This window comes from Limnothrix redekei LRLZ20PSL1 (assembly GCF_043235035.1).
In the GTDB taxonomy this organism is placed as follows: Bacteria; Cyanobacteriota; Cyanobacteriia; order CACIAM-69d; family CACIAM-69d; genus CACIAM-69d.
On sequence record NZ_JAZAQF010000069.1, the window covers coordinates 143,089 to 200,759 of the forward strand.

At 53.5% G+C, this 57,671-nt stretch carries 39 protein-coding genes and 1 pseudogene (2 of these 40 only partly in view); 24 read left to right on the forward strand and 16 right to left on the reverse strand.

Annotated elements, in window-relative coordinates:
- The 7 genes from VPK24_RS11795 to VPK24_RS11825 all read left to right on the forward strand — a co-directional run.
- A protein-coding gene (locus VPK24_RS11795; RefSeq protein WP_393013531.1) for a DUF2157 domain-containing protein crosses the window boundary here: on the forward strand, positions 1 to 489 show its final stretch. 999 nt of this gene lie to the left of the window's left edge; 489 of the gene's 1,488 nt are visible here — the last part of the coding sequence; its start codon lies beyond the left edge, outside the window; the stop codon is at positions 487 to 489.
- A gap of 124 nt (positions 490 to 613) precedes the next feature.
- Positions 614 to 1,303: a GDYXXLXY domain-containing protein gene (locus VPK24_RS11800; protein WP_393013534.1), complete on the forward strand. Its 690-nt coding sequence runs from the start codon at positions 614 to 616 to the stop codon at positions 1,301 to 1,303.
- A gap of 192 nt (positions 1,304 to 1,495) precedes the next feature.
- Entirely contained in the window at positions 1,496 to 2,179 is a 684-nt protein-coding gene (locus VPK24_RS11805; protein ID WP_393013537.1) for an ExbD/TolR family protein, read from the forward strand.
- A gap of 221 nt (positions 2,180 to 2,400) precedes the next feature.
- Positions 2,401 to 3,048 (forward strand): bifunctional phosphoribosyl-AMP cyclohydrolase/phosphoribosyl-ATP diphosphatase HisIE, encoded by a 648-nt coding sequence (gene hisIE, locus VPK24_RS11810; protein ID WP_393013686.1) that lies wholly within the window; start codon positions 2,401 to 2,403, stop codon positions 3,046 to 3,048.
- Positions 3,049 to 3,179: 131 nt separating this feature from the next.
- The gene (locus VPK24_RS11815) at positions 3,180 to 4,034 is read left to right on the forward strand and encodes an SDR family oxidoreductase (RefSeq protein ID WP_393013539.1); all 855 of its coding nucleotides are present in this window, start codon (positions 3,180 to 3,182) and stop codon (positions 4,032 to 4,034) included.
- Between the two features lie 130 nt (positions 4,035 to 4,164).
- Complete coding sequence (locus VPK24_RS11820) at positions 4,165 to 7,326, forward strand: ATP-binding protein (protein ID WP_393013541.1); 3,162 nt, start codon at positions 4,165 to 4,167, stop codon at positions 7,324 to 7,326.
- Positions 7,327 to 7,789: 463 nt separating this feature from the next.
- Entirely contained in the window at positions 7,790 to 9,106 is a 1,317-nt protein-coding gene (locus VPK24_RS11825) for a hybrid sensor histidine kinase/response regulator (protein WP_393013544.1), read from the forward strand.
- Positions 9,107 to 9,142: 36 nt separating this feature from the next.
- On the opposite strand, the gene VPK24_RS11830 is transcribed toward VPK24_RS11825, so the two are convergent.
- Positions 9,143 to 10,117 (reverse strand): hypothetical protein, encoded by a 975-nt coding sequence (locus VPK24_RS11830; protein ID WP_393013547.1) that lies wholly within the window; start codon positions 10,115 to 10,117, stop codon positions 9,143 to 9,145.
- Between the two features lie 416 nt (positions 10,118 to 10,533).
- Between VPK24_RS11830 and bchH the strand changes: the two genes are divergently transcribed.
- Entirely contained in the window at positions 10,534 to 14,421 is a 3,888-nt protein-coding gene (bchH, locus tag VPK24_RS11835) for a magnesium chelatase subunit H (protein ID WP_393013550.1), read from the forward strand.
- Positions 14,422 to 14,444: 23 nt separating this feature from the next.
- Here bchH and VPK24_RS11840 read toward each other — a convergent pair whose 3' ends face one another.
- Positions 14,445 to 14,648, reverse strand: a complete 204-nt coding sequence (locus VPK24_RS11840) for a hypothetical protein (RefSeq protein ID WP_393013553.1) — start codon at positions 14,646 to 14,648, stop codon at positions 14,445 to 14,447.
- 211 nt (positions 14,649 to 14,859) lie between these two features.
- Between VPK24_RS11840 and VPK24_RS11845 the strand changes: the two genes are divergently transcribed.
- Positions 14,860 to 15,585: a calcium-binding protein gene (locus VPK24_RS11845; RefSeq protein ID WP_393013556.1), complete on the forward strand. Its 726-nt coding sequence runs from the start codon at positions 14,860 to 14,862 to the stop codon at positions 15,583 to 15,585.
- Between the two features lie 258 nt (positions 15,586 to 15,843).
- Here the strand turns inward: VPK24_RS11845 and VPK24_RS11850 are convergent, their stop codons facing one another.
- Positions 15,844 to 16,296: a hypothetical protein gene (locus VPK24_RS11850; RefSeq protein ID WP_393013559.1), complete on the reverse strand. Its 453-nt coding sequence runs from the start codon at positions 16,294 to 16,296 to the stop codon at positions 15,844 to 15,846.
- A gap of 848 nt (positions 16,297 to 17,144) precedes the next feature.
- Here VPK24_RS11850 and rimO point away from each other — a divergent pair.
- Positions 17,145 to 18,467, forward strand: a complete 1,323-nt coding sequence (gene rimO, locus VPK24_RS11855) for a 30S ribosomal protein S12 methylthiotransferase RimO (protein WP_393013562.1) — start codon at positions 17,145 to 17,147, stop codon at positions 18,465 to 18,467.
- 23 nt (positions 18,468 to 18,490) lie between these two features.
- Here rimO and VPK24_RS11860 read toward each other — a convergent pair whose 3' ends face one another.
- On the reverse strand, positions 18,491 to 18,643 hold the full coding sequence (locus VPK24_RS11860) for a hypothetical protein (RefSeq protein WP_393013565.1): 153 nt from the start codon (positions 18,641 to 18,643) through the stop codon (positions 18,491 to 18,493).
- 29 nt (positions 18,644 to 18,672) lie between these two features.
- On the opposite strand from VPK24_RS11860, the gene VPK24_RS11865 reads away from it, so the two are divergent.
- On the forward strand, positions 18,673 to 19,038 hold the full coding sequence (locus tag VPK24_RS11865; RefSeq protein ID WP_190354988.1) for a phage holin family protein: 366 nt from the start codon (positions 18,673 to 18,675) through the stop codon (positions 19,036 to 19,038).
- A 134-nt stretch (positions 19,039 to 19,172) separates the two neighbouring features.
- On the opposite strand, the gene VPK24_RS11870 is transcribed toward VPK24_RS11865, so the two are convergent.
- Both VPK24_RS11870 and VPK24_RS11875 read right to left on the reverse strand, forming a co-directional pair.
- Positions 19,173 to 22,982 (reverse strand): PAS domain S-box protein, encoded by a 3,810-nt coding sequence (locus VPK24_RS11870; protein ID WP_393013570.1) that lies wholly within the window; start codon positions 22,980 to 22,982, stop codon positions 19,173 to 19,175.
- 551 nt (positions 22,983 to 23,533) lie between these two features.
- On the reverse strand, positions 23,534 to 23,875 hold the full coding sequence (locus VPK24_RS11875; RefSeq protein ID WP_393013573.1) for a hypothetical protein: 342 nt from the start codon (positions 23,873 to 23,875) through the stop codon (positions 23,534 to 23,536).
- Between VPK24_RS11875 and VPK24_RS11880 the strand changes: the two genes are divergently transcribed.
- A complete protein-coding gene (locus VPK24_RS11880) occupies positions 23,874 to 25,481 on the forward strand; it encodes an adenylate/guanylate cyclase domain-containing protein (protein WP_393013575.1) in 1,608 nt (535 codons plus the stop codon). The two genes, VPK24_RS11875 and VPK24_RS11880, sit on opposite strands and share 2 nt — an antisense overlap.
- On the opposite strand, the gene VPK24_RS11885 is transcribed toward VPK24_RS11880, so the two are convergent.
- The 3 genes from VPK24_RS11885 to VPK24_RS11895 all read right to left on the reverse strand — a co-directional run bounded on the left by VPK24_RS11885 (position 25,478) and on the right by VPK24_RS11895 (position 27,607).
- Positions 25,478 to 26,005, reverse strand: a complete 528-nt coding sequence (locus tag VPK24_RS11885) for a phycobiliprotein lyase (protein ID WP_393013578.1) — start codon at positions 26,003 to 26,005, stop codon at positions 25,478 to 25,480. The genes VPK24_RS11880 and VPK24_RS11885 overlap by 4 nt on opposite strands.
- Before the next feature lie 188 nt (positions 26,006 to 26,193).
- Positions 26,194 to 26,901 (reverse strand): HEAT repeat domain-containing protein, encoded by a 708-nt coding sequence (locus tag VPK24_RS11890; RefSeq protein WP_393013581.1) that lies wholly within the window; start codon positions 26,899 to 26,901, stop codon positions 26,194 to 26,196.
- Between the two features lie 88 nt (positions 26,902 to 26,989).
- Complete coding sequence (locus VPK24_RS11895) at positions 26,990 to 27,607, reverse strand: methyltransferase domain-containing protein (RefSeq protein ID WP_393013584.1); 618 nt, start codon at positions 27,605 to 27,607, stop codon at positions 26,990 to 26,992.
- Positions 27,608 to 28,121: 514 nt separating this feature from the next.
- Here VPK24_RS11895 and VPK24_RS11900 point away from each other — a divergent pair.
- The 3 genes from VPK24_RS11900 to VPK24_RS11910 all read left to right on the forward strand — a co-directional run bounded on the left by VPK24_RS11900 (position 28,122) and on the right by VPK24_RS11910 (position 33,594).
- On the forward strand, positions 28,122 to 29,615 hold the full coding sequence (locus VPK24_RS11900) for an FAD-containing oxidoreductase (protein WP_393013587.1): 1,494 nt from the start codon (positions 28,122 to 28,124) through the stop codon (positions 29,613 to 29,615).
- 126 nt (positions 29,616 to 29,741) lie between these two features.
- The gene (locus VPK24_RS11905; protein ID WP_393013590.1) at positions 29,742 to 30,746 is read left to right on the forward strand and encodes a BMP family ABC transporter substrate-binding protein; all 1,005 of its coding nucleotides are present in this window, start codon (positions 29,742 to 29,744) and stop codon (positions 30,744 to 30,746) included.
- A 601-nt stretch (positions 30,747 to 31,347) separates the two neighbouring features.
- Positions 31,348 to 33,594: a sensor histidine kinase gene (locus VPK24_RS11910; RefSeq protein ID WP_393013593.1), complete on the forward strand. Its 2,247-nt coding sequence runs from the start codon at positions 31,348 to 31,350 to the stop codon at positions 33,592 to 33,594.
- A gap of 890 nt (positions 33,595 to 34,484) precedes the next feature.
- Here VPK24_RS11910 and gyrB read toward each other — a convergent pair.
- The 3 genes from gyrB to VPK24_RS11925 form a co-directional block, all read right to left on the reverse strand.
- Positions 34,485 to 36,422 (reverse strand): DNA topoisomerase (ATP-hydrolyzing) subunit B, encoded by a 1,938-nt coding sequence (gene gyrB / locus VPK24_RS11915; RefSeq protein WP_393013596.1) that lies wholly within the window; start codon positions 36,420 to 36,422, stop codon positions 34,485 to 34,487.
- A gap of 388 nt (positions 36,423 to 36,810) precedes the next feature.
- Positions 36,811 to 38,055, reverse strand: a complete 1,245-nt coding sequence (bioF, locus tag VPK24_RS11920; protein ID WP_393013599.1) for an 8-amino-7-oxononanoate synthase — start codon at positions 38,053 to 38,055, stop codon at positions 36,811 to 36,813.
- Entirely contained in the window at positions 38,042 to 40,297 is a 2,256-nt protein-coding gene (locus tag VPK24_RS11925; RefSeq protein ID WP_393013601.1) for an adenylate/guanylate cyclase domain-containing protein, read from the reverse strand. The genes bioF and VPK24_RS11925 overlap by 14 nt, the downstream gene beginning before the upstream one ends.
- A 757-nt stretch (positions 40,298 to 41,054) precedes the next feature.
- Between VPK24_RS11925 and dapB the strand changes: the two genes are divergently transcribed.
- From dapB to VPK24_RS11940, 3 genes are all read left to right on the forward strand, one after another.
- Positions 41,055 to 41,882 (forward strand): 4-hydroxy-tetrahydrodipicolinate reductase, encoded by an 828-nt coding sequence (gene dapB, locus VPK24_RS11930; protein WP_393013604.1) that lies wholly within the window; start codon positions 41,055 to 41,057, stop codon positions 41,880 to 41,882.
- 183 nt (positions 41,883 to 42,065) lie between these two features.
- Positions 42,066 to 42,929, forward strand: coding sequence for a phosphate ABC transporter permease (locus VPK24_RS11935; protein WP_393013607.1), 864 nt, complete (start codon positions 42,066 to 42,068; stop codon positions 42,927 to 42,929).
- A 300-nt stretch (positions 42,930 to 43,229) separates the two neighbouring features.
- Positions 43,230 to 44,681 carry a tetratricopeptide repeat protein gene (locus tag VPK24_RS11940; RefSeq protein WP_393013610.1) on the forward strand — a complete coding sequence of 484 codons (1,452 nt, stop codon included), beginning with the start codon at positions 43,230 to 43,232 and terminating at the stop codon, positions 44,679 to 44,681.
- Positions 44,682 to 45,252: 571 nt separating this feature from the next.
- Here the strand turns inward: VPK24_RS11940 and VPK24_RS11945 are convergent.
- Entirely contained in the window at positions 45,253 to 46,920 is a 1,668-nt protein-coding gene (locus VPK24_RS11945; RefSeq protein ID WP_393013613.1) for an iron uptake porin, read from the reverse strand.
- A gap of 652 nt (positions 46,921 to 47,572) precedes the next feature.
- A pseudogene (locus VPK24_RS11950) lies at positions 47,573 to 47,873 on the reverse strand (2-phospho-L-lactate transferase CofD family protein); the annotation flags it as partial.
- A 242-nt stretch (positions 47,874 to 48,115) separates the two neighbouring features.
- Between VPK24_RS11950 and VPK24_RS11955 the strand changes: the two are divergent.
- From VPK24_RS11955 to VPK24_RS11965, 3 genes are all read left to right on the forward strand, one after another.
- Entirely contained in the window at positions 48,116 to 51,427 is a 3,312-nt protein-coding gene (locus VPK24_RS11955; RefSeq protein WP_393013616.1) for a Calx-beta domain-containing protein, read from the forward strand.
- Between the two features lie 67 nt (positions 51,428 to 51,494).
- Positions 51,495 to 53,084 carry an iron uptake porin gene (locus VPK24_RS11960; protein ID WP_393013619.1) on the forward strand — a complete coding sequence of 530 codons (1,590 nt, stop codon included), beginning with the start codon at positions 51,495 to 51,497 and terminating at the stop codon, positions 53,082 to 53,084.
- A 45-nt stretch (positions 53,085 to 53,129) separates the two neighbouring features.
- A complete protein-coding gene (locus tag VPK24_RS11965) occupies positions 53,130 to 54,191 on the forward strand; it encodes a CsgG/HfaB family protein (protein ID WP_393013622.1) in 1,062 nt (353 codons plus the stop codon).
- Between the two features lie 98 nt (positions 54,192 to 54,289).
- Here VPK24_RS11965 and VPK24_RS11970 read toward each other — a convergent pair whose 3' ends face one another.
- The gene (locus VPK24_RS11970) at positions 54,290 to 55,627 is read right to left on the reverse strand and encodes a gluconeogenesis factor YvcK family protein (RefSeq protein ID WP_393013688.1); all 1,338 of its coding nucleotides are present in this window, start codon (positions 55,625 to 55,627) and stop codon (positions 54,290 to 54,292) included.
- A 384-nt stretch (positions 55,628 to 56,011) separates the two neighbouring features.
- Between VPK24_RS11970 and VPK24_RS11975 the strand changes: the two genes are divergently transcribed.
- Genes VPK24_RS11975 through VPK24_RS11985 form a run of 3 tightly spaced genes read left to right on the forward strand, consistent with a single transcriptional unit; the run spans position 56,012 to position 57,280 of the window.
- Entirely contained in the window at positions 56,012 to 56,227 is a 216-nt protein-coding gene (locus tag VPK24_RS11975; protein ID WP_393013625.1) for a hypothetical protein, read from the forward strand.
- Entirely contained in the window at positions 56,220 to 56,411 is a 192-nt protein-coding gene (locus VPK24_RS11980; RefSeq protein ID WP_393013627.1) for a hypothetical protein, read from the forward strand. The genes VPK24_RS11975 and VPK24_RS11980 overlap by 8 nt, the downstream gene beginning before the upstream one ends.
- A gap of 29 nt (positions 56,412 to 56,440) precedes the next feature.
- A complete protein-coding gene (locus tag VPK24_RS11985) occupies positions 56,441 to 57,280 on the forward strand; it encodes an ABC transporter ATP-binding protein (RefSeq protein ID WP_393013630.1) in 840 nt (279 codons plus the stop codon).
- Positions 57,281 to 57,351: 71 nt separating this feature from the next.
- On the opposite strand, the gene VPK24_RS11990 is transcribed toward VPK24_RS11985, so the two are convergent.
- A protein-coding gene (locus VPK24_RS11990) for a 2TM domain-containing protein (protein WP_099535604.1) crosses the window boundary here: on the reverse strand, positions 57,352 to 57,671 show its 3' portion. The gene runs 196 nt beyond the window's last position; 320 of the gene's 516 nt are visible here — the last part of the coding sequence; its start codon lies beyond the right edge, outside the window; the stop codon is at positions 57,352 to 57,354.

A 57,671-nucleotide genomic window follows, 5' to 3' on the forward strand; every position in this document is an offset into this window, starting at 1 on the left:
GATGGCAATATCTATGACCCAGCGCAATTCGTCCCCTGGCTGGCGGTGGATGTGGCCGTGGCGGCGGTGGCGGCGGTGCTGATGTGGGCGCGGCGGAGTCGCGGCGCGGCCATGGGGGCCGATCAATGGCTCACCGACGCGGTGCTTTGGGCCCTGGTGTTGTCGTTGGGGTTGACCTTGGGTTGGCACTACAACGTGGCGGCTCTGCCCAGTTTGGGGACATTGCTGGCTAATGTGTGTCTGTTCCTGTTGGGGGTGGGGCTAGTGCGCGAGGGGCTATCGGACGGGCAGCGCTTGGCCTTTTGGGGCGGTCTGTTGCTGTTGGTGTTGGATATTTGGACGCGGATGCTGGAGTACAACACAGATTTGCTGCTGAAGGCGCTGGTGTTTGTGCTCTGTGGTGTTGGGGTAATTGCGGCGGGTTTGTGGTTTGAGCGATCGGTGCAAACGCTGAATGGGTCGAATTCTTCACCCACGGTGCGATCGTGAGCGATCGGGACTTGCGATCGCTGGCGATTCGCCCCGATCGACCCGCCAAATCAGCGCGCATCACAACCCCGTTCCCGTTAAGTTCCTGCCATTCTCCCCGCCATTTACTTTGGAAACCTGAACCATGACCCAAGACCTGATTTCCCCGATCGCCCCAGATAGTCCCCCTCCGAAGGTGGCCGGCTGGCGATTTTGGATCCCAATGTTGTTGCAGTTGGGCCTGACGATCGGGGTTCCGGCCCAGGCGGCCATGACCTACTACTGGGGGCGGGCTGTGGTGTTGCAAACCCGCCCGGTGGATCCCTACGACTGGATGCGGGGCTATTCCCAAACCCTTAGCTACGACATCAGCCAGGTGAGCGTTTTGGAAAAGCTGCCCGGCTGGGAAACTATCGCCACCGATCGAGATCAAAAACAAAAACCGCGCTTACCCTATGAACGGCGGGAGTTTTACCTGATTTTGCAACAACCGACCAACAGCGCCACCGAAGACCCCAATCAACCGCCCGATCGACCCAAACCCTGGCAACCGGTGGCCATTCGTCCCGATCGCCCGGGCCAACTGCCCGTCAACCAAGTGGCTCTGCGGGGTGAAATCATGGCCGCCATGCCCCGCTACAACCTGGAAACCTATTACATGGACGAATCCAAGCGGGATCAAATCAATGACCAAATCAATGGCGTGAACCGCATGAATTGGGCACGTCCCCGCACCAATCGTCCCTTACCGTTTGTGGTGGAAATTCGCGTGGGCGCTGATGGGCAGGCCGTGGCCCACAGCCTTTGGATTGAGCAGGATCGCTATCAGTTTTAAAGATGGTTGCGAAGTAGTAGCCTGTAGGGTGGGCAATGCCCACCAACACATAACTTCATGGCATCTGCGACCTAATGGATCCACTGCGCTAGGTCAAGGCCATATCAATTTCGATGCCCAGATTTGCAGCGCCGATCGTGCCATTAATTCGCATAATCGAATGAATTTCTGAATCAATTTCTGAATCAATTTATGAAAATCAACCTCGACTCGTCCGATCAAGAAATTCGCATTGAGATCGTGCCGCTGATCGATGTGATTTTCTGCATTCTGACCTTTTTTATCCTGGCGGCGATCGGGCTGACGCGCCAACAGGGCATTGGGGTAGACCTGCCCCAAGCCAGCACGGGCCAGCCCCAGATGCGCAAGTTGGCGATGGTGGCCCTCAGCCCCGCCGGTCAGTTGTATTTTCAGCAAGCCCCGGTGACCAAAGAAGCGCTGCTGACCCAACTGCAAGCCTTTAAGCAAGCCCAACCCGACGGGACGATCGTCCTCTATGCCTCCCAGTCGGCTTTCTATAGCGATGTGGTAGCGGTGTTGGATTTGTTGCGATCGGTTGGGGGCGATCGGGTAGCTCTGGCTACCTTGCCCAGCGGCCAAAACCCAGCCCAGCGACCGGCCGACAACTTCGACCCATTCGGCAATCAGCCCCTGGTGCCCAACGATCCGAGTCAGGGGGGCGATTTTGGGAATTCGGGCTTCAATAGCCCTGGCTTTAATAATTCCAATCCCAATAATTCCAATCCCAATAATTCCAATCCCAGCAGCCCGAATAACCCCGGCTTGGGCGGCAATGGTGTGAATCAGCCGTATTTGTTACCTAACCAGTCACCGGCTCCGGCGCAACCGGACGATCGACTGCCGATTCAGCCCTAACGGACGGTGCAAAGGTGGGCGAATCATCCGGTTGAGTTAATCGAGGCGCTTGATAGGCCCTTTGGTTGGGCGATCGGGCGGAACTCGATCGGCCCCGCAGCGGGGAAGCGATGGAAAGTTGCTATGATTTGTCCTGCCATTTGGCGGCCGGTTGGCGCTGCAACATTGCGCCCGAGGGCCAATGGTTTGCCCAATCCTCACCCCCCCACAGCAGCGATTCTATGGCCACCGATCTTGAAGCTTTGCGCCGTGCCGTTCCAGTTGATCGCATCGCCTACAACGAACAAGGATTAGTCGCGGCGATCGCCCAAGACTATCTGGATGGCACAGTGTTGATGATGGCTTGGATGAATGCGGAATCCTTGCAAAAAACCCTGGAAACTGGCGAGGCTTGGTACTGGAGCCGATCGCGCCAAGAACTGTGGCACAAGGGCGCAACTTCCGGACATATTCAAAAGCTCAAAAGCATTCGCTATGACTGCGATAGCGATGCCCTTTTAATGACCATTGAACAGATTGGGGATGTGGCTTGCCACACGGGGGCCCGCAGTTGTTTCCACCAAGTGGATGGGCAAGTGGTTCCGCCGCCTGCTGATACGTTGTCGCAGGTTTTTCAGGTGATTGAGTCGCGCAAGACTAACCCAAATCCTGAGTCCTATACCTGCAAATTGTTAGCCGGTGGGGATAACAAAATTCTCAAAAAAATTGGCGAAGAAGCGGCCGAAGTGGTGATGGCTTGTAAGGATGATGATCCGGAGTCGATCGCCTCAGAAGTGGCGGATTTGTTTTATCACACCCTGGTGGCGATCGCCCATCATCAGGTGGATTTAAAAGCGGTTTATCGCAAGCTTCAGGAACGACGTGGTTAAAGGCTCATTGCTCTTTAAGTAATTACTTTTTGGGTGATTACTTTTTAAGTAATTGCTGTTTCGAGCTTGGAATTTATTTCCCGTTGTGGATTTTCTGTTGTGGATTTTTTTGTTGATCTCCCGTGTTTTCCATGATGGACGCTGCAATCAATCGCTCAGGATCAGAATCGGTGATGATCTTGGGCTGTGGCTATGTGGGCCGGCCGATGGCGCAATATTGGCGATCGCAAGGATTGACCGTCACCGGCACGACCACCACACCCGATCGCTTGGCGGAGCTGGCGGATTGTTGCGATCGGGCCCTTTGCTTGCGGGGAGACGATGAAGCGGGGTTGCGGTCGGCCCTGGCTGGGCAAACCACGCTATTGGTTTGTTTGGGGCCCCGGCGATCGGGCATTTATCGGGAAACCTATTTGCACAGCGCCCAAACCCTGGCGCAACTGTTGCCTGAATTGCCCCAACTGCGCCAGGTGATCTACACCAGCAGCTATGGGGTTTATGGCGATCGGGGTGGGGCTTGGGTGGATGAAACCACGCCGCCCCAGCCCACCACGGACAATGGCCGAATCTTGCTGGAAACTGAGCAGGTATTGTTGGGTGCGGCGCGGAACGATTTGGCCGTTTGCGTGTTTCGGCTGGGGGGCATTTGTGGGCCAGGTCGCGAGGTGGCGGATATTTTTCGATCGGCCAGTGGCCAAGTGCGGCCCGGCAGTGGCCAAGACTGGAGTAATTGGATCCATTTGGATGACATCGTGGGGGCGATCGCCTTTGCCCAAGCGGCGCAGTTATCGGGGCTATACAACCTGGTGCATGACGAACCCTTGACCCAAGCGGAATTGCTCGATCGAGCCTTTCGCCGCCGAGGGTGGCCGGGGGTGACTTGGAATCCGGCGGAATCGGCCCAGCGTCCTTACAATGCGCGGGTTTCCAATCAAAAACTCAAAACAGCGGGTTACCAGTTTCGATCGGCCACGATTCCGCTGTAGGGCCTTGGTCAGGGGCTGGGCGATCGGGCTGTGGCGATCGGGCCGATTGGTGGCAGTTGGGGGGAGGGGACGGCGATGATGGGGATGGGCCCGCCGCTGGCCCACTGCCCCCTGACTCGGTATCTTCACTGTGACTGAAGCTGGTTCTGCACCTGAATTTGCCCGATCGTCCCGTTGGCCCCTGAGCAAATTAATTGTCCTGGTCACGACCTTGCAAGCGTTGGTGGCCGTGGGGCTAACGGGGCAAGTGGTGCTCGTTCAAGGACAACGGGCCGTGGATGCGCTGATGAATCGCCTTGGTTCCGAGGTCGATCGACAAATTCAAGCCTACGTGTATCAATACCTGAGCGAGCCGTTGCGCCTCAATCAGCTCCATGTGCAGGCTTTTGCGGCTGATCAGGTGAAGTTGACGGATTTTTCGGCGCTGGAAACCTATTTCCACGGCAAGTTGCAACTGTTTCCCCTGGTCACCACCACGGAATTTGGAACCGCGGTCGGCGGCTCCTTGGAAGTTCGGGAATTGCCCAGCAGCACCCTAATTAAACGAAGCGATCGATTGGGATCGGGCTTGCGGCGCATCTTTGAGGTTGATCGCCAAGGGCGGCGCGTCCTCAAAGACAGCCAGCTCTATGATGTGCGCAATCGCCCCTGGTTTAAAACTGCCCTTGCCGCCCGCAGACCCCAATGGACTTCGGTGTTTGCCTTTTCGGGAACGGGGGAGTTGGGCATTTCAGCGGTACAACCCCTATACGATCGCACCGGACAACTGGTGGGGGTGTTTGCCTCTGACTTGGCCTTGGAAGGAATCAGCACCTTTTTGCGGGCCCAAGATATTGGCCACAGCGGGGTGGCGGCCATTGTGGAGCGATCGGGCCAGGTAATTGCCACCTCCACCAACGACCCAATTTCCCCGGAAGGAAAACGGATTCGGGCCAAAGACCTGGAAAATTCGATGCTGCAAGCGGCCGTTGCCACCGTTGAGCAGCGCTTTGGCACTTGGGCCGCCATTTCGCCCAACGCCCCAACCACCCAACTGACTACCAAATTCATTGGCCCCACCCAACAAACCCGGTTGCTGGTGCAAGTGTCGCCCCTGCGCGATCGCAACGGTTTGGACTGGTTGTTGGTGACGGCGATTCCGGAAGCCGACTTTGCGGGGCCGGTGATGGCCGCGCGTCGAGACATCCTCGCCATCATGTTGCTGGCCTTGGCTGTGGCGATCGGACTGGGTTGGTGGATTGGGCGGCAGGTGTCGCGGCCCTTGGTGAAACTCTGTGCGGCTACCGATGCCGTGGCCGCCAATCAACTTGATCAGGTGGTGATGACGGAAGGAACCGCCGAAACGGATCAACTGGCCCGGGCCTTCAACACCATGACCCAGCAGTTACGACAGTCCTTTCAGGAATTGGCCGCCAGCAACCAAGCCCTCGAAGAACGGGTGGCCGAGCGCACAGCCTCCCTGCAAACCAGCGAAGCCCGTCTGCGCAGTATTGCTCAAAATATTCCGGGAGCCATCTTTCAGTTCAGCAATCACGAGGGCCAATGGACGATCGACTATATGAGCGATCGCGTCAGTGAGCTAACGGGATTCAGCGCCGAAGAATTCATGGCCGACCTGGGCCGGTTTATTAGTGCCATCCACCCGGACGATCGAGACGGCTACATCGAATCTGTCAGCCGCGTGGTGGAAAATCCCACGGAATGGGCCTATGAAGCTCGGTTGATTCGTCCCGATGGTTCCCTCCGTTGGTGGCAAGGTGCTTCCACCCCCAAACGCGCCGATGACGGCACGGTCGTGTTTAGCGGTGTGTTGTTTGATATCACCGCCCGCAAACAGGCGGAACTAGCCCTGGCAGAAGCCAAGGAAGCGGCGGAAGTGGCCAATTTGGCCAAGAGTGAATTTTTGGCCAACATGAGTCACGAGTTGCGCACCCCCTTGAACGGCATTTTGGGTTATGCCCAGGTGTTGCAGCGGGCGAGCAATTTGCACGAAGAACAACTGGCCAAAATCGGCGTGATTCACCAATGTGGCACTCATCTGCTGACCCTGATCAACGATGTGCTGGATTTGGCCAAAATCGAAGCCCGCAAAATGGAACTGCACCCCACAGAATTTCACTTTCGGGCCTTCCTGCGCGGCGTAACGGAAATGTGCCGTCTGCGCGCGGAACTGAAGGGGTTGCAATTCGCGGAAGAAATCGCCGATGACTTACCCGAAGGTATCCGCACTGACGAAAAGCGCCTCCGCCAAGTGTTGCTCAACTTGCTGGGCAATGCGATCAAGTTCACGGACAGCGGCACGGTCACCCTGCGCGTGTTGGCCATGGGGGGCGATCGGGTGCAATTTGAAGTGCAAGACACGGGCGTTGGCCTGGAAGCGGATCAATTCAGCAGGATTTTTCTGCCCTTTGAGCAGGTGGGCGAGACCAAGCGCCAAACGGAGGGCACGGGTCTGGGTTTGGCGATCTCCCAACAAATTGTGGGGCTGATGGGCGGTCAAATTACCGTCGAGAGCCAACCCCACGTCGGCAGCAGCTTTCGGTTTGAAGTGCCCTTGCCGGTGGCGGCCGAGTGGAGCCGCCATTCCCGCATGACACAGCAGGGGCAAATTGTGGGTATTCAAGGGCATGCACCCCAAGTGCTGGTGGTGGATGACAAGTGGGAAAACCGGGCCGTGCTGCGGGAGATGCTGGAGCCGATCGGGTTTGTGATTCAGGAAGCGGAAGATGGGGCTGTGGCTTGGCAGTTTTTGGAGCACCATCGCCCGCAGGTGGTGATTACGGATTTGTTAATGCCCAATTTGGATGGCTACACCCTGATTGATCTGATTCGTCGCCATCCTGAGTTACAGCAATTGCCGATTATTGTGTCCTCTGCCAGCGTTTTTGAGAGCGATCGACAACAAAGCTTGGACGCGGGTGGCAGCGACTTTTTGCCCAAACCGGTGCAAACCCACGAGCTATTGCACCTGCTGCAAAAACACTTGCAACTGGTTTGGATTTATGAAGCCAGTTCGATCGCCCCGTCACCCTTGGCGCAGTCGGCGGCGGAACCCGACCTGCCCCCGGATGCACTCATCTACCCGATCGACCCCGAGTTGTTGGAGCAGCTCGAAACCCTAGCCCGCAAAGGCAACTTCAATGCCCTGAAGCGCCAAGCCAAAGCCCTGGCAGAACAGGATCCAACCCTTGCCCCCTTCGCCCAACAGCTCAAGAGCCTGGCCCAGGCGTTTAACGATCAGGGAATTTTGGAACTTTTAAGTCAAGTTCCAGGTTCATCCAACGCAAATTAACGGGTAAAGAGGCGTTAGGCCAAACAGAAACGGGCGATCGGGATCTCAGACCCATCAATTGGCTGAGAAATTGCTGAAAATAGCTGTTTTCGAGAGAATAGAGACCATAAAAGGTCTTCAATAATTTTCTGAGGATCATGAAATTGAGCGAAATAATCGTTCAAATCATCAATCATTTATGATCCTCGGGATCATAATTCATCACAAAAACTGGCGAGACTATGCTTTGAGAATCTTCTCAGAAAAAAAGTCTTGCTTGTTCTTAATCATTAGTTCATGATTGTTGATGCCTTAACCTGATTTTCAGCACTTTCGATCCAGCGCTTCATGGGCCCAGTCATTTCATTGGCCTAAGTAATCGGCCAAGTCATTGGCGATTCTTAAATGGCGATTCTTAAATGGCAATCCTTCAATTCTCCCAGCACCCTAAGCCTTTTACTGCAAAACCTTCCATCCTTGAGCCATGTCCCTCGATGCCGCTGAAAATCGTCCCACGATTCTGATTGTGGACGATATGCCAGCTAACCTTAGTTTGCTGTCTGATTTATTAGATGATGCGGGGTTTGAAGTTTGGATCGCCCAATCTGGAGAAGTGGCGCTCGATCGGGTCAATTTTGCAACCCCAGATTTAATTTTGCTGGATGTGATGATGCCAGGAATTGACGGGTTTGAAACCTGTCGCCGTTTGAAGGCCAATGGTCAAACGTCCGCCATTCCCATCATTTTTATGACTGCCCTATCGGAAGTGGATGATAAGGTGCGTGGTCTCAATTTAGGGGCTGTGGACTATATCACCAAGCCCTTTCAGCAAGATGAAGTCCTCGCGCGGGTGCGCTTGCATTTGCGTTTACAATCCCTCACCAAAGCCTTGGCCGATCGCAATCAAGAATTGGAAGTTCGGGTGGCTGAGCGCACAGCAGCCCTGGAAAAAGCCTTGGCAGATTTGCAAGATACCCACCTCAGTTTGGTACGGGCAGAGAAACTATCCAGCCTGGGACAGTTGCTATCGGGAGTGGCCCATGAAATTAACAATCCTGTGAATTTTATTCACGGCAATCTTGTCCATGCTTGTAATTATGCAGAGGACTTGATGAACGTTCTACACCTCTATCAAATGTTTTATCCAGAGCCGCCAGCGGATTTGGCAACCCAAACCCAGGATTTGGATTTACCTTTTATGATGGAGGATTTTCCAAAAATTTTGGAATCCATGCGTTTAGGAACCGATCGAATTCGCGATTTGGTCGCAAGTTTGCGCAATTTTTCGCGAATGGGCAATCAACAGCTCGCCCCAGCGGACTTGCATGAAGGGCTGGAAAATACTCTCATCATTTTGCGCCATCGATTGAAGTCCAAGGGCAGCCGATCTGAATTTAAAATCATTCGAGATTATGGGGATTTGCCCCTCGTTGAATGTTCGATCGGGGAAATGAGCCAGGTCTTTATGAACTTGATTGCAAACGCGATCGATGCCTTGGATAGCTTGGACTGGGAGCACATGAGCGGTTTGGAACCGGAAATTAAAATTCAAACCCGATGCCTGAATCAAAAATGGGTACAAATTATCGTTTCTGATAATGGGCCGGGGATTGAGCCGGAGGTGCAACAGAAGTTGTTTGAAGCATTTTTTACCACAAAACCCACGGGCATTGGCACAGGATTAGGGCTGGCGATCGCCCGTTCAATTGTGGTCGATCGCCACGGTGGTCGGCTTGATTGTGAATCTCAGATGGGTCAGGGCGCAACGTTCATTCTCGAAATTCCTGTTACTCAGCCCTAACCAGAAACCTCATCAGAAACCTCACCAGAAACCTAATCAGCGGCCATTGATCAATCGAGATAGGTTCAGGAGCGATCGGGCGATCGCATCGCCCGTTGCTGGATCTTTCCAATAGCCATTGTGAGAAAGCGGATTCCAACTTTCCCAAACTTTCCCCGCGTTCACGTTCAAATCTTCCTTCACTGCCCGTTGAAAAGCTGAATTGATGGGTCGTAATGGATAGGCAATCACATCATCAGAATCGTAAACATTCACCCATTCGGTGGCTGAGTTCAGTTGAGGATAATGTTCTGTCAGGCGGGGGGCCGGAAACTGAATCGGCAAGCCCCCATCGCGATCGCGCAGTGTCCAAAGGGCTAAGGGACTGCCCAAGGTGTAATACAAACTAAGGGTTTCACCCCGCTCCAAGGGACTATCACCCACTTGGCGTAACACCGATTCTCGAAAGAGCGATTCTGCTTCGGTGTTGTTCCCAAATTCCGCTTGCAAATCCAAAAGATAGTTATAGGAAACGATCGAACCAAGGCTATGGCCAATCATGCAAAGGGGGGCTTTGGGTCCAGCTTTTTGGGCCAGGGTTTGAAAAGTTTGGGCACAAAATCGGTGAATGGCGTGATAGGAATGGCGACCGCGTGGACTGACCTGATAGGCAATGGCATCGGAAACAAAGGACACCATAAATTCTCGAATGCGATCCCAGTTCATGGAGCTTTGGCGCTGGAATCGGGCCCACAAATCCTGTTGGCTTCCTTCCAAAACCGTTGCCCAATACACTGGAGCCATTACGAACCGCTGATGATATTCTGTGGCGGAAATGCCTAACTGACTAAAGCGATCGATTAGATTATTTTGCAGGCTGCGAATAAATTCCGGTTGGTCAGCTTTGCCGCTGTTGTAGTCAGGATCACCGGCTCCAATGCCATGAACTACGGCGATCGCCACCTTTTGCCAAGCAGCACCAGCGGCATCACTCTCAGGACTTTGGGATGTGGGGAAAAAGTTGGGGATCATGGGTTTCTCCAGTCCAGGTTTCGTAAAAATTTCGTCAAAATAGATAGGCTGGGGCGCAATTGGTCACCGCTGCCGGCCAGGGATCGGAGTCTTTGGGCGATGGCAATTGCGTTTTGCTCAAACCACAGGGCCCCAGGGAAACAGCCCAGCGAAAAGTCAGGTGATGCTAGCTTAACAAGTGGCTCCGCCTGGCCCCCAAGGGGCGATCGACCTCAGTTCTGGTCAAGTTCTGGCCAAGCGCCGGTTCAGTTCCGGTCAAGCCTTGATTAGGTTCCAATCAATTTCTAATTGGTTTTTGATGAACTTTTGGTTGGTTTTCGATCGATTGCTGACCAATTACTGATCGATTACCGATCAATTACCGATCGATTGCTGATCTCCTGCGTTAAATTCCGCTCGCACTACCCTCCATCACCATGAAGCGCATTGTTCTCATTGCTGGGTTCGAGACTTTTAACGCCGATTTGTACCGAAAAGCTGCCCACCGGGCGATCGAGCGTTGTCCTCAATTGCAAGTGACCACCTTCACCGATCGTGACATTACGGAACAACCCGATCGGGTGGCCGCAGCTTTAGCCACAGCCGATGTATTTTTTGCCAGCCTAATTTTTGACTATGAACAGGTGCTTTGGTTGCGCGATCGGGTGCAACATATTCCCATTCGTTTGGTCTTTGAGTCGGCTTTGGAATTAATTTCCCTCACTCAAGTTGGGGCGTTCAAAATTGGCGACAAGCCTTCGGGAATGCCGAAGCCTGTGAAATTCATTCTCAGTAAATTTTCCAGCGGCCGAGAAGAAGATCGACTGGCTGGTTATCTCAGCTTTTTAAAAACCGGGCCCAAACTGCTGAAATTTGTGCCGATTCAAAAGGTACAAGATCTGCGCAATTGGCTAATTATCTATGGCTATTGGAATGCTGGTGGCTTGGAAAATGTGGCCGCCATGCTCTGGATTTTGGCTGAAAAATATTTAGGTCTCTCGATCGGGGAAATTGCCCCACCCATTGAAACGCCCAATATGGGGTTATTGCACCCTGAATATGCGGGCTATTTTTTGAATCCTCAAGATTATTTGAACTGGTATCGTCAACAGCGATTGCCCCAGTTGTCGGAGCCTCCAATTAATCATCCTGATCACCTTGGTCGCCCGGTGCAATCGACAATAGAACCCCCAAAGATTGCTCACGATCGCCCGGTAGTGGCTATTTTGCTCTATCGAAAACATGTGGTGACGCAACAGGCTTATATTCCTCAACTGATTCGTCATTTTGAAGCGGCTGGTTTGCTACCCCTGCCCATTTTTATTAATGGTGTGGAAGCCCATGTGATCGTCCGAGATTGGCTGACCACCAGCCATGAACAGCAACAACGGGCTCAGGGCGATCGGGAATTAAAATCCCTGACAGCCGATGCGGTGTTGGTGGATGCAATTGTTTCCACGATTGGGTTTCCGCTGGTGGGCGGCCCTGCTGGTTCCATGGAGGCTGGGCGACAGGTGGCGGTGGCTCAGCGGATTTTGGCGGCTAAAAATGTGCCCTATTTAGTTGCTGCTCCTTTGCTCATTCAAGACCTAAAATCCTGGACAAGGCAGGGAATTGGCGGTCTCCAAAGTGTGGTGCTATATGCCCTGCCGGAGTTGGACGGAGCAATTGATACTGTGCCCTTGGGTGGCTTGGTTGGAGATGACATTTACCTGATTCCGGAGCGTGTTCAACGGTTAACCAGCCGTGTCAAAAACTGGATTCAACTCCGCAAAACTCCACCACGCGATCGCAAGTTGGCAATTATTTTATATGGCTTTCCACCGGGGTATGGCGCAACGGGAACGGCGGCCCTGTTGAATGTTCCCCGATCGCTCCTGAAGCTGCTGGAGTCCTTGCAAGCTCAGGGTTATGACGTGGGTGAATTGCCCACCGACGGCGAGGCGATTATTCAACAGGTGAAAGCTGCCGATGATCGTTGGTCTTTGGGCCATCCTTCCCGATCGCACCCACACCAGGCTCCCTTGAATGATGGCTGGGTTCCGGCTCAAATCCTTGATCAATGGTTAGGATATCTCGGCAGTTCTCGGATTCAAAAACAATGGGGTGGTCTCACGAAATCGGGTATTAAAACCTTTGGGGATGAGTTGCACATTGGGGGCATTTACTTTGGAAATGTTTGGATTGGGGTGCAGCCGCCTTTAGGTTTACAAGGCGATCCCATGCGCTTGATGTTTGAGCGAGACTTGACCCCCCATCCCCAATACGCTGCGTTCTATCAATGGTTGCAGCGGGTTTGGCAACCCCACGCGATCGTCCATTTTGGAATGCATGGAACGGTGGAATGGTTGCCGGGATCTCCTTTGGGTAACACGGGCTATTCTTGGTCAGATATTTTGTTAGGAAATCTGCCCCATTTGTATATCTATGCGGCGAATAATCCTTCGGAGTCGATCTTGGCAAAACGCCGGGGCTATGGGGTGTTGATTTCCCACAATGTGCCTCCCTATGGGCGAGCAGGTTTGTATAAGGAATTGGTGAATCTGCGTGATTTAATTGCGGAATATCGCGAGGATCCGCAGGCGAATACGGCCCTGCGGGATGCGATCGCCCAACGGTTAATTGACACGGGACTCGATCGGGATTGTCCGCTGCCGGAAGCCCAACAATTGGGGGTGGAGTTGAGTGCGGAAACCCTGAAGCTGTTTGGCCCCGATGTGCTCGATCGCTACTTTGCAAGGGTTTATCAATACCTGCAAGAACTAGAACAGCGCCTCTTTTCCAGTGGGTTGCATGTGTTGGGAGCTGCACCCAATTCCGAGCAACTGTTGTCCTATTTGGAAGCCTATTTTGAGGCGGATTTACCCCGATCGGTCTTGGAAGCAATCACCCAAGGATCCGACCTCGATCGCCCCCTGAATGCCTATCGATACTGGTTCCAGCAGGAATATCCCAATCGATCGTTTGAGTTGGATCCCAAGGTCTCAGAACGGATTCAAGAAGCCATTCGTTTGCGGGATTTGCTCAACCAAAATACTGATGAGCTAACGAATTTATTGCGGGGTTTGAATGGGGAATATATTCCGCCCGCACCGGGGGGAGACCTGTTGCGGGACGGGCCCGGCGCATTGCCCACGGGCCGCAATATTCACGCCCTTGATCCCTACCGAATGCCCTCCCCAGGAGCCTACGAACGGGGCCGAGCGATCGCCCAGCAATTGATTGCCCAACACCAACAAGAACATGATCAGGAACCGAACAGCTATCCCGAAACCGTTGCCGTGATGCTTTGGGGTTTGGATGCCATTAAAACCAAGGGCGAATCCTTGGGCATCTTGTTGGAATTAGTGGGCGCAGAACCAATTAAGGAAGGCACGGGCCGAATTGTTCGCTATGAGTTAATTCCGCTGGCTCAATTGGGTCGTCCTCGAATTGATGTGTTGGCTAATTTATCGGGCATTTTTCGAGACAGTTTCGCCAATATTTTGGAACTTTTGGATGATCTGTTTGTGCGGGCGGCGGCGGCCGATGAACCGATCGAACAAAACTTCATTCGTAAACACGCCCTGGAGCTTCAGGCCCAAGGGGTTGAAAATCCCAGTGCTCGCCTCTTCTCAAACCCGGCGGGAGATTTTGGTTCCTTGGTGAACGATCGCGTCAATGATGGGAATTGGGAGTCTGGTGACGAGCTGGCCCAAACCTGGCGATCGCGCAATGCCTTTAGCTACGGTCGGCGCGATCGGGGGCAAGCCCGCCCAGAAGTGCTCGATCGGCTCTTGGCCACCACCGGGCGCATTGTCCAGGAAATCGACTCCGTGGAATATGGCTTGACGGACATCCAGGAATACTACGCCAACACCGGAGCCTTGAAGCGTGCCGCCGAACAACAGCAACAGCGCCCCGTCACCGCGAGTTTTGTGGAAAGTTTCGGCAAAAACACCCAACCCCGCGACTTAAGCAGCCTTTTGCGGTTGGAATATCGCACCAAATTGCTGAATCCCAAGTGGGCCGAAGCCATGGCCGCCCAGGGTTCCGGTGGGGCCTTTGAAATTTCCCAACGGATGACGGCCCTGTTGGGCTGGAGCGGCACTACGGATTTTGCTGATCGCTGGGTCTATGACGGAGCCGCCGAAACCTACGCCCTCGATCGGGCCATGGCCGATCGCCTGCGCCGCGCCAATCCAGAAGCCTTCCGCAACATTGTTGGTCGTTTGCTGGAAGCCAATGGCCGTGGGTTTTGGGCCGCCGATGAGTCTGTGGTCGGCCAACTGCAAGCCCTCTACGACGAAACCGACGCGGCCTTGGAGGGAGTAACCAATTCGTAAGCCGCTCAATATCAGCCACTCAATTAGCCACTCAATTTAAATGCCCCCCAGCCGGAACCCCCTTTCAACCAGGGCCGCGATCGCGCGATCGGGAACGACAACACCGCCGTCAGCGTCCCCAGCCCTAACCCGGATCCGAAAAGACCGCCACCAATGGCGCGATCTCTGGGGGAAAACTTCTCAGGGCGATCGTGCTGATTTGCCCGCCAATGCCAGTCATTATTCAAGACTGGAACTTGCAGGCTGGAATCTGAAATTCAAGGCCGGAATTCAAGACTAAGTTCAGTGGGAGCACAAATCGTGCTCAAGTTTCTGGAGGAACTGGTTGCACACCATGAACGAACTAGCCCCCACAGCGGTCTAATCCAAGGCTCAAAGGCTAAACAGTCCCTAGGCTAACCAGTTCCGAAACCATTCACCGATTAGGAGTTTGTAATTATGGCTATTGGCCCTAACCCCCCGTTTTACGATCTCGACGATACCAACAACTTTTTCTCCACTAGCTCGCTGTCGGCAGAAGTGCTCCGCACCACCCCGGCGGGCGTGCGAGGTTTGGGGGGTGATGACCAAATCACCGGCAGTGCTCAGGTGGACACCATCTACGGCAACCTGGGCAACGACAGCCTCTATGGTTTGGGGGGGAATGACATTTTCTATGGTGGTCAAGGCGATGATCTGTTGGTGGGTGATGGTCTCAATTCCACCGGGGATGACGTACTCAGTGGCAATCGGGGCAACGACCTGATTTTGGGTGGCGTGGGTAACGATATTCTGCGGGGTGGTCAGGATAACGATTTCCTGAATGGCGAAGAGGGCAATGACACCCTGGTGGGCGATTTTGGCCAAGATACCCTGGCCGGCGGGGCTGGCGATGATCTGTTGGTGTTGCGGCGGGACACGGCGGCGGTGGCCGATTCCAGCGGGGCGATCGCCGCAGATTTCATTGTGGATTTTGGTACTGGCAACGATCTCATCGGCCTGACCGGTGGCTTGCAGGAAAGTCAATTGCAACTGCTGCCGATCACTTTGAACGACTCCGGCGGTGGCTCCACGCCCAGCACGGCAATTACGTTCAATGACAATGGGGTTTTCAAAACCTTGGGTCTGGTGTTGGGCAAAACGCCCACCGAGCTGGCCGGTAAGTTCGTGAATACGGACTTTTAAGCCGACTTTTAAGCCGACCTTTCGGCCGACTGTCTAACCAACCTTTCAGCCGGTTTTTTAGGCTAAGGGTTCCGCTGATGGGATTAACACCTGATGGAGTTAACACCCAATGGGATCAACACCTAATGGGATCAATGCCTGATGGCACTAACACCTAATGGCACTAACACCTAATGGGATCAACACCCAACCGGTGGCATCAGTGGCCGATGGTGGGTAAAGGGCAAATTGCGGACAAGGGGCTGAAGCCCCTTGTCTTCAGGATTCACTCAGTAGCTCTCGGGCCCAGGCTTCTTCTTCGGGCAGCTCGTCCAAGGAGGGCCGGGTTTCCCGCAGCTCGATCGCGGTGGGAGTTGCGATCGATCGGGGGCTAGTGCGGCTTTTGGGGCGCAGTGCGCGCTCGGCCTCTTCAGCGCTGGCACGGGCTTGGTGTAAGAGCTTATTGCAGCGCTCCCAAGGGTTTGATCCATTCAGGGCCTCAAGCTGGCTGCTGCGTTCGTTGGCAACGGTGGCCAGGGCGCGCAACACGGCAGAAAATTGGATGCCTTCGCGATCGAGGGTATCCAGCATGGGGCGTAACAATTCGCACAACAGGGTGTTGCGGTGTTCAGCAATCAACGCGCCGAGTTCGCTGGTGTTAATTGCGTCGCTAATGCTTTCGGGTAAATGTTGCATAGCTTTGTGGGCAATAGCGGAGCTGTCAAGTTTCATGCGATTTTCATGCGATTTTCAAAAATTCCTCATGAATCGCCGGCTGATGCACCCTCGAAACGCGGTCAACGCCACCTTGCGTTTGCGCTCAAAACCGATCACGGGCGATCGAGCACGATCGGGAACGATCGGTGAGCGATCGGTTAGAGACCCATTAGCGATCAACTCCACGATCGGCTACTTAACCCTTACGGTTGCCCCGTATGCTGCCAGGAATGGAGCAGCGGGTTGGTGATGCCGAACAACGCAGCCTTAAGCTGTCGATGGTGGGCTACCGGGAGTTGCGCCAGTCCTGTCCGTATAGCCGGGACAAATTTAGGCGATCGTCGATACAGAGATTGCCTATCTCTTTCTCTAAGGTACAGTGCCGATCGGGAAAATTCCGTGCAGATCAGCCAGAAGGAGAATTCCGCACAAGGGGCGATGGCGGATTGGCGGCTCCGGGCGATCGGCCCCGTTGCCCGACTCCAATTTCGCCAGCCCAAGCCCCCTCAAGCCCCAGGCATTTCCGCATCCGTCTCCCATGTATCACCCCATACATCACCCCGCGCATCACCCCAGTCATACAATTCCCCACCCGCCAGAAATCTGATCAAAATCCTCGGGATCGATTGGGCGCGCAATTTGGGCTGATATGGTGAATAATTGTGGATTCGACAGGCTTCAGCAGGCTTCGGCACAGACCGCAGCGGTTTGCCCGAGTCCCAAGCCTGAATATCCTTAGCTGTTGTGTGTTGAATGGTTTTTGTTGAACTGGTTTATTTGACCGTTCTGTTTGATTGACCATTCTGTTCGACTCTGCTAACCCCCCTTAACCCCTCGCTTCAACGGCACTGCAACTGCAAGCTATGGCTGGAAAACCCACGATCGCCGTTACTCACCTCGGTTGCGAAAAAAATCGCATTGACACCGAGCACATGATGGGTCTGCTAGCCCAGGCAGGCTATGACGTGAGTGCCAACGACGATGCGGCAGACTACGCGATCGTCAACACCTGTAGCTTCATCCAAGAGGCGCGGGAAGAGTCGGTACGCACCTTGGTTTCCCTAGCGGAAGCGGGCAAACGAATTGTGATCACGGGTTGCATGGCTCAACACTTCCGGGACACCCTTTTGGATGAAATTCCGGAAGCGGTGGCCGTGGTGGGCACGGGCGACTATCACAAGATTGTGGATGTGGTGCAGCGAACGGAAGCGGGCGAGCGCGTTCAGGAAATTTCGGAAGAACCAACCTACATTGCCGATGAGACCGTCCCTCGCTATCGCACCACGGCCGAAGGCACGGCCTACCTGCGGGTGGCGGAGGGGTGTGACTACCGCTGTGCGTTCTGCATCATTCCCCACTTGCGGGGCGATCAGCGATCGCGCTCGATCGAGTCGATTGTGGCCGAAGCCCACAAGCTGGCCGATGAAGGGGTGCAAGAGCTAATCTTGATTTCCCAAATCACTACTAACTACGGCCTAGACCGCTATGGCAAGCCCAAGCTGGCGGAGCTGTTGCGGGCCCTCGGTGAGGTGGACATTCCTTGGGTGCGAATCCACTATGCCTATCCCACGGGACTGACAGAATCGGTGATTGCGGCTATTCGGGAAACGCCGAATATCTTGCCCTATATTGATTTGCCGCTCCAGCATTCCCACCCGGAAGTGCTCCGATCGATGAATCGCCCTTGGCAGGCCAATGTGAACGATCGGCTCTTGGCCCAAATTCGCGAGCAATTGCCCAATGCCGTCATGCGCACCACGTTCATTGTGGGCTTCCCCGGCGAAACAGAGGAGCACTTTGAGCATTTGTGCGACTTTGTGCAGCGCCACGAATTTGACCATGTGGGGGTGTTCACCTTCTCGCCGGAGGATGGAACCGCCGCGTTTGATTTGCCCAACCAACTCCCGCAGGAAGTGATGGATGGTCGGCGCGATCGACTGATGGCCCTGCAACAGCCCATTTCCCTGAAGCGAAATCAGGCCTACGTGGGCCAAACGGTGGATGTGCTGATTGAGCAGGTGAACCCGAAAACGGGACAATTCTTGGGGCGATCGGCTCGGTATTCTCCCGATGTGGATGGTTTGGTCTATGTCACTGGGCCGGCTCGCCTGGGGGCGATCGTCCCGGTCACGATCACTGCCGCCGAACCCTACGATCTATTTGGCGAGGTTGCCGTCTCCGCCTAAAGAATTTGCCCCACCAGCTCTACTCAAATTCGAGGGCGATCGCTCAAAATTGAAAAGCGCGCGGGCTGGTTTTCCCAAGGAGCCATTTCCGAAGGAACCAGCTCTCGCCGCTTCAGCCCATCCACCGCCGATCGGACTCCCGCCGCGACTGCCCGATCGAATCGTGGGTGGATCAACCGGGGTGTGTCCCCAAGGATGAGGAATTGTGGTTTCTTTTCTGATCGTGGCCGTCGTAATTGCCGTCGGCCTGATTCTGCTGACCTATTTGCCGTTTGGCGTGGAAGTCGATAGCCCTTGGAAGGCCTTGATCGCCGGTATTGTTCTGGGCGTTTTACAAGGGCTGGCGCGGGCCGTTCCCGGTTGGCTCACTTTTTTACCCAAATTGCTCACGTTGGGCTTGTTTTCCTTAATTGTCAGCACCTTGCTGTTTGGTTTAGCTGCTTGGTTGGTGGAAGGTTTCCGCCTCAAAAATGGTATTTGGAGCGCCTTGCTGGGGGCAGTTTTTATTAGCATTTTCCAATCTTTGGTGCTGGGAGTTCTGGGAAATTTCCTGCCCGTTCTCAACCAATAATGCAACTAGAGCTATAGGTTAATTGCAGCGGTTTCTCAATTACTGAAATTCTGATTCTTTCGCTGCAAAGCCATGGTGGGCAAGGGGCTTAAGCCCCTTGTCTGTGCTGGTTTACTGCCGTTAATTTTTTCGTTTCAATCCTGATCAGAGCTGGGATATTGATTGGGCAAGTCATCGCTAGCCAATACCCAAGTATTACGACCAAAGGACTTGGCTTGGTAAAGGGCCCGATCGGCCGCTTGCACTAAATCTTGACAGGGGCGATCGAGCTGAGGCACTTGGCTGGCAATTCCCAAACTCACAGTTACATAACGGGTGATTCCTTGGTGTTCTGAGTGGAAAATTTGCAGATTCAAAACGGTTTGGCGAATTAATTCCGCAATTTGGGTTGCGTCGCCGGAACCGGTGTGGGGCAACACCACCACAAACTCCTCACCGCCATACCGAGCTACTAAGTCTGTGTTGCGCTGAAGTAGTCCATCAATCGATCGCGCAATGCTAATCAGACACTGATCGCCGGCTGGGTGGCCATGCAAATCGTTATATTTTTTGAAGAAATCCACATCAAATAAGATCAGCGATAGGGGTTCCTGAATTCGCTGACACCGCTGCCATTCCTGTTGCAAAATCATATCAAAGCAGCGGCGATTGGCAATTTGCGTGAGTCCATCTCGGTTGCTCAAATCATTGAGCTTAATGTTAATTTCTTCCAAAAAATGATTAGCCTGTTGGAGCTGTTCCGCTTGCGATCGAAACTGTTCTAATAATTCAGAATGTTGAATGGCGATCGCCAACTGATCCGCCACCTGTTGCAACAATTCTGCCTCATCCCCTTGCCAAGAACGGGAATTAGCACAGGCCTGCACAATCAAAAGTCCCCAAACATGCAATCCACCCTGGGGCAAAGTGCCCACAATGGCAGCCATCACTTGAGATTGTGCTCCCGTGGCTTCCATCAGCCTTGCTAAGTATGTTTGAGGGCGATCGCTCGGTATTTCTTGAATAACTTGTGTTCGAGGCGCGAACTCTGCACTAGACCGTGACCATAGGAGATTGGTTTTAGACCACTGTCGATCGCGCATGGAGGGACAGTCCGCTTTCACCACCTCTTGAATGATTGATCCTGAATGATCCCCATGGAAACGCAGAATAAAAGTGCGATCAGCTTGGAGGGTTCGATGCACTTCCGTAACCGCAATATCCAAAACTTCACTCAAATTAAGACTGCTTTGAATATGTTGGGTAATAGAACGCAAGGTTCGTTCCCGATCAGCCTGTTGGCGGAGAGCAATTTGTGCTCGTTTGAGATGGGTAATATCCCGCGCCACAATTAGCAACGATTCAATTACCGTTGAACTAATCATCATATTCAATGACTGGGATTCCGTTGTTACAGAATTGTCCAATTGGGCTGTATTCGGCACCGAACTGGCTATGAAATTTTGAAGATGTTCCAGACTAGTCCAACGGGGTGTGGTCATCGATGTGTTGGGGTATTCTCGATCAACAATGGGCGTTTGCATCACCTCCGGAACCACCCAAGACTGAAAAATATGGCTGCCATCTGGTAACAGCATTTCATATTCCAAAAAAGCCTTCTGACCGGTTTCTAAAACCGTTGCTATCTCCTCATGCCACATTTGAACTAGGTCTTCTGGGAATCCTAATTCTATGCTGGTTTTACCAATAAAGTCCTGTTCAGAAATTCTGCAAAGTTGCAAAACTGTGCGGTTAGCATAGAGAAAGCGCCCTTCTCGATCGCACCGCATAATGCAATCCGGTGAATTCTCTGCCAAATTGCGAAATTCCTGCTCTCGTTGATTGAGGGCTGCTTCTGCAAATTTACGATCGCTGATATCCTCGATCGTTCCTACCATCCGGACTGGTTCCCCTTGCCCATTCCAAACCGCCTGCCCACGAATTCGCACCCAAATGTAATGACCTTGGGTATGTTGAAATCGTACTTCAATGTCATAGCGTTCATAGCTTTGGAGATGGGCCGTTAAAGCTTTTTCCCATTGCTCCTGATCCTCAGGATGAATTTTTTGAAAAAAAGCAGCCTCAGAAAAGAGTTGTGGTGATTGAATCCCTCGTCGCTCCTCACCCAGCAGCTCTAAATAGCGCTCCGACACCAAAATAGAATCATCCAAAATATTCCAATCCCAAACACCTTCACCAATACTCTGAATGGCGAGATTATATAAATCATTAATAATTTTTAAATCATCAGCCAAGCGTTTTTGGCTAGTAATGTTGATGTGAAATTTTGTGACACGCCAACCATTAATTTCAGATTCCCACTGAGATGTGCCAGTCACCATAGCCCAGCGCCATTCTCCACTTCGGTGACGGAATCGGTAACTAAACTGAAAGGTTTCTTCTGCTAAAATACTTTCGAAATTGGGCAGAACAATCTTTTGAAGATCTTCAGGGTGAACGATCGACAACCATAATTGATGATTTGCTAAGAATTCAGAAGGATGATAGCCAAATAAATCTTCACATCCAGCCGAGCAGTAATCATAGCGATGGCTGTCATCGGAAAAAACATAGGCGCTCATAATGGCCGCAGCCGTGTTGCTTAAGATGGCGTTGAGTTTAATTTCCGATTCACGCAGTGCCCGTTCTAGATGGACTCGTTCTGTGACATCCCAAAAGATGCCTTGAATGCCAATAATCTGGCCATCGCTATCGCGAACGGGAGTCTTCACCACCTGCACAAGACTCAATTCAGAGCCTTCTTGAGAGCCGCTCGGTGTTGGATGGGGTTCAATGACATCTAAGGTATGACCAGTTTCCAAAACCCAGCGCGTTTCTTGGCTGTAGCGAGTTGCTAAATCGCTGGGATAGAGGTCATAAACAGTTTTGCCAAAAATTTCTGAATCTGACAAATTCAGCAAGTCTAAAAATGCCTTGTTGGCAAAGGTGCAACGTCCCTGACAGTCTTCACGAAAGAGGGATTGCGGTAATACATTGGCTAAGGATTGATAGTGGGCGTTGCTGCGGCGCAGGGCTTCTTCTGTGGCTTTGCGATCGGTGATGTCAATGTAAGCAATGGCGACACCATAAGGGTCTAACGGAATGGGGGCTGCACTGGTCATCATCCAGCGCAAGGTGCCATCGGGCCGCACGATGCCTTGCTCGATATTTCGAATTGGACAACCTTCACGTAAGGCCCGAATTGAAGGATATTCTTCGACGGGCATGGGGCTACCGTCCGATCGCAAAATTTCCCACACGGGGGAATCGCAGGTGCGCTGAGTATGTTCTTCTTTGGAAACGCCTAAAATTCGTTTGGATTCTGGATTGGCTTCCAAAATTTGACCGCTGGCGTTGGCGATGGAAACCCCAACGGGCAAAATTTCAAAGAGGGTTCGATATTTTTGCTGACTTTCCTGGAGGGCATGTTCCAGTTGGAAGTGCTCTGTGAAGTCAACAATCATGGCGTAATAACCATGAACGCTTTGATCGATCGCTTGATCGGGAATTAGGGTGGCTCGAATATAGCGCTGGCCTCCTTGGGCATAGGGAACGACACTTTCATAGGTCACAATTTCCCCTTTTAAGACCCGATCAATATAGGGTTTAACTAATTGATAAGCCTGTTGACCGATTACCTCGGCTACTCGCTTTCCGCAAATATCTTGAGGACAGAGACCAAACCAGTCTTCATAACTTTGGTTAACGTAGCGATAATATAAATCCCGATCGCAATAGGCAATACAAACAGGCAGGAGATCCATAATCTGCTGCCACTTTAAGGGATTGTTCAAAAATATTGCTGGGGACTTTTGAACCGAGCTGGGCTGATGAGGCTTGAACTCCTCCAGCTTGGCTTGCAGGGCTTTTAGCTGCGCTTGGGCTTCGGCCAAGGCAGTTTGGGATTGTGCAAGCTGTTGTCGCAGATGCTGAACTTCAGGATCAGGCCGGAGGAAGTCAGTCATAGCTAGCGGGGCAGACGTAGAAACAAGTGGTGAATCATGGTTATACCTTGCGATCGGGGTAAATTCTCTTAATTTATCTCCTCATTTATTTTTATGATTTATCACGGCTGCCCGTGCTGATGGGGTAATTAACTTGAGTAGGGGTAACTGATCGGTGACGGGAAATCAGTCCTGTTGTGCTCAAGTTGTGCTCAAAACCAGTTTTAAAAATAAAGCGCTGGAGATCAAATGTTGAAAATTAAGCCTTAGAGATTAAAGCTTGGGAATGAAGCTTTGGGAATGAAGCTTTGGGGATTCAGAACTAATCAGAACTAAGAGGATATCTGAGAAATAACTTGGGGTGCTGGCAAAGTGCTAGTGGTCATGGGGGCAAGGGGCTTAAGCCCCTTGTCTTCGTCGATCAATGGGGTAAGCAGAGTATCAATTTTGACCGTTTAAACATCTTCTGCGAGGGCGATCGAGTTTGGGCCGACATCGTTAATCTTTGCGGGGTTGATCACCCTTAAACCGGATGATTAGTAAGTGAGCTTGGTCACAAATTTCAAGCAATGCTACGGGTTTTCAAAAACCGGGGGATGGGTCAACAGACCGCTTTCCGAATCGGGTTTTGGGGTGACGAGTTGCAAAGGGACGGTGCTGTTCTCGATCGCTGCATGAAGGTCAGCGCCACCCAAAACCCGATCGGGTCGCTTGTCCGGTTTTGGGCGCGATCGAGCCGTAAGGGCTGTCAGGGTTGCCCTGTCCTTGGGGCCATCCGGTGGTGGCCAAGGGCGATCGATACCGTGACCCCGATTCCCCCATGCACTGTGCTGGTTCCGCCGACTACACTGAGGACAGCCCCACCCAAGCAAGCTATGGGACTGCCATTCTAATTTCGCCCCGCTCATCCCCATGAAACGTTTGCTGCAACCTTTTCAGGCTCGTTTGTCGCGAACGGTCGCCTTGGGGGTGTTGTTTGGTATTGTGACCATTGAGGCGGTGATTCTCATTCCCTCTTATTGGCGAAGGGAACGTGAGCTAATTGACTATATGCAGCGGATTTCCACTGCCAAGGTGGTGACCCTAGCGCGTTGGTCGCAAGCTGCGCCGGAGTTTCAGGATCCTGTGCGGCTGGCTCAGCGGTTGACCAATCAAACGGATGACCCCATTTCCCTTTGGAAAGGGCTGGCATTCTATGACCGATCGGGGCGTTTGGTGGCCACGGTGGGAGAAAAGCCTGAGTTGACCATCACGGCGGTGGCAGCAGGTCGCCATGAGCAACTGAGCCGCGATCAACAACGGCTTGATTTGGCTTGGCCGCCCGATGCCAGACGTAACTACACCCTGGTGGTTCGCCACGACATGCACCCGGTTTATGCGGAATTGCAGGCTTTTATTTTCCGCATTTTGGGATTGGTGGTGCTGATTTCGGTGTTTGCAACGGGGGTGACGATGGTGGTGTTGTCGCGGGTGGCGATTGTGCCGATTTTGCAAATGCGCGATGACCTGCGGCGAGCGGCGGACTTAATCAGTCGTGAAGATACCTCTGGGGAGATGTTGTATGTCTGCCAGGTCGATCGCCCCGATGAGTTGGGGGAGGTGATTACGGCCTTCCGACATATGTATAACCGGATTCACCAGGAAATTTTGGAGCGACGACGGGCAGAGCGGGAATCGGAAAGCCTGCTGCTGAATATTCTGCCCCCCGCGATCGCAGAACGATTGAAACGGGGCGAACACCCGATCGCAGAACGGTTTGAACAGGCAACGGTGTTGTTTGCGGATTTGGTGGATTTCACCGGATTAGCAGCCCACATCACCCCAGGCGAGTTGGTGCAACAGCTCAATCACATTTTTTCCACCTTTGACGCACTGGCCGATACCTATGGCCTCGAAAAAATCAAGACGATCGGGGATGCCTACATGGTGGTGGGGGGGGTTCCGGATCCGCACCCGGACTGTGTGACGGCGGTGGCAGAAATGGCGCTGGCCATGCAACGGGCGATCGCGGCCTACCAGCCCGCTGCCGACTCCACCCAGCACCCCTTTTCCATCCGCATCGGCATCCATACGGGGCCTGTGGTGGGCGGTGTAATTGGCATCCGCAAGTTTATTTACGACCTGTGGGGCGACACGGTGAACACGGCCAGCCGGATGGAGTCCCATGGAATGCCAGGCCAAATTCAGGTGACCGAAGCGGTTTACCAAACCCTGTGCGATCGATTCCAATTTGAGCGGCGGGGCGAAATTGCCATCAAGGGCAAAGGCACAATGACCACCTATTGGTTGCTCGATCGATTGGCGATTAATGGCCTGGCGGAAACCCGTGCCATGCCGAACAATTCCGCCGAAACGGGTTCCAGAGAAGCAGACTCCGTAGAGATGAACGGGGCGGTGAATAGCGCAGCCAACGGCCCCATGGACGGCCCCATGGACGGCCCCATGAACAGCACGGCCGTGAACCCTGCGGCTCATCCCTCGATCGCCTCAGGATTGTCGGGAAATCGCCAGCCCTCCTAGGCCTTGGGTGGCGTTACGCCCATCCGAATTTCGGAGCAGAAGGAGGCAAAGGTGGGGCCGCCCGATCGGGTTGTGGTGCTCGATCGAAACCGGAGATTATCGCTAGCAAACCAAATTCGCTCCTCAATCCAGCCACCCTCCACCGGCAGGGTAATCCACAGGGCCCCATCGCTGCCGAAACTGTAGCGACCGGGTTGGGGTTGGCCGTTGCTGCCCGGCGTGGCCAACAGCGGCCCTGCTCCCGACGGATCCGGAGCCAAAGCCAACAGCACCGAGGATCCCAATTCTTTATTCGGAGAAGCCGTGATCGCTTCCCAACGCATTTTCAGGCCCGCCGCGATCGCCTGCGGATCGGCCCCATATTTTTGACAAAGGGCGATCGCCTCCGGTGCGTCGGCCGTTAGGGCTTCCATCCAAAGATCCCCTTTACCCAAAACGGATTTGCGATCGGTCAAATTGTGGCCCGTCCGCTGGGAAAACCACTTACCCACACATTTTTCTAAAAATTCAGCGATCGTGCTCATGATGAAACTAAAGAATTGATGGTTGATTAGGGTTTTGCCGTAAAAAAATACTCAAAAAGGGTCAGGACTGAAATGGATTGGGCCCTGGGAAGCCGAAAATTTGTTGCGATCGCCTGGCCGGGTCACAGTTTGGATCTGAGCCAGGCCAAGCAACTCAAACCCCCAGGAATCCAGGTTATGAATCCAGGTTATGAATCTAGGGGCTGATCGGCCGCGGGATTTGACGGTTGATCGAGTTGATCAAGCTGTTGCAGCCCATAGCGTGCCGCTTCGGCCACCTGGGGATGGCTATCTTTTGCAAGATATTTCAGGGCCGATCGGCTCTTCTCACTGGGCAACTTACCCAGCGATTCCGCCAAGCGTTGCCGCACCAGCCAATCATCCGACTGCACAAAGGTCAACATTCGCTCAGTGGCTTCCACGGCTCCCACCTCGCCCAGCGCCGCGATCGCCGCCTGCTGCACAATCACCTCCGCACTATCCAGCGCATCAATCAGAGTTTTGCGGGCGCGCGGATCGCCCAAGTTCCCTAATGAAACAGCCGCACTGAAGCGCACCAACCAATCCGTATCCTCATAGAACAGGCGGATCAGGGGTTCAACGGCGCGGGTGTCGTGCAAATAACCCAACGCTCCGGCTGCATTGGCGCGGATGCTGTAGTCTTTGTCCGCCAACAGGCCCATCAGCAGATCAAAACATTCCTCTGTGGGCTTTAGGCCTAGGGCAAAAACGGCCATGGTGCGCACTTGCAAATGGTCGTCGTTGAGGACTTTCTTAATCAGCGGTACAGCATCAACCGGCGACACGTCCCGCAGAGCCGTGAGGCCCAGGAGCCGATCGCGCGAATTGGGGCTTTCGAGTTGGTCGGCAATGCGATCAAGATTGGGGTCGGGCATGGGGTGAGGCTACCAAAACGGATCGACGAATTGGCCGAGCATTTCACCATCATACCAAGGGCCAACTCTCCCCAGACATGACCGGGGATCACGAGGACAGCCGCGGCCGCAACCAACCCAAATATTCCTCATTGCGTCGTCGATTGATGGAGTGAGCCGATCGTTGAAGTTCTTGGATCACGAACTGTGGCTCAAAGAGTTGCTGAATTTCGGCAATGCTAGTGCCAAAGGGCGGGCCACCGGGGCGATCGTGGGCGAAAAACACCGCCACCAAGGAGCCTTGATCCTTTAGGAGCGATCGCACAGCCTGCACATAGGCCGGCCGCAGACTGGGATCGATCGCACAAAAGCAGGTGTGCTCAATTACCCAGTCAAATTGCCCAACCCAATTGGCCGCCAAGTTGAAAATATCCGCCTGCACAAATTCCGCCGCCACACCCCGATCGCGGGCAGCCTGGTCAGCTTCGGCAATGGCAGAGGGAGCCAAATCAAACCCCACGACCTGAAAGCCCCGATCGGCCAAAAACACCGCGTCATGGCCCCGGCCGCAGCCCACCACGGCCATGCGTCCCCCCGGTTTCACATCGGGGCGATCGGCCCAGGCTGCCAAAACAGGTGATGGCTGTCCCAAGTCCCAGCCAGTCTTGCCTGTTTGGTAGGCCGTTTCCCAAAAATCAATCGTTGGTTGTTCCTCGCTCAGAACCATGTTGAGATGTTTGCCGTTAGTTGATGAATTGGTGAATCAGTTCTTTGGTCATTATTCTTTGGTCATTATTAAGTATGGGCTGAATTAAGTATGGGCTGATTGGCATGGACTAAACCTGGTCTGAATCAAACATGAGCTGAAGCAATCCGGGGCTAGGGCCTGTCGTCATTGGCTGGAATCCTGCGGAAATGGTTGATTTGCGATGTCCCAATCGTCGTCACAAGGGACTGGGAGCCTGTCGTCCTGATCCATGGCCGTAGGGGTTGGGTCTCCCAACCCTAACCCGGGCGATCGCTACAACCCTGTCCACCCCTGGGAACACCCAAGGATCGCGGGAACTGGGCGGGGAGACCCAACCCCTACGATTGATCGGTTGGGAGAACGAGACCACTAGGGTTTCGGGTGATTTGCCGACAGACCCTGAGCGACTTGTCCCAACAACAGCCGGTGCTTTTTCCTGCCCAAGATTTCCATCTCGACCCATTTCACACCCCCATTTCACGACCTCTGACCTATGCAATCGATCGCCCTTCCTCAGGATTCGTTCAATCAACAGTGGCTAGCGGCGATCGCTCCGGAAGATTGGGTAAATCCACAACCGGCGGATTGCTATGACTTGGTGGTGGTGGGCGGCGGGCCGGCGGGTTTGGTGGCGGCGGCGGGCGCGGCGGGCTTGGGCTTGGGGTTAAAGGTGGCCCTCATTGAGCGCCGTTGGTTGGGTGGGGACTGCTTGAATGTGGGCTGCGTTCCTTCCAAGAGCTTGATTGCGGCTGCCAAAGCGGCCCGATCGCCCGTGGAACCGGAAACCTTTGCGGCGGCCATGGCCCACTTGCGGGCTGTGCGATCGCGCTTGGCGGTGCATGACTCAGCCCAGCGGTTTCAGGGGCTGGGGGTCGATGTGTTTTTGGGCGAAGGGCGCTTTCAAGATCCTCGGGCGATCGCGGTGGGTTCCCAAACGCTGCGGTTCAAAAAAGCCGTGATTGCCACCGGAACCCGCCCACACGTGCCGCCAATTCCGGGTTTGGCCGCGGCCGGCTTTGTCACCAACGAGACTCTTTTTAACTGGGTGCAGCGGCCCGATCGCCTGGCCATTTTGGGCGGCGGCCCGATCGGCTGTGAATTGGCCCAGGCCTTTGCTCGACTGGGAACCCACGTGACCCTCATTCAACGGCGATCGCGCCTGTTGCCGCGCGAAAGTGCTGCTGCTGCTGCCATTGTGCAACGGGCCCTGGAACGGGAGGGAATCACGGTGTTGACGGGGCAAACGGTGACCCAAGTGGATCGATCGCCCTTGGGTTGTGAAATTCAAATGGCCCAACATCCTGCGATTGTTGTGGATGAAATTCTGGTGGCCACCGGCCGATCGCCCAATGTTGAAACCCTGAACCTGGAAGTGGCCCAAGTGGCCCTTGGCCCCCAAGGCATCGCCGTCAATGATTTTCTGCAAACCAGCAATCCTCGCATCTTTGCGGCGGGCGACGTATGCCAGGGCGATCGATTCACCCATGCGGCCGATGCGGCGGCCCGTCTTGTTTTGCAAAATGCGCTGTTTACGCCCTTTGGCCTGGGCAAGGGCCGCTGGAGCAAGGTCACCATTCCCCGGGTCACCTACACCGATCCGGAAGTGGCCAGCGTGGGCTGGATTGATCCCGGAGAGGGAATTAGCTCAATTATCCCGGGGCGGGCCCCTCGGTTGATTGAAGTACCCTTAAGCCAAGTCGATCGGGCCCAGACCGATCGGGTTGCCGAAGGGTGCTTGCAAGTGTGGCTAGCACCCGATCGAGACCAAATTTTGGGGGCCACGCTCATTGCCCCCCATGCGGGCGAAACCATTGGCGAAATTGCCTTGGCCATGGCCGCCGGTTGGGGGCTAGGCCGGCTCGCCAAAGTGGTGCATCCCTACCCCACCCAGGCTGAATGCATCAAAAAAGCGGCGGATGCCTATCGTAAAACCCAACTGTCTGATCGCACCCGCCAGTTACTGGCCTGGTTACATCGTTGGAGCTAGGCCGCTTCTCGATCGCAGACGGCGGGCCCCAAGCAAGCCGCCTGGTTTGGTTGGCCCAGCCACCTGCCCACCCAAGACACCGCTTCTGACTTTTCCATCTCCCTCCCTCTCCACTGAACGACTGCTATGAAACGACGGGATTTGCTGTATGGCCTAGGCGCTGCCGGTAGCGCGATCGTCCTCAACAATTGCACCTTCGCGCCCAGCACGCCCCAGCGCAGCCGCCGAGCTGCGTTGTTCAAAGTGGCGATGCTGTTGCCTCGGGGCGCAGACAGTGACGATTGGTGCCGAGAAGGGATGACCGGCCTCGGGCGCATTGAGCGGGAACTAAACGCAGAAATTGCCTACACCGATGACATCAATAAGGGGTTACCCGCCAGCTTGCCGCAAGCGCTCGATCGCTACGCCAAAGAAGGTTTCGGCTTCATCATTGGCCACAGCGGAACCTTCCGCGACGATATGGTCAAGGCGGCGGTGCGCTACCCCCGCACCCGTTTTGCCATAGTGGCTAGCGATAGTGGCAACAACCGGAATTTCGGAGCCTTGGGCTATCGCAACTCCGAGTTAGGCTACCTGTTGGGGGCAACCCTGGCCTTGCAGCCCAAATTGCAACATATTGGCCTCGTCACCAGTCTGCCCACCCCGCCCATTAAGCAATTCAACTTAGCCTTTCAAAATGCCTTGCGCCGCTTTGCCCCCGATCGCAAGCTTTCGATCGAATGGGTGGGAAGTTTTGATGACGAACCCAAGGCGATCGCCCTCACCCAAAAGCTGATCGGCGCGGGAATTGATGGGTTGGCCATGAACTGTTGGACGAATAATCCCGCCATTGTTAACGTAGCGGTCGATCGCCAATTACCCATGGTGGTGTTGGGCCCCGACTCTCGCCAATTGGCCCCCACCTTAATTCTGGCCAGCGGTCTCATCCATGTGCCAGAGCTAATTTTGCATGGGGCCCGGCTGGCCCAGCGGGGACGTTGGGAAGGTCGCCAGTACCTCTTTGGGCTATCAGAACGGGTGCTGGAATTTATTCCCACCGTTGGTAGCCTGAACCCTGAGAGTCAAAAGGAAATTTTGGATCTCCATGACCAAATTCGCAGCGGCCGCTTGGAGGTTTTAGAGGAGCGTTAAAACATCAGAGTTTTGGGGTTGGATGAAGTACTTTCAATCTCTCGTGGCAATTGCCAGCGCACTTAAAACAGGTATTGATCTAGGCATTGTCTAGGTATCGGCTCTGGTTGAATTGAGGGTTTCGGTTGAATTTAGTTCAGTGGGGATCAATCCTCTCGGTAAATTTCTTCTAGACTGCAGGCTGAGCGGCCAGGGAGTTGAGGTATCGCAAGAAACAAGCTGAACAATAGGAAAATAGATGTACAGCTTGATAGACCGAATCAACCGGCCAATAGGCGGGTTCATCGATCGACTGGTTCATCGATTGACTTGTGATCCCTTGATTGAGGTGCAAGCTGATCAGTCAATGGGCAAGCTGATGAGTCGGCTGATGAATGGGTGAATTTATCGATCGGTCTATGGGTCAATTGGCCGGTTGATTGATAGGTCGATTGGCCGATTAATCCATGTGCCGGCTGATGTGCTGGCTGATGTATGGTTGGGCTATGGGGTTAACAGCAACAGTTGCTCGCCAAATGATGCCGACGGTTAAGGTGCAGGGGAAAGTGCTGAACAATCGTCAACCCTCTGCTGCCAGCGGGGCGTTATGGATTAGCCACGAATGAGGCTCAAACAACGGTTTCAGCAATTGGTGAACTATCGCCGCTGGTGGCCCATGTCCCTGGCGCTGCAAATCCGTTTGGGGCTGACTTTGATGGTCTCCCTGGGCACGCTGGCCACTGGGGCCCTGTTGGCCTACAACAGCACTCAGGTGCAACTGAAAACGCTGCATCAATTGCAAGCGGCCCAATCGCGGGCGGTTGCTGAGCGCATTAGTACCTATCTCGAAGATTTTCAGCGCAAATTGGGCTATTTGTCGCGGGTGACGGGGTTGTCGGAGTTGCCCGTGCCGGTGCAGCGATCGCTTCTGGAGGCGCTGATTCGCCACGATTCGGCCTATGAGATGGTGGCAATTTTGGATCGATCGGGACAGCCGATTACCTTTGTGGTCACAGATCCCCTCTTTCGCCCCCAAAACCAGAACCGCACTGTGGCCTTCTCGCGAGCCTACCGCTGGGCCGAAGACTATGTGGGTTGGGTGGAATCAGAACAGCTCCACGATCGGCGGGTGCGCTGGATCATGATGAGCGTGCCCATTCGCGATCGCTCGGAGCAAATTGCGGGAGTGCTGCTGGCCCGGGTGAATTTAGATTTTCTGGATTCTGTGCTCAGTGAAGCCTGGAGCGATGAGGCGGGCTATACCTATTTGCTCGATCGGCGCAATGTGGTGCTAACGGTGAGCGATGCTGACCCCACCACCTTCGCCCCCATCAATTTGGAGGGCCAACACCTGGCTGAACATTTGGATCAGGCGATCGCGGGGGAGGTGACCCAATATCAAGGCTTAAAACAGGCGCAGGTGATTGGAACCGTTGCGGCCATCCCCTCCAGCAACTCCAGCGGCTGGCGGGTGGTGACGGAGTTGCCCTTGGCCGATGCCTATGCGCCGCTGCGTGACCTGATTTTACAGATGACCCTTGGGGCGATCGCGGCGGGAGCGGCGGCCGGCTGGCTCAGTTGGCGCTTGGCCCACCGGGCGATCTATCCCTTGCAATTGCTGACCCATGAGGTGATTAAGCTCGATCGGGCCTCCTTTCTGCAACTCCATCAACACAGCCACATTGACCAGCTCGCAGCCACCCACGATCGCCATGAGCTGGGTATTTTGGCACGGGCTTTCAAGGACATGGCCCACCGACTGGGGGAATCTTTTGTGGCCTTGGGCAAGGCCAATGAAGAATTGGAACAACGAGTTGTGGAGCGGACGATCGAACTACAACGGGCCTTGGATGATCTGCGCCATACCCAATTACAACTGATCAAAACTGAAAAAATGTCCAGCGTTGGTCAATTGGTGGCCGGATTAGCCCACGAGATTAATAATCCCGTTAGCTTTATCTTTGGCAATCTTGCCCATGCTCGTTCCTATTTTGAAGATATTGTTGAACTGCATCAAATTTGTATTCAAGAACTGGGCTATCAGCCTGATGAACCCATGGAGCAGGCCCTGGCTAAGTTGCCAGAGCAAGTGCGCGCAAAATGGGAAGAAATTGAATATGACTTTATTCTCCAAGACTATCCAAAATTGCTGCAATCCATGGAATATGGAGCAGTTCGCATTCGGGATCTGATTCGCAACTTGCGGGAATTTGCCCGCTTGGATGAGGCAGAAGTCAAAATTGTTGACCTCAATGCCAGTCTTGAAAGTACCCTGACAATTTTGCAAAATCGACTGGGGCCTATGCCAACTCGCTCTTGTGTTACTTTGCATCGATCGCTGGGAGAATTGCCCACCGTCACTTGCTATGCGGGCCAGCTCAATCAGGTGTTTTTGCAAATTTTGAGCAATGCGATCGACGCAATGGATTTGTTGCCCAATGATGAACAGCCGCAATTGTGGATCACGACCGGTTGCCTCGATGAAGCGATTGTGATTTCGATTCGAGACAATGGCCCCGGTTTGGATGAATCCGCTGCCAACAAAATTTTTGATCCCTTTTTCACCACCAAGCCCGTGGGTCAAGGCACAGGATTGGGCCTATCAATTAGCTATCAAATTGTTGTGGAAACCCATGGCGGTTCCTTGGAAGCCAAGAACCATCACCAAGGGGGGGCGGAATTTACCATTACGTTACCGCTCGATCGGCTGACACAGTTGGCACGTCGCACCGTTCCCCATGATGCGGATGCTGATCATGATCTGGCCATTGATCCCAGGGAAGGAATTGCCCAAGCTTCTGCGAATCGGGTCAATAGCAATACAATCACCACCAGTCCGGCGGCGACGGTGGGCATTCCGCTAATTTAGCGCCAATGTTTGCCAGTCCCTCCAGTTAACTGCCTAGTTAACTGACAGTTTTTACCTAAAAACAATTAGCACGTCACATCACAGATGCTGCGGTGGCTAAAGCCAATTGATCACGCGCTGCTACTGTACTGAATTCGGCAAGGCAAAAGCTGTAGATTCTCCTTGAATTGGCGCGATCGCCTCCCCTCATAACTCAGCTACATCACGATTGAGATGAGCTGCCACAGAGAATCTGGAACTCCCAACAAATAGCCTATTGGCGGCCGGCTCCATCGATTTTCTAGACATCGTATAACTTATGACGTACTTACAAGGTCTAGAATAAAAGCTTTAAGCAAAAACCATACTTGAATTTGCTGTTTTACTTGCAACGAGGGTTGAGCTTGAACAAATGAACTGTAAATAGAAATTTCTGGGTAGTGCCTGTGAAGTAATGATACTAATTGGACGGCAGTCATCTACAAGTACTACCTAGTCCATTTTCACTAAATCTGGCTTTCCGAATCAGCTAGCACCCTAGAAGTTATTACTTCTAACTGAGGAACATCTTCTTAAGCCGCTTTCTAGGCGATTTCTATATCTGTATTGCAATAATCAGGAACCAACTGATCTCGCATCTCGGCAATATCTCACCAGGGAACATCAGGATAGTGGCTTCTTGCTGAATCTGGAATGTACTTCACAACTTCGCTAATAACTTTGATCGCCCTCGAAACCGCAAGCACCTTCTCTAAATTTTGTGAAAAGATTTCAACCTGAATGTCTGCTATAAACTGGATAGTGCCGTAATTATGATGAACAAGTGAGAGCGTCTTTGAGCAAGCAACCTTTCACTGAAAATCATCACTGCACAGGCACTACCCTTGCTTCACGAATCCTGAAAACCCAGGCTAAATATCCAGGTCGGTGAGGTTCAGCTTGGCCCCGTAGGTTTCAATAAATTCCCGGCGGGGAGCCACCCGATCGCCCATCAAGATTGTGAAGATTCGATCGGCCTCGGCCGCATCATCGATTTCCACCCGTTTCATCGTGCGGGTTTCTGGGTTCATGGTGGTGTCCCAAAGCTGATCGGGCATCATTTCACCCAACCCTTTGAACCGTTGAATGTTGTAGTTGGCATTGGCCGGGAAGCCCGCCAAAATCTGCTGCAACTCCCGATCGCTGTAGCAATATTGATGATTCCGGCCGCGCTCCACTTTGTACAGGGGCGGGCAGGCAATATAGATGTGACCTTGCTCCACCAATTCCCGTTGATAGCGATAGAAAAAGGTGAGCAGCAGGGTGCGAATGTGGGCCCCGTCCACGTCCGCATCGGTCATCAATACCACCCGGTGATAACGCAGTTGAGAAACATCAAATTCCTCGCCTTTGATGCCTAATCCCAGGGCAGAAATCAGTGACTGAATTTCGGTGTTTTTATAGATCTTGGCATCGTCGGTTTTCTCGATGTTTAGGATCTTGCCGCGTAGGGGCAAAATGGCTTGGAATCGACGGTTTCGCCCTTGCTTGGCGGAACCGCCTGCCGAGTCTCCTTCCACAATAAAAATTTCTGATTCGGACGGATCCTTCGAGCTGCAATCGGCTAACTTACCCGGCAAGGGCGACGATTCCAACACCGACTTGCGGCGCACCAATTCTCGGGCCCGGCGAGCCGCTTCGGCTGCATTAAAGGCCTGAATTGCCTTCTCCAAGATGGAGTCGGCCACGCCGGGCCGAAACTCCAAATATTCCGTGAAGACTTCCCCCACCAGGGAATCCACAATGCCGCGTACCTCGGGGTTGCCGAGTTTGGTTTTGGTTTGTCCTTCAAATTCTGGATCGGGTACTTTGACGGAAATAATCGCCGTTAAGCCTTCCCGAATATGTTCGCCGCCCAGGTTGGCATCGCCATCTTTGAGTTTGTTACGCTTGCGGGCGATCGCGTTCATGGTGCGGGTCAAAACGGCCTTCAACCCTTCCAGGTGGGTTCCGCCATCCACGGTGCGGATGTTGTTGGCAAACCCGAATAGGTTGTCTGTGTAGGCATCGATCGACCATTGCATGGCCACTTCCACATGCACCCCGTCGCGCTCCCCTTGCACGTAGAGAATTTCCTCGTGGAGGGGCAGGCGATCGCGGTTAATGTAGGCTACATATTCCCGAATGCCGCCTTCGTAGCAGTAGGTTTCAACCTTGGGTTGCTCGGTGCGCAACAACTCCAGCCGGTGATCGCTGAAGGTGATTTTTACGCCCGCATTCAGATAGGCCAGCTCCCGCAGCCGACTGGCGAGGGTGGCGTAGTCAAATTCTGTGCCGGTGATGAAAATTTCGCGATCGGGCAAAAAGGTGACCCGCGTGCCCGTTTGGGAATCGTCGCTGGGTTCGTTGGTCAGGGGCCCTTGGGGAATACCTCGGCTGTAGCGTTGAACGTGCCGTTGGCTCAGGCGCTTGACTTCAACAATCACTTCTTCCGAGAGGGCATTCACCACGGACACGCCCACGCCGTGGAGACCGCCGGATACTTTGTAGCCACCGCCGCCGAATTTGCCGCCCGCGTGCAGCACGGTCATTACGGTTTCGAGGGCGGACTTGCCAGTTTGGGGGTGAATGTCAACGGGGATGCCGCGGCCGTCGTCGGTGACGGTGACGGAGCCGTTGGCATTCAGATCCACTTCAATGTGGGTGCAATAACCAGCAAGGGCTTCATCGATCGAGTTGTCCACCACCTCGTAAACTAGATGATGGAGACCGCGCGGCCCAGTGGAGCCGATGTACATTCCCGGTCGCTTGCGGACAGGTTCAAGCCCTTCAAGAACCTGAATTTGATCTGCCCCATAGTTGCTGGTCATGCTCACTCCGCTCCAGATTGGACATCTTAGGCAGGTTAAATTTGCCTAAAGCCCTATAACTTCAAAACATTCCAAGATTTTAGCACAAACGGGTTCTAGGAGTTGCCAGGGTACGCTTGTTATGAATTTGGGCTTGGGATTGATTGACCTTGAAAAATGCCTGGAAAGGTCACTAACAGCCCTAGGAATTTGACTTCCTAAGGTTGCAGCGGGGAGCCATTTCCCCCCTGATGAGGCGGTCTGAGCAGCCAAATATTGATACACCGCTTACCCCAGCGATCAATGCAGGCGAGGAGCTAACGATCAATGCAAACAAGGGGCTTAAGCCCCTTGCCCCTAGGACTATTGGGGCTTAACCAGAGCTTCCAGAGACTTTTCAAACATCCCCTTAGGCTCCTGGGGGAATGGCCGATCGCAGGGCGGCCATGAGCTGGGTTAAATGTTCGGGCTGATGGGTGGCCATCAGGGTCAGGCGCAGACGACTGGTGGGCACGGTGGGCGGTCGAATGGCTCCGACCCACAGGCCGGCTTCCGTGAGCGATCGCCCCAACTGGCTGACGGTGGCTGGGTTAGGCACTTGCAAACAGAGGATAGGCGATTCGCTGGGCAGTAGGCGGTAGGCATGATCGCCCTGGGTGAGTTCGGCGGGCTGGGTGGCCAACCAATCCTGAAGGGCTTGACGGAGCGATCGGGTATTGTGCCAAAGGGCGGCCCGTCGATCGGGTTCTTGGTTCACAATCCGAATGGCAGCTAGGGCGGCGGCCGTGTCAGCGGGTGACAGGCCCGTGGTGTAAATCCAACTGGCGGCGCGGTTGCGCAAAAAATCGACGAGGGTGGCCGAGCCGGCCACATAGCCTCCCAAGCTGCCCAGGGCCTTGCTGAGGGTTCCCATCTGAATCAGCGATCGCCCGCTACACCCCAGGGCCTCCACGCAGCCGGCCCCCGTGGCCCCGAAAACCCCCGTCCCGTGGGCCTCATCCACCAACACCATGGCGGAAAAGGCCTCCGCCAAGTCCAGAATCTCCGGCAGGGGAGCCAAGTCTCCATCCATACTAAACACCGTGTCCGTGAGGATCAGGCAGCGGCGATAGTGGGAACGGTGGCTTTGGAGCCGATCGCCCAAATCCTGCAAGTCGCCATGCCGATAGTCCACCACCGTGGCTCCACTGAGTTTGGCTCCGGCTAGCAGGCTGGAATGGTTATAGGCATCGTTCAAAATCAAATCTCGCGGGCCCACCAAGGCGGCGATCGTGCCCAAATTGGCTAAATACCCGGAACTGAAGACGATCGCGTCTTCGGTCTGTTTCAGTTGGGCGATCGCCTGCTCTAACTCTCGGTGCAATGCTCGCTGGCCGGTAATCAGCCGTGAGCCAGTGCTGCCGGTTCCATCGGTTTGAATCGCCTCGATCGCGGCGGCCATTAACCGGTCATCGCCCGCCAACCCCAAATAGTCATTGCTGGCGAAGTTAATCAGGGTGCGGCCGTCGCGCTCCACCACGGCTCCCGGCCGGCCGCTCAGGATCTGGGGCGATCGATGCCAATGGGCCCGGTGAATCGTCTGGAGGGCCTTGGCCATCCAATCGTAGGGGGACTCGGTTGAGGCAGGACTGGGAGCGGTCTTAGGAATGGGCATCGGTGGCGCGATCGACGGTATGGCCAGCCCCGGCGTGGGACGGAGTGGCAGATCCCTGCCCATTATGATTGATCGAATTCAAACCCTTGGGATCATCCTCCGGGGCAAAATCCCCGCGCTGGCCGTCCTCAGCTTGTCGATCACCGGTTTGGCCATCATCCCCATCCGAGCGATCGGGGTCAAAATCACCCGGATTGGAATCACGAACATTATCAAAATTACTGATCCTGGGGTCACCAGCTAGTTCACCAGTTCCTTTGAAAAGATCGGGATCCGGTGCTGGCGGCCGTTCGCTCACCAGCCAGTAGGTGAGCATTTCCCCGCGTCCTCGCACTTGCCAAGGCCCGCGTGGCTCCAAAACAAACTGATCGCCCAACAGGGCCGCCGTGGAAGCCGTCACTTGAATTTTGCCCGCTTCCCCTTGGGACTCCATCCGGCTGGCAATATTCACCGTATCGCCCCAGAGATCATAAATAAACTTGCGAATGCCAATGACCCCCGCCACCAAGGGGCCAGTATTCAGCCCAATTCGCAACTGAAAAGTTTGCCCATTTTCGCGTTGGAACTGTCCGATCGCCTGCTGCATTTCCAAAGCCATCCGCGCCGTGTTGATGGCATGGTTAGGATGCGCCGAAGGTACGCCCCCCACGGCCATATAGGCATCCCCGATCGTCTTGATTTTTTCAACCCCATAGCGTTCAGCAATGCGATCGAACTCTGAAAAAATATCATTCAAACAGGACACCAACTCCGCCGCTTGAATTTGGGAAGCCCACTCTGTAAACCCCACAATGTCCGCAAATAGCACCGTTGCCGACTCGAAGCGATCGGCCATAGCCGTCTGTTGCATTTTCAGGCGCTGGGCAATTTTTTGGGGCAAAATATTCAACAACAATTGCTCCGACTGTTGCCGTTGTTGTCGCAATTCCAGCTCTGTTTTGCGGCGCTCGGTAATCTCTTGCACCATGCCTTCAAAGTAAAGAAACTTGCCCCCAGCGTCATAGACACTGCGAACGGTTTCAGAAATCCAAATTCGTCGGCCATCCTTCCGATAAACTTCCGATTCAAAATTGGATACTTCTCCGTATTGAGCCATGTAGGCCAAAAACTCCTCGCGTCGGTGCGATCGCACGTAAAGTTGTTGGCCCACATTGGTGATTAATTCCATCATTTCTTGAGGAGATCCATAGCCACAAATGCGGGCTAAGGTCGGATTCACACTAATAAATCGCCCTTCCCAAGTGGCTTGAAAGATCCCTTCTAGGGCATTTTCAAAAATACTGCGATAGTTTTCTTCCGCCTGTTGCAGAGCATCGGCCGCCAACTTGCGATCGGTAATATCATCCAAAACCCCTAAAACCCCAATCACTTGCCCCGCTTCGTCGCGAATGGGTACGCGGTAGCAATCTAGCCAGATGGGCTGGCCCCCTTCAGCGTGACGATATTTGCGCAACAGTTGGTGGGAAATGGGTTGATTGGTTTCAATCACTCGGCGATCTTGGACTCGAAATTGCTCAGCAATGGCTGGATCTTCAATTAAATCTTGATCGGTTTTGCCAATCACGCTTTCGGGATCTCCTAAACCGGATGCTTCTGCCCAACTCCGGTTGCAGCCCAAGAAAACCAAGTCAGCATTCTTCCAAAAAATTTGCTGAGGAATATTGTCTAAAATAATGCGCAGATATTGTTTTTGTTCTCGCAGAATAGCAGCAGTTTTTTCATGTTCCGCAACTTCCGCCATTAGACGCTGGTTTTGTTCGGCAACTAGCTTGGCAGCTCGCTGAATTTTCAGGTGTGTATTGACTCGAACTAAAACTTCTTCAAGGGCAAAGGGCTTAATTAAATAATCAACACCACCCACTTTGAAGGCTTGAATTTTATCTAAGCTGCCATCAAAACTACTATCAGAGCTGCCAGTAAAAATAATTGGAATATCGGCAGTTTCTGGGTTGGTTTTCAGTTCCTCGCAAAGGGCAAAGCCACTGCGATCGGGCAAATACACATCCAATAGGATGAGGTCAAAGGGATGGTGCTTCAGTTGCTGCCAGGCCTGATGAGCATTATCCGCGAGCAGGATGTGATAGCCCTCACGCGTTAGAAGTTGATGCAAAAGAGTTCGATCGTCCGTTCGATCGGCCACGATCAACAGACTGGAGCGGGCTACCGACCAATCAGGACGCAGAATGGGTCTCTCTGCACCGTCGGTCAAACTCTCGGCAGACGGGTCGATCGAGAAAGTCACAAGGCTCTCCTCAAAAGCTGAGGCGCAAACGAAGCCGCATCACGGCAAACTACCAATATCTTATCGCTGACCCAGCTTCTGGTGAGGAAGTATTCTTAGATCATTTTCCGCATAATCACGGTTGCGTTTTGGCTGATTATGCTTGCTCCTAGTTGCTATTCTTGCAAAGAATGGATATTTTCGGGTCTAATATGACCAAATTACAACGCAAAGAGCGCCCCATTCGCATCTTGAGACCCCAAAATCAGCCAGGTAGCAATTAATACGCTGCTGTGAAAATACTCGATCGACTGTGAGCGAAGCGTGAATATTGGCCCGGGCCTGTGCGGCAGTTTTGGGTGGGTTCGGGGTGGCTGGCCGGTCTTCGCTGGCTGATTCTCAGCTGATTTTCAGGGGCTGACGAATTTCAGGGGTTTGTTTATGGCAGGGGTTTGTTTTAGGTTGCCCATTTGTTTTAGGTTGTTGGTCTTGGTTGGCTTGATTGAGGGCTTGTCGTCAAATGGCCTGCAACCCTGATGACCTCGTTCTTCAAACCAATCAGCCGTAGGGGCGAGGTCTCCTCGCCCATTCCCGTGATCCTTGAATGTTCCCAGGGGTGGACAGGGTTGTAGCGATCGCCCGGGTTAGGGTTGGGAGACCCAACCTACGGCGATGGAAATGACGACAGGCCCTAGCCGGTTTGATTTGGTTGGTTTGATTTGGTTGGTTTGATTTGGTTGACTGATTTAGCTTGTCTTTAACGCGGCGGTGAATGGGCATGACTCAAAATTCCCCAATTCCGGTAGTGGTGGTTGGTGCGGCTGGCAAGATGGGCCGTGAGGTGGTGAAGGCGGTGGCGGCTGCGCCCGATATGACCCTCATTGGGGCGGTCGATCGCGCACCGGAGCTAGTGGGCCAGGATGTGGGCGAGGTGGTCGGTTGTGGCCCCTTGGAAGTGCCGATTTTGGATCAGCTAGAGGCGACTTTGGCCATGGCGGCCCAAGAGCGACAGTTGGGCGTGATGGTGGATTTCACGCACCCCAGTTCGGTCTACGAAAATGCGCGATCGGCGATCGCCTATGGCATTCGGCCCGCGATCGGCACAACGGGGCTGAGCGAGGAGCAGGTGCGCGAGTTGGCGGAATTTGCCGACAAGGCCAGCACCGGTTGCGCCATCATTCCCAACTTCTCGATCGGGATGGTGTTGCTTCAGCAGGCTGCGGTTCAAGCCTCCCAATATTTCGATCATGTGGAAATTATTGAGCTGCACCACAACCAAAAGGCCGACGCACCCAGCGGCACGGCCCTGCAAACGGTGCAACTGATGTCTGGATTGGGCAAAACCTTCAATCCGGCACAGGTGGAAGAAAAGGAGTTGATTCCCGGTGCGCGGGGCAGCTTGGCCGGCGACAATATCAATGTTCACAGCATTCGCTTGCCGGGTCTCATTGCCCACCAGGAGGTGATCTTTGGTGCGCCGGGCCAAATCTACACGCTGCGCCACGACACGAGCGATCGGGCTTGTTATATGCCCGGTGTGTTGCTGACGATTCGGAAGTTGATTGACCTGAAGTGCTTGGTTTATGGTCTCGAAAAACTGCTGTAGCAGCGCGACAACCTGATGTCGATCGGTCTAGTCCAATGGCTGTTGCCGTTACCCGATCACTAGGCAGCAAGGGGCTTAAGCCCCTTGTGATGGCAACGCCAGTTGCCCTCCGATGGCTGAACCTTGCCCACTCGCTTCAATAACTTCCTCAGACACTTCCTCAGAACCGCCTCCGAACAACCTATGCTGGTTCCGCTGACCCGTGACGCTTTCGATCGCCTGATTCCCTCGATCGCCACCTATCCGCAATACCAGTTCTACTGGGGGCGACCGGCGGACTTCATTCGCCGCCTGGCCATTTCCGTGGTGGGCATGGTAGTGACCTGGTTGGGCAGCCTGGCCACGGGCGATGCGACGGGCCCCATTTGGTTTGTGCTGGGCTTTGCGGCAGCGCTCTATTGGTTTTGGGCCCCCATCTATTGGGCCAGCCTCCGCAATGGCAAGGTGCGCAAATTCGGCTATTGCGGTTTTTGGGAAGGTGAAATTCTGGATGTTTACGTGACCGAAGAGCTGGTGGGTCAAGAGGAAACGGTGAACCGCCAGGGCGAGTTGGTGATTGTGGAAAACCGGGAGCGTTGCCTCAACTTGGAAGTGGGCGATGAGACAGGATTTGAAACCCTTTTTCAGGCTCCGCTGCGTCGTGAGCACAAGGGTATTAAGCCGGGAATGCGGGCCCAAACCCTGATTTTGTCCGATCGCCCCGATTTGAGCCGAGTGGCCCAGGTGGCTGATTTTTATCTTCCTGATCGCCGGGTTTGGATCAGCGACTATCCCCTGTTGCAGCGGGAAGCCTTTGAGGAGGTGAGCCGGGAGCTGAGCGACCCACCGCCGAATCGTCGATCGCGTCGGCCCAGCCGTCCGGCCCCGAGCCAGGAGACCGGCTTAGCCCGCCGCCCGGATCCGCGCGATCGGGCCCTGGCCCGTTATGATCGGCGTGATGCCTCCGAGGAGCGTGGGCGGTTTGATGATCTTGAAGATGACTTTGAGAACAACGATTTCGAGAACTTTGAGGACGATCGCCGCGATCGCCCCCGTCGCCGCCGATAGAACCTGAAAACGGCCCCAACAACACAAAAAAGCTCCAACCGTCGATCAAAGTCGATCAAAACAGACCCTACTGCCCAAAATGCTCGCTAAATCCCAGGAACTGCTGACAGTTGGGTCAATTTGTCGGTTAGGGAATTGACGGAATGGGTTGAGCTTGGTATTCCTGATGTCAACATGAGCGTGCTTGACTGACCCTAACGATCCCCGATCGCCCCTTGTCACCCGAAACCGCTCGATCGCCTAACCTCGCTGAATTCCGTCTTTTGGATCCCTATCGCGCGTTAGCCCGTCGATCAGCCTGTGGAACCCCTATCCTTTTCCGATCCGTTTAATGGTGCGTCGTCGCCCGGGGTGACCCTATTTGGGCCGCCACATCTTGCGCCCGGGGCAATTGGGGGAGCAGATTGGTTGCCCCCGGTGCCGCCAGAAGAGATGGTTAGCGAAGTAACCGTCATGCCCGAGCATTCTGCGGACTGGTTGTTACAGCAGTGGTTGGATCTGGGGCTTCAGCAGCTCGAAGCCAGCAATTATCCTGGAGCGATCGAAGCCTTTGAACGGGCCCTCGACATCCAATCTGACTTAACCGTTGCTCGCCACGGCCGGGCGATCGCTCTGGTGGGAGCCAAGGCCTATGCCGAAGCTCTCCCGGAACTGGAGGGACTCCTGCAACAAATCCCGCACCAACTGGATCTTTGGGGGAACTATGGCCACGCCCTCGCTGCCATGGAGCGCCACGAGGAAGCCCTCGCCGCCTATCGCCACATCCTGGCTATTGATCCCAATGTTGTCAACGCCTGGCTTGATTGTGGGCGGTTGCTACAAACCCTAGGCCGCTGGAGCGAGGCTGCCGCCGCCTATGAGCGGGCTTTGGAGTTACAACCCACCGCCAGTGCGGCTTGGTTTGCGCGGGGACTGCTTCAGAAAAAGCTCGGTCAACGGGCCCAAGCTCTGGAGTCCTTTGAGCGCACCCTTTCGATCGATCCCCATTGCAAGGAAGCCTGGAACTATCGTGGCAACTTGCTCGAAGATTTGGGCCGCACCCAGGAAGCCCGCGAGGCCTATCAACGGGCGATCGACCTGGATCCTCAATATGCCGAAGCTTGGAATAACCTAGGCATTGCCCTCGATAGCCAACAGGCCCACCAGGAAGCCCTGGAAGCCTTTCACCAGTCTTTGGCCAGCGATCCGAATAATCCCGATGTGTGGAATAACTGTGGCCTCACGTTGGATAGCCTGGGGCAGTTAGGCGAGGCAGTGACTGCGTTCGATCGCGCCCTGGCCCTTACCCAAAACAGTCACTGGAAATCCTGGGCTAATCGGGGTTGTGTCCTTTGGCGGCTCCACGGCTACGCGGCCGCCCTCAAAAACTGGAATCAGGGCATCGACTCCCTCGATCGCCAAGCCCCAGACTATGCTCTCGGTTGCGGCATTTTGCACTATCACAAGGGCCGGGCCCATGTGGATGAAGGCCAGCGCCACTCCGATGCCTTTCCCTACTTGCAAGAGGCGCGACTCTGTTTTGAGCAAGCCCTCAATTTCCTCGCACCCGATCGCCATCCAGATTGGTATCTAGAAGCGGCCCAAGGGGCGATCGACACGTATCGGGCCCTGGGTAATGCAGACCAAGCTCAAGCCCTGATGTATAGCGCCACGGAGCTGCTGCGCCGCCGAATGCGCGAAACGGACTGCACCAGCCAAAAAATGGCCCTCGCGAACAAGCTGGCTAGCTTCTACCAGAACGGGCGATCGTAGCGATTAGTCGTTGGAATGATTAATCCCTTAGTCATAATTATTATTTGTAATTACAGCCTTTACCTAGAACGATTGGTACGTCATATTACAGATGCCATAAAGCAATTATGAGGTGGGCAATGCCCACCCTACTAGTGCATCAAGCTTATTTTGATAGGTCAAATTAGATGACTGTTGCTGTTACCAGATCGTTAGGCAGCAAGGGGCTTAAGCCCCTTGTTACTACGACTGAGTTCTTCAACAAAAAAACTGCGATCGGGCGATCACAGTTCGTCAAAAGGTGAGGATAAAAGAACGAAAAAATCATTCAAGAATTGGGCAACGATGATTCCATGAATGATTGGAAATTTGAACAACATCACGGGTCATGAGTCGATCGAGCCACGGGATATTGAGCAACCGCCATTGATCCGGCTTCAGCCGATTTCAGCAGTTTCCACAACACCAATCACCTCAATCGCTTCTCCCCCGTAATTCGGGTTATCATCCGGTTTGTGTTCTAGTTAACGATCGAACCATTCGCCCCAATTGATCGTTCAAACCCTGAACTTGGGTCAGGAGCACCAGGAACCTAGAAACTGAACTCGGTGCGCACCACGCCCAAGACGGCCGTGTTGTTGTCGTTGCCCGTGTCCGCATTGAACACCGCAATCACCCCCGGAGTGATCGAAATGAAATCGTTCACGGCCCAGCGGTAGAGTGCTTCCACGTGGATCGGCGTTTCATCATCCTCTTCCACGCCATCCGCACTGATCACCGTCGGCGGCTGACCCACCAACAAGGATCCCAGGTTGCCTTCTTTGCCCAAGTCGGGGAAGACCAAACCCACAGCCCAGTTCAGCACGTCGATGCTGTCGTCGCTTTGGGCATCTTCCGCCTTGGTGTAACCAACCCAACCGTTTAAGCCCACCTTGGGCGAGAACAGATAGTTAGCTTGCAGGCCAACACTGTTGCTGATCGTGGAATGGTCGCCAAAGGGGTTGATGGTGCGGCGCGTGCCGGTGCGACCCAACAGGCCCAAGTCTTCGTCGGCGTATTGGTAATCGTCGTTGGAGTAGTAGCTGTGGGCAAAGAACAGGCCGGCGCTGAAGCGGCTGTCACTGCTCTTGTAGTTCAAGCTGGCGCTGGCGCTGTAGCTACCGCCGAAGAGACCGCTGCCATCACTGGGGCTGGCGGCGTTGCCGGCCATGTAGGCGGCCCCGATCGACCATTGATCACTGGGACTCCAAACAAAGCCCACCCCGGCATCGGCCGGTTGACGCAACACGGGCGGCCGATCGCCAAATCGCGACAGGGCCCCGGAACCATCGCCATAGAGGAAGGGGTTGTGGGTGTCGTGGATGTCATCCAAATCCAACCCAGTGGTTCCCACAAGGGCTTCCACTTTTTCCCCGATCGGGAAGCGATAGCCCAAATAGGTCAGGCTGACTTGGTTGCTGTCGCCGTCACCGTAGCTCAGGGAACCCAAGCCCGTCACATCGTTCAGCGGATTCTGAACATTGTTGGTTTCCAAACGGGTGGTCAGGGTGTCTTGGCCCGTGAAGCTGGTGTTGAACACCAATCGCACCCGATTACTGAAGGTGACGTTTTCGGCGTTGCTGTCGTCGTCGTCGCCTGTGAGGGTTCCCCCTTGCAAACCAAGAATGGCGTTCCCGGTCAACTTGGTGGTGGTGGAGAATTGGGTTTTCTCCAGATAAGAAATCCGACCTTCCAGGGTGTCTACGCGACCGCGCAGCGCGGCCAGCTCGGTCTTGAACATGTCCTGCAATTTCTTCAGGACTTCTAGATCGGCCTTGGTGGCGTAGTCGGCCACGTTGGTCACGAGTAATTCTTGGATTCGATCGAGGCAAGCATTCAAACCAGCCGCGAACTCGTAGCGGGTCATGGCCCGGTTGCCCTTGTAGGTGCCGTCGGGATAACCGGCGATGCAACCGTAGCGCTCAACCAGCGATTGCAGGGCTTGGAAGGCCCAGTCGGTGGGTTGCACGTCCGACAGTTGCGATACGGAGGTGACCTGCTCGGCGCTGTTGGCGCGGCGGTTACGTCCCTCTTGACCGTATTGGTTGAGGTCGTTGATCAGCTCGCTGGTGTCGGCCACGGCCCCGATCGCGTCGGGATTGGCCAAGTCAGGGCTAGCCGAATTAACGGATTGGGCCAAGGCCGGTGCAGCGGGAGCCGCCGCCAATAGGGCCAGGGCAGCGATCGGGGTTAAGTGCGATCGCCGATGGAACCGAGACATATGCAAACCTCACACGAAAAATCTGAGTCCATTGCAAACTGAATTCATCCCCAGCTCTGAACCATCAAAAGCTGGCAGCAATTCCTCAAAATCACTGCCCGCTCAAGGTCGCCAGCCAGGAGCCAAATTCCTTAGCATCCATCAAAAAGATAATGATTCTCAGTTTGATTTATGAAAAGATAATTAAGCGGCGATGAATCAGTTTTGATCGTCATTCTAGCGAATTCTCGATCAATCTAAGGCCGGACAAAGACAAAATATTATTGATTTAAGATCTCAATAGTACAGCATCGATTCTGCGTGAAATTACTGAGATTCATGATTCAACATCACGGAACCACCCCAACAACACTCAGTCCCTAGTCAGCAAGCGCAGTGGGTTGAAAGGGATGAATTCTGAGGTGCGATGGAGCTGATCGAACCGTTTCAAGCGATCGACTCCTTCGCGCCGCTCAACCCGATCCAGCCCATCCGCGATCTTGGCCCTAGGGCAACGGCGCAATTGGCCCTGGGGCCTGTCGTCATTTCCCAGGATCAGGCGGAAACGATTGATTTTCCATGTCCCAGTCGTTGTAACAAGGGGCTTGAGCATCTTGTCCCCCACGATCTGCCAACGGTGGAATCAGGGTTTCAGGTGATTTGACGACAGACCCTAGGAATTTTCGAGATTGTGGGCAGCAGCGCGATCGAACCAACGGAGCAGCACGCGGGCTAACTTGCCCGAGTGGTGGCGAATTAGGCCCGTGTGGGGATCTTCGTCAATGACGTTGGCAATCACGATCCGGCGACCCAGACGCGCCACCGCTTCCCGATCGAGCTGAATGGGGTGGCTATGTTCGCGGGCGTAGCGATCGAGGGTTTTGGGGGATGGGGGATTTTTTTGCACCAACGCCGAACAATTTGTGACCACAGGCCTGGTCGATCGCCCGGATGTGATCCGAAACGGTGTAGCCCAATTTTTTCTGCCCGTTGCACAAAAAACTGTGGTCGGGGCCGATAAGAATTTGAACCCAGCAGGATGCCCAGATGAGTTTTCTCAAAAACTCCTGACCAATTATCTTGACAATTCATTTTTGTGCTTGATACCCTCGTGATCGTTTAGGTAATTTATTTAAAGCTTTTTTATAAGCTGCCTTAAATTTTACCTAAAAAATTGTTTAGAAGCAACTAAACTCAAAATATAGTGAGCAGTACTATGGCGAGCCAAAGTAACGATCAAGAACTTCGTGAAATCTTTGGTTTAGCTCCCGGACAGGGTGACAATGGCATTTTGGAGTTTGGGGCCACTGAGTATAGCCAGACAGAGAATGGGTTACTGGTGGCCGCCGTCAAAGTGCTGCGTCGTGGCCCGTTGACCGGTAGTCCGTCAGCAACTATTGCGTTAAGGGATGGTACGGCAGTTGCTGGCTCTGATTATTTAAAAGAACCAATTTCAGTTCAGTTTTTGCCTGGCGAAGTTGAAAAGACTATAACGATTCCATTGGTTGACGATGCAGTCATCGAAGATGTGGAGTCGCTCACTTTAACTCTGCAAAACCCTAAAAATGGTGCAGGAATTGGGCCACAGGCCACTGCAACCCTCAAAGTTCTAGACAACGATGGGGCGGCCATCATCGAGAGCCGCCCTAGCGTGGCTGGCAGTCCGCTCCCAATCGATTCTGTTGATGTCTTTTTGCCACCGGGTGGTGAAGTTCTGCTGGAGGTGACGGTCACTGTCCCAGCAGAAGGGGGTGAACCCGTCACTAGCGTCCGGCCGCTCAGTCGCGAACCCCGCGCGGCGCAAACAGTCAGTTTGCCCCTAGATGTTTTCTTATTGCAGGATCTCTCGGGGTCTTTTGAGGACGATATCGATGTCTTGCAAGGTGATCCCGCATCGGGACGTGCTGGTCTAGCTGAGAACTTAGTTACGCAACTACAGTCTCTTCGTCCCGATACAACCTTTGGCTTAGGCTCCTTTGTAGACAAGCCGGTTCGTCCCTTTGGCAATGCCGCAGATGGAGACTATGTCTACCGCCTGGAGCAACCCCAGAGCCTTGATGGAAAGCGCTTCCAGCAAACTGTCCAAGGGCTGACTACTCGATTTGGAGGTGATGGCCCTGAGTCCCAGCTAGAAGCACTTCTGCTACTAGCTCGACAATCAGGAACAACAGGCTTCCGCTCCGGTGCTCGACGTGTGGTGGTGGTGTCAACGGATGCTCCCTACCACCAGGCAGGAGATTTTTTAGGAGCGCCACCCAACAATGGGGATGGAGTATCTAGTGGCAGTCCCCAAGGTACTGGGGAAGACTATCCATCCGTTCAACAGGTCAAAAATGCCCTGATTGAAGCTGACCTTTTGCCCATCTTTGCGGTTACGGAGGATGAATTAGCCACGTACCGTGACTTGGTGGATGACAGCGATGGGGATGGTTTTGGTTTTGGCAGTGTTGTGCAACTAGAGCGTGACAGCTCGAACTTGACCAATGCCATTACTGAAGGTCTGGGCAATGTTGGGCGTGAAATTAACATTTTTGCGATCAGTGATGAGGCAAAGCGAGTCAAGGAAATTTTGCCTGCGAAGTTCACGGGTGTACAGGCTGGAGAAACCAAGAAGTTCGTTGTGCGGTTGCAGTCTGATGGGTTGGGCAGTGATGATTCTTTGATTCTTCGTGCTTTGGGCTATGGCGACATCAAGGTCAACATCATTCAAGATCCCCGACTTGCATTAGCTCCGTCCTATATCAAGCAATTGCAAGCTGTTGAATTTATCAGTGGGGGTAGTACTGAAGGTAATTTAAACCCAGGAGTTGATCCAAACAATCGTCGAGTTGGATTCAAGGTTTTTAGTAATCCTCCACCTGATAAGCTCCAAAACACCCGCGTTGTCATTCATGGATTAAATGATGACTCAGATACACGGTTCAAAGATGGCCAGGAAGATGGCTATCTAGATAATGTCGCCAGGGCATGGGCTGATAAATATCCCAATGATCGGGTTCTTTTTCTTGATTGGCGCGAAGCTTCTAACAATGATCGCTATCGAGAAGGTATAGGTGCATTGAATCCAATTCCCGCCGTTGCATTTGGTGCACAGCTTAAGGCTGGAACATGGATCACACCTGTTGCTGAATATGCTGTCAAGGCCTTGGCCAGTACATTTGGTATTGGTTCGGAAGTAGCCAAGAACAATTTGTACCTAGCAGGTCATAGTCTTGGCTCGCTAGTAGCTAGTGAAATGGGTCGAATTTATCGAGATGGTTTTTTCCAGGACGGAAAACAACTTATTCCCGGTAATCAAAATGGAGTAAAGGCATTTTTTGCTTTAGATCCTCCATCCGAGCTGAATGGAAAATATGACCTAGATGGCAGAATTTCAGGTGATCAACGTCCAGAGTCGTTCTCTGCAGTCGCCAACTTTTCACGCGGTTTTGTAGGTAGTAAAAGCCTTGCCGGTAATCAAGTCTTTGCTGCATCAGCCAAAGAATCAATCCAGATAGACTACGGCGGAATACAGGCTGATGCGGGTGAAGAGCACACGAAAGTTGTCCGAGACTTTAATCGCCTCATTGATGTCTCTGGAGGTCTTGATGGACTTTCCTCGTTGGCGGATGACGTAGAGCTAAAAACTGTCTTCGGTGACTTTCAATCAGATACTCAGAGACCGACGCTCTTACCGCTTTCAGGGGAAAAGCCCAGACATGACGCTACATTAGTTATCCGGGAGGGCAATTTTACTATTCCTGATCGCGTGAACCTAGTGTTCGGGCGAGGTAACAAGGACGAAGGGAACCAAGACGAACTGATCTATGGTACGTCCAAAGACGACCGGATTGACACGAATTTCAATGATGACATTTTGACATCAGCAGGTAACGACGAAATTCGAGCTCTTGCTGGCAATGATGCAGTTTGGGGTGGTGGTGACAATGACACAATTTATGGTGCTGAAGGCAACGACACCATCAATGGTGAACAAGGTGACGATTTAATTTTTGGGGGAGCGGATCAAGACAAGATTTTTGGTGCCAGGGGAAATGATACGGTTCTCGGCGGAGATGGTGATGACGATATTGAGGGAAATGATGGTTCTGATTCTCTCTTTGGAAATGCTGGAAATGACACTATTCAGGCAGGAGCTGATTCCTCCTCAGATTATCTAGATGGAGGACAAGGAAATGATTTCCTAAGAGGTGAAAACGGTGATGATACCTTAATCGGCGGGTTGGGCCAGGACACCATGGAAGGTGGATTTGGTAGTGATGTATTTATTCTTAGTCAGAATGATGGCAATACGGATCGCAATCAGGCTGATATCATCACTGACTTCGGGAATGGAGTTCTTGGGCTTGGAGGGCGTGATCAGATTGGGCTGTCAGGAGGACTAACAGTTGATAGCATCACACTTGAGCGGTTTGATCAAGGTTTTCTCGGAGTCGGTGGAAAAACCGCCATTAAAGTGGGAGGGCAATACCTAGCAATTTTGCAAGATGCCTTTGAGCTTAAGGATATTTCCTTTATTCAAATCTAGCCCTTGACTTCAGCCCTGTGGATCTGGCCTAAGTTTTGCAACTCCTTCCTCAAAAGCATTTAATCCCATGAAACCATCGCTGTTCACAGCATTAGGACTCCTGAGCCTGACCACCATTTGTGCCCCAAGTCCAGCATTTTCCGCAGAACTATCTCCAATGGAGCAGGTTACATCTGTTTCTCAGTTGTCAGATGTACAACCCACCGATTGGGCATTCCAGGCACTGCAATCATTAGTTGAACGCTATGGTTGCATTGCAGGCTACCCCGATGGAACTTTCAAAGGAAACCGTCCCTTGAGCCGCTATGAATTTGCGGCTGGTTTAAATGCTTGCTTGGATCGAATGCGCGAGCTAATTTCAACAGCAACTGATGACTTAGCCCAAAAGTCTGATCTTGCAAAATTGCAAAAACTCCAAGAAGAATTTGCAACTGAACTGGCCACCCTGCGATCGCGGGTTAACACCCTCGAAGCTCGTGCCAGTGAACTCGAAGCTAATCAGTTTTCAACCACCACAAAACTGACCGGCGAAGCCATTATGTCTGTGGCCAGTAACTTGTCAGATGATGAGGATCTGGATAATCAAACAGTCTTTCAGCAACGAGTTCGACTGAACTTTAACACTAGCTTCACAGGCAAAGATCTGTTGCTGACTCGCCTACAAGTCGGCAACGCCACGCCCTTTAATCTCACTCGCCAAAACCAAGATACCGACTTCGCAACCTCCACAAGCGAAGGTGTACAAGCCGCTCAAGTCTTTGGCGACACTGGCAATCGGGTTGTTCTCGACACATTGCAATATCGCTTCCCGCTGGGCGATCAAGTGCGTGTCGTTTTATCAGCTAATGCAGGCGTTTGGGATGACCTAGTTCCCACCGTAAATCCCTACTTTGAAGATTATGACGGCGGCAACGGGTCACTGAGTGCCTTTGCACAACGCAACCCCATTTATCGACTGGGCGGTGGTGCAGGCATCGGTCTGAGTTTTACACCCAGCCGATTTTGGGAGCTGAGTTTAGGTTACTTAGCAGCCAGTGCATCCAGTCCTGAGGATGGCCAAGGTCTCTTTAATGGCGACTACAGTGCCCTTGCCCAAGTCACTTGGCGACCCAGCGAGCAATTCAATCTTGCCTTGACCTATAACCACGCCTATTTCACAACTGGACGGTTTGGTTTTGACAATGGCGGAGGCAGCATTGATGCCCAAAATTTGCCCTTCACCGGCACAGCATTGGCCAATCGATTAGGCGCAACTAATGCGATTAGTAGTGATTCGCTAGGGTTGTCATGGGCATGGAAAGCTTCACCCAAGTTTCAACTGAATGGTTGGTTGAGCTACACCAGTGCTGACCTAATTCAAGATGACAAAACGGGTGAGCTGTGGTCAGGGGCGCTTCTGCTCGGGTTTCCTGATCTCTTTAAAGAGGGCAACTTCGGCGGTTTTGTTGTCGGGTTTGAGCCTTATCTGACCGATCTTGATGACTTAAACGATGAATTTTCTCAGGATCTGCCGCTACATTTCGAGCTTTTTTATAAAGCTCAAGTAACTGACAATATTTCAATTACTCCAGGTCTAATTTGGCTAACTGCTCCCAACCAAGATGCCAACAACTCTGATCAAGTGATTGGCGTGCTGAGAACCACATTTGTTTTCTAGCTGCATTGATCCCTTCCATTACTCTTTAGTGCAGATAACTCCGTAATGAAATTCAAGGCCTATTCACTCTTGGCTCTGCCCTTGACTGTTTGCACAATTCTGATGCCAGGCATGGCTCAGGCGCAGCATCCATCACCAAATATCGATCTAGAGATCACAGTTTCTCAAGCCGCGCCAGATGGAAGCGTAGAAGTTTTACGAGACCCTAACCTCAGGAAGTTAAAAGTTGCTGTTCTTGATTTTTCCTTTGGTAGTTCCAGTGGAGGTTTTTCCTCTTTTTCGGGTGGAACACTCAGCACAACAGACACAACAAACATTGCCCGAGGTGTCAGTGATATGCTGGCCGATCGCCTCATTCGGGACGGTCGCTACTCTGTGGTAGAACGCAGCATCCTAGAGCGATCCTTACAGTCTCAAAATACAGGCTCATCGAGTGCCAGTTTTGATCCTGCCTTACTCACGAAGCTAGGAGGAACCCTAGGGCTTGATGGCATTATTGTGGGTACAATCACCAAGTTTGATGTTTCAGTGCGTGAGAGTGGTTTCAATATTCTAGGAATTGGATCGCGAAAGAAAAAAGTCAGTGTTGAAGTACAACTCAATGCTCGCTTGATCAGCATTGAAACGGGTGAAACACTAGCTACATCTGAGGGATCAGGAAAAACAGAAGAGGAGGGAAGCGGCTTCAGTATTGATGGGCTTTTTGCATCAGCCAACGATACAAGCAATGCTCAGGCACTGGTCTCTAAAGCAACTAATGATGCAATTGATAACATCATCAAAGGGATGGATGGTGTTTACAATCAACTTGCTGCTTTGCCGCCCCCTGTTCCCTCGGTTGAGTCAATTGTTTCTGATGTATTTGGACGCTCAGTGATTTTAAATCGTGGATCAAGTCATGGGTATCGTCGAGGGATGCGAATTTCTATTGAGCGACTGGTGCGCGAAGTGAAAGATCCCCAAACAGGCGCAGTAATTCGGCGAGTAACGCAACCCGCCGCCATGCTGGAGCTAACCGAGGTTGATGAAGTTTCTAGTGTTGGTGTATTAGCACCGAATTCTAACTATCAGCCCAAAGTAGGTGATATCGCTAAACCTATTCGTTAGGCCTGAAATGACTGTAATTAAAGCATTGGGGAACTCAAGAACTCGAGTTCCCCAATGCTTTGGCACTTTTTAACTCCGTAAAGTACATGAATTCTCTGTTAAGAATTCTCGAGATTGTGGGCAGCAGCGCGATCGAACCAACGAAGCAGCACGCGGGCTAACTTGCCCGAGTGGTGGCGAATTAGTCCCGTGTGGGGATCTTCGTCAATGACGTTGGCAATCACGATCCGGCGACCCAGACGCGCCACCGCTTCCCGATCGAGCTGAATGGGGTGGCTATGTTCGCGGGCATAGCGATCGAGGGTTTTGGGGGATGGGGGATTTTTTTGCACCAACACCGCATCAAACAATTTGTGATCACAGGCCTGGTCGATCGCCCGGATGTGATCCGAAACGGTGTAGCCCTCCGTTTCTCCCGGTTGGCTCATCACGTTGCACACATAGATCCGAGGAGCCGGACAACGGGCGATCGCCTCAGTAATTTCCGGAACCAGCAGATTGGGGATCACGCTGGTGTACAGACTGCCGGGGCCAATGATGATGTAGTCCGCCGACTCGATCGCCTCGATCGCCCGAGGCACGGCCCGAGGATTAGACGGCGTGCAACCAATGCGAGCAATTTGCCCATGGGCCTCGCTGATATTCGACTCGCCCTCCACGTAACGGCCATCGGTTAGCTCGGCCCAGAGCACCATATCCTCCAGCGTGGCCGGCAACACCCGCCCCTGCACCGCCAGGACTTGGGAACTGGCATCGATCGCCTGTTCCAAGTCTCCCGTAATGTCGCTCATGGCCGTCAAAAACAAGTTGCCAAAGCTGTGGCCCGCCAACCCGCTGCCGGTGGTGAAGCGATATTGAAACAAAGCCGTCATCAGCCGCTCTTCCGCTGACAGGGCCGCCAAGCAATTGCGAATATCCCCCGGTGGCAGCACCCCAAAATCGCGCCGCAGCCGTCCTGAAGATCCGCCATCATCCGCCACCGTCACAATGGCCGTGATGTTGGCGCTGTATTGCTTGAGGCCTCGCAACAGGGTTGAAAGACCCGTGCCACCCCCGATCGCCACAATGCGCGGCCCCCGATTCAGCCGTCGATGGGTCAAGAGGCGATCGATCAACTCCTCATCCCCGTCGGGCATCAGCACTTCCGCGATCGTTCCCAGGGTGCGCGTTTGTCCCCACAACACCAGCCCCAACCCCCCCGCCAACACCAGCGGTCCAGAAACATTATTGGGAATTAGGGTGGCCAAGCGCCCCACAAACTCTTGCAAAAACTGAGTGGTGTAAAACACCGGGGTTTGCTTTGTCCAAATGGCCGCCCCAAACCACACCAACACCGCCCCGCTCGCACTGGTCAGCAGCCAGCGCTTGACCAACAAACCCGGCGCAAGCCACTTCACCCATTGGTTAACCCGTTTGGGAGCGCGGCGCTGCAAAATGGCTCGCGGTAGGTTGCTGAGCCAGTGAACGGTTGAGTAGGACAGTCGATTCTTCAAGGGAAAGGTGGGGAAAAACGGACAAACGAAGCCAAGGCAAGCAGAATCAACAACAAGCACTGGGGCCACAACGGCGGCAACGGCGGCAGTTACCGGGATGCAGGGGAATTAAACCATTGGTGGGGGATCGGGTTCTGGCCAATGGCTACCGTCTCCTTCAAGCACGTATTCAAGAACGTCTTTTAAGGACGTAGGCTTAGGGCCTGTCGTCATTTCCTAGGATCAGGCGGAAACGATTGATTTTCCATGTCCCAGTCGTTGTAACAAGGAGCTTGAGCATCTTGTCCCCCACGATCTGCCAACGGCGGAATCAAGGTTTCAGACGATTTGACGACATGCCCTAACACCCATGGATCCCCGTTGTTGGCGTTGATTGAGCCGGTGATTGAGCCGGTGATTAATCCGCTGATCCTGAATCCCGATCGCCCCAGCCTGGATCCGCAAACGGGCGGGCTAAAATGGCGAGCAACGGAGTCAACCGTTTCCAACCGTCGTAATTTCCATGAGGATAGCGCGTTGCGGATTGGATCCCGGGATGAGTAGCCCGCTCGGTGGGCTGGCATGGCTGGGAATGCTGGCTGCTGGTCAGTCGGTCTGGTTCGTGCGGCGAGACCAGTTCAACCCATCGATCGCAACCCATTGGTCGCAACCCATCGATCTCAACCCATCGGCCGTCAAATTTGCCGTGATCGGATCCAAAACAGCAAGCAATAACAGCAAGCAGTAACAGCAAGCAATCATCCAATCATTCCAGCCATGTCTCAATCCCTGGTTTGTGGCGGATCGGCGAACCCGCTGCCCCTTGGTCGCCCCTTGGTGGAACTGCGCGGGGTCAGCAAAACGCTGGGCGATCGCAAAATTCTCGATCGAGTAGATTTCGCCATTTATCCCAATGAGGCGATCGCGATTATTGGCCCCTCCGGCACGGGAAAATCAACCATCTTACGGGTGATTAGCGGCCTGCTGGAGCCCGACGAAGGCGAGGTTTATTTGTTAGGAGAACCCCGCCAAGGCCTGCTGGGCGACAGCCACGAACCGGAGGGAGTAGAAATCAAGTTGGTGTTTCAGCAAGCCGCCCTATTTGATTCCCTGACGGTGGGCGAAAATGTGGGGTTTTCCTTGCTGGAGGCGGGTCAGTTGCCCCCGCGCGAAATTCAAAAATTGGTTGATCGCGCCCTGGAGCGGGTGGGATTGCCGGCCATTGCCGATCGCTACCCGGCGGAGTTGTCGGGCGGCATGAAAAAACGGGTCAGTTTTGCCCGCGCCATCATTGAAAATCCTGCTCCCGATGGCACACCCATTCCTGAAGTGTTGCTCTATGACGAGCCAACGGCTGGCCTTGACCCGATCGCCTCCACAATTGTGGAAGACCTGATGCGGGAACTGAGCCAAAAGGTCAATTTTTGCTCAACCTATGTGGTCGTGACCCACCAGGACAGCACCATTCGCCGCACAGCCGATCGGGTGGTGTTTTTGTATGATGGGCGCATTCGTTGGCAAGGGAAGATTCAGGAAATTGACACCACTGATAATCTCTATGTGCGCCAGTTTTTCAACAGCGCGATCGAGGGGCCAATTCAGGTAGTCACAGCCTAGTTAAGACTTGGGTTCAGTAGCTCCGATTGATCCGAGATTCAGCCAGAATTCAGCCAAAGTTGGGAGTTGCTTTAATCCCAGTCATCCACGGTTTTTTGCTGAAGTTGCCATTTTTGGAATCGTTTTTCAAAGTCTTCCGTATCCGGTTGCAAAGACTTCCAAGCATCCAGAGCGATGAACATTCCCCACCCCAAACCCAAGGTGAGCGACCAGCCTAAATGACCCGAGGAAACCAAGTCAATCAGTAATAAAAAACCGTTGACGATGCCAAATTTACCCAGGTTTAACTTGAGGCGCTGCCGTTGGGCAGCTACGAATTGTTGGCGTTGCGATCGATCCCCATTTTGAGCTAACCAACGCTGTTCGGCTGCATACAAATCAGTGCGATCGA

Excerpts from the sequence above, each read along its gene's own strand:
- VPK24_RS11800 (WP_393013534.1), top strand. The coding sequence starts at position 614 with ATGACCCAAGACCTGATTTCCCCGATCGCCCCAGATAGTCCCCCTCCG.
- VPK24_RS11805 (WP_393013537.1), top strand. The coding sequence starts at position 1,496 with ATGAAAATCAACCTCGACTCGTCCGATCAAGAAATTCGCATTGAGATC.
- hisIE (WP_393013686.1), top strand. The coding sequence starts at position 2,401 with ATGGCCACCGATCTTGAAGCTTTGCGCCGTGCCGTTCCAGTTGATCGC.
- VPK24_RS11815 (WP_393013539.1), top strand. The coding sequence starts at position 3,180 with ATGATGGACGCTGCAATCAATCGCTCAGGATCAGAATCGGTGATGATC.
- VPK24_RS11825 (WP_393013544.1), top strand. The coding sequence starts at position 7,790 with ATGTCCCTCGATGCCGCTGAAAATCGTCCCACGATTCTGATTGTGGAC.
- VPK24_RS11830 (WP_393013547.1), bottom strand. The coding sequence starts at position 10,117 with ATGATCCCCAACTTTTTCCCCACATCCCAAAGTCCTGAGAGTGATGCC.
- bchH (WP_393013550.1), top strand. The coding sequence starts at position 10,534 with ATGAAGCGCATTGTTCTCATTGCTGGGTTCGAGACTTTTAACGCCGAT.
- VPK24_RS11845 (WP_393013556.1), top strand. The coding sequence starts at position 14,860 with ATGGCTATTGGCCCTAACCCCCCGTTTTACGATCTCGACGATACCAAC.
- VPK24_RS11850 (WP_393013559.1), bottom strand. The coding sequence starts at position 16,296 with ATGAAACTTGACAGCTCCGCTATTGCCCACAAAGCTATGCAACATTTA.
- rimO (WP_393013562.1), top strand. The coding sequence starts at position 17,145 with ATGGCTGGAAAACCCACGATCGCCGTTACTCACCTCGGTTGCGAAAAA.
- VPK24_RS11870 (WP_393013570.1), bottom strand. The coding sequence starts at position 22,982 with ATGACTGACTTCCTCCGGCCTGATCCTGAAGTTCAGCATCTGCGACAA.
- VPK24_RS11880 (WP_393013575.1), top strand. The coding sequence starts at position 23,874 with ATGAAACGTTTGCTGCAACCTTTTCAGGCTCGTTTGTCGCGAACGGTC.
- VPK24_RS11875 (WP_393013573.1), bottom strand. The coding sequence starts at position 23,875 with ATGGGGATGAGCGGGGCGAAATTAGAATGGCAGTCCCATAGCTTGCTT.
- VPK24_RS11885 (WP_393013578.1), bottom strand. The coding sequence starts at position 26,005 with ATGAGCACGATCGCTGAATTTTTAGAAAAATGTGTGGGTAAGTGGTTT.
- VPK24_RS11890 (WP_393013581.1), bottom strand. The coding sequence starts at position 26,901 with ATGCCCGACCCCAATCTTGATCGCATTGCCGACCAACTCGAAAGCCCC.
- VPK24_RS11895 (WP_393013584.1), bottom strand. The coding sequence starts at position 27,607 with ATGGTTCTGAGCGAGGAACAACCAACGATTGATTTTTGGGAAACGGCC.
- VPK24_RS11900 (WP_393013587.1), top strand. The coding sequence starts at position 28,122 with ATGCAATCGATCGCCCTTCCTCAGGATTCGTTCAATCAACAGTGGCTA.
- VPK24_RS11905 (WP_393013590.1), top strand. The coding sequence starts at position 29,742 with ATGAAACGACGGGATTTGCTGTATGGCCTAGGCGCTGCCGGTAGCGCG.
- VPK24_RS11910 (WP_393013593.1), top strand. The coding sequence starts at position 31,348 with ATGAGGCTCAAACAACGGTTTCAGCAATTGGTGAACTATCGCCGCTGG.
- gyrB (WP_393013596.1), bottom strand. The coding sequence starts at position 36,422 with ATGACCAGCAACTATGGGGCAGATCAAATTCAGGTTCTTGAAGGGCTT.
- bioF (WP_393013599.1), bottom strand. The coding sequence starts at position 38,055 with ATGCCCATTCCTAAGACCGCTCCCAGTCCTGCCTCAACCGAGTCCCCC.
- dapB (WP_393013604.1), top strand. The coding sequence starts at position 41,055 with ATGACTCAAAATTCCCCAATTCCGGTAGTGGTGGTTGGTGCGGCTGGC.
- VPK24_RS11935 (WP_393013607.1), top strand. The coding sequence starts at position 42,066 with ATGCTGGTTCCGCTGACCCGTGACGCTTTCGATCGCCTGATTCCCTCG.
- VPK24_RS11945 (WP_393013613.1), bottom strand. The coding sequence starts at position 46,920 with ATGTCTCGGTTCCATCGGCGATCGCACTTAACCCCGATCGCTGCCCTG.
- VPK24_RS11955 (WP_393013616.1), top strand. The coding sequence starts at position 48,116 with ATGGCGAGCCAAAGTAACGATCAAGAACTTCGTGAAATCTTTGGTTTA.
- VPK24_RS11960 (WP_393013619.1), top strand. The coding sequence starts at position 51,495 with ATGAAACCATCGCTGTTCACAGCATTAGGACTCCTGAGCCTGACCACC.
- VPK24_RS11965 (WP_393013622.1), top strand. The coding sequence starts at position 53,130 with ATGAAATTCAAGGCCTATTCACTCTTGGCTCTGCCCTTGACTGTTTGC.
- VPK24_RS11980 (WP_393013627.1), top strand. The coding sequence starts at position 56,220 with ATGAGTAGCCCGCTCGGTGGGCTGGCATGGCTGGGAATGCTGGCTGCT.
- VPK24_RS11985 (WP_393013630.1), top strand. The coding sequence starts at position 56,441 with ATGTCTCAATCCCTGGTTTGTGGCGGATCGGCGAACCCGCTGCCCCTT.